This is a genomic window from Alicyclobacillus fructus, from assembly GCF_017329605.1.
Classification (GTDB): Bacteria; Bacillota; Bacilli; order Alicyclobacillales; family Alicyclobacillaceae; genus Alicyclobacillus; species Alicyclobacillus fructus.
Genome location: NZ_JAFMTY010000009.1, coordinates 1 through 55,195 on the forward strand (window position 1 = coordinate 1; position 55,195 = coordinate 55,195).

Consider the following 55,195-nt stretch of genomic DNA (forward strand, 5'->3'; position numbering starts at 1 on the left):
CCCCCCCCCCCCCCCCCCCCCCCCCCCCCCCCCCCCCCCCCCCCCCCCCCCCCCCCCCCCCCCCCCCCCCCCCCCCCCCCCCCCCCCCCCCCCCCCGCCTGGTTGGAAAACGTTCAGGATGGGAACATGCGGTCGACGGAGACCTTGAAGTTCTGCCACACAGCATCGACCGGGCGTCCTTGTTGCATCAAGCGCTGGAAGTTTTGGAAGCGCGCATACACGTCCGGACTTTCACTTACGTACACCTGCCGAATGGCCGGAAAGACCGACTTCACGTGCGCGGCAATGTTTTCCTTGCTGAATCGTTTTGAGCCTCCACTCGCGGATGGCGTTTGCACCGCCACATAGGCGACATCGCCCATCACGAACGCGATGGCGTTTGCGGCATAGCCGGATCGCACAAGATTCCCCGCGATGTCGTTGGCCTGATGAAAGGACGCCGCCGAGTCTTTCACCACTTCGCCCACGCGATCTGCCGCCTGGCCAGCTCGCTCGACGGTGTTGGCCACACGGTTGCCCGCCTGCCTCGTCGCTTGAGCGACCCCGTTCGCCGCTTGCGAAGCGTTCTGTACTTGTCCACACCCGGTCAGAATTAGGGCGAGACTGAGCAGGGCCGCCATTCGTGCTGACTTGGTCATGTTCCACAGCACCTCCCATAGCTAGGATGCTGTGTCCGCGCCTATCCATGCGCCCTCGTGGCTCATTCGGGGCGCTCACGTCGTCCGCGCGCCGACGGCCTCGCCGATCCCTTCGAGGGCTCGCGGCGAGGGGTCGGCCGTCGATACGGCGGAGGCGTCATTCCGGCAGCCTGGTAGAGCGCCACCCATTCCTCCTGGGTGAGAGGACGCCACTCGCCCGTTTTCAGGTGGCCGAGCGACACGGGGCCGAACGCGATCCGCTTTAGCCGCACCACGGGAAGCCCCAATCGCTCGAACATTCTCCTCACCTGCCGATTGCGGCCTTCGTGGATGGCAAGATGCACGACCGCCACGCCGTCTTCCGAATCGGCTTGACGCAGGACCTCCACCTTGGCGGGAGCGGTCACGCCATCTTCCAGTTCCACGCCTTCCATCAACGCCCGCCGGGTTTCCCGATCCACGATGCCTCTCACGGAGACGCGGTAGACCTTTTCGATCTCACGCGAAGGATGCAGCAATTGCTGCGTCAATTCGCCGTCGTTCGTGAACAGGAGCAAGCCGCTCGTATCGTAATCGAGTCGGCCGACCGGGTACACGCGTTCTCGGATGGGCGGCAACAGCTGCATGACCGTGCGCCTCCCCAAGGGATCCGATACCGTGGACAGGTAGGCGACCGGTTTATTCAGCACGAAAACCACCGGTTGCTCGAGCTCGATGGGAACGCCATCCACGGCGATACGCTGACGAGATGGATCCACTTTCGCGCCGAGCTCAGTCACCGTCTCCCCGTCGACACTCACCCGACCTGCCAAGATGAGCTCCTCACACTTCCTGCGGGACGCCACCCCGGCATGTGCCAACACCTTTTGCAATCGTTCCATCCCGATCCGAACTCCCATCCTCCTGCGCAAAGAGCCAGGTTCGCTAGACCTGTATCATACCAGACACGAGCCAAACTGCGAACACCGATGCAAGCACACTGACGAGATCGCTCAACAAACCTACGGCGAGCGCGTATCGGAACCGATAAATGCCCACACTTCCAAAATAGACGGTGAGGATGTAAAGCGTCGTGTCGGACGACGCCTGCATCGTGGATGCGAGCAAGCCGAGGTGCGAATCCGGGCCGTGCTTCTGAAAAATATCGATCATGAAGGCCAGGCTTCCTTGCCCTGTGATGGGGCGCAGGATCCCCATAGGCGCCACTTCGGCGGGAACGTGCAGCCAGACGAGGACGGGATCGAGCAAGTGGACGAGCCCATCCATCGCCCCGGAGGCTCGGAATACGCTGACCGCCACCATCATGGCGACGAGATGCGGGATCAACCGGACGGAGGTGGAGAATCCGCCCCTCGCGCCCTGCACGAACGTTTGGTAGATGGGGACGCGCCGCACGGCGCCCAGAGTGAGGATCAGTCCGACGACAAGCGGCAGCATCCATTCGCTGATCGCGGCCAAGGCGCCGTTCATAGCGTCTGCCTCCGGCGGGAAAGCGCACGGAACATGCGATCCAAGGCAATGGCAGCGCAGGTCCCAATCAGCGAGGCGACGAGGGTGGTCACGACCACTGCCGCGGGATGTGCGGAATGATACTGCATGCGCAGCGCGATGACGGTCGTGGGAATCAGGGTGATGCTGGCTGTGTTCACGGCCAGAAGCGTACACATCGCGTCCGAAGCTCGGTCAGGGTGAGGATTGAGTTTTTGCAATTCCTCCATGGCTTTCAAGCCGAGCGGCGTCGCGGCGTTCCCGATTCCCAGCAGATTGGCACTCATGTTCGCCAAAATGGCGCCCATCGCGGGATGGTCGGGAGGCACCGAAGGAAACAGGCGGCGGGCGATGGGTTGCAGTGCGCGAGCCAGCCACGCCACCGCGCCTGCGCGCTCCGCAATGTGCATGAGACCCATCCACAGACTGATGGCCCCAATCAGGCCGATGCACAGTTCCACGCCGTTCTCTGCGCCTTTCAGGATAGCATTGGACACCATGGGCATGCGGCCCGTGACCATGGCGGTCCCGACGCCGGACAAAAACAACGCGAGCCAGATCAAGTCGATCACGGCACGGCACCCCCTGTCGGGCGGACTTGTCCCTTACAAGGAGTATGCCGGGCCTAATCATCGTATGACGCGCGTCACATCACGGGCGGATCCGACTTCTGCTTGGAGAACAGGCTCTGAATCCGCTCCAACATCGCGGGGGCGAGATCGATCAATCGATCATACAATTGGTTCTGATGGTCCGCCGACAGAAGCCGAACGTTGTTGCCGTGCACAATCAAGAAGCCAATCGGCGTGATGGACACGCCGCCGCCTGAGCCGCCGCCGAAGGGGAGATCCCCCTGCCCCTGGCCGTTGGCATCGCCCCCCTCGAACTGGCTTCCCCCTGCGGCGAAGCCGAAGCCCACTTTGGACACCGGCAAAATTACGGTTCCATCCGGCGTCTCGACCGGATCGCCGATAATGGTATTGACGTCCACCATCTCGCGAAGATTCGACATCGCGGTCTGCATGAGGCCCTGAATGGGATGATCCACGTTAGGACGCCCTCCTCTTCCAAGCCGTCAACAAGCGAATTCCTGCAGCTATAACGTACCCTGTGCGAATCCGCACTATGCTCCTTGCATAGATGATCAACAAGGCGTCTTGGAACGCGGGTGCGATGGAGACGGTGGGCACGCGGTGCATCCGCACGCGGTGGCTGAGCCAACCGAGTAGGGTGTACAGGGCGGCATACGCCGTACCGACGAGCATACCCGTTCGGACGGACTCACCAGCGCCCATGCGCGCCTCGAACCGCAGTTCATGCACGTGCACGTGGGGAGCCATGCGATCGAGCGCTGACAGCGCACGCCGACCGAAGGTTCGCCACGTTCGAAGGGAAGCCAACGACGGGCGCCCACGCTCGTCCGACTCGGATCGAGCGAGACCCTCGCCTTGACCCGCCCGCTTCCGGCGAGGATCTTGTTCGTCGCTCGACCAATGCCAGTGAACGCGCACAAGTCCGTAGAGCGCGCGAACACGGGCGTGGATTTGATCCGCGCCGCTTCGCCGATACTCCACCTCCAAGCGGACGGGTGCCGCAAGCAGGAGCGCGCACAGCGCCAGACCGAAACCGCACGCGATGCCAATCCAAGCCAACTCCATGGGTGCAGGCACCTCTCTCGCACTCATGGCTAGCATGCACCCAGAAGCTGGATGATATGCAGGAACTCAGTCCCGGGCGAGATCGGACGACATGGCAAACAGATCAGGCGTCTCACGGCCTGTCAAATCAGGGAGCGGAGGCAGCTCGTCCAGCGATCTCAGCCCGAATTGGCGAAGGAACTCCATGGTTGTACCGTACAGAATCGGGCGCCCCGGTCCGTCCTGGCGCCCCACTTCTTCGACAAGCCCGCGGTGGATGAGTGTGGCCAGCGCGCGATCCGAATGCACGCCGCGAATCTCTTCGATCTCGGCGCGCGTGATGGGCTGCTTGTACGAGATAATGGCCAGCACCTCGAGCGCGGCCTGCGACAGACTCGCCCGGGCAGGTTGATCAGCCATGCGCCGAAAGTACGCGGCAAATTCGGGGCGGGTCACGAGCTGCCACGTATCTCCCGTGTGGAGCAGCGTCAGGCCCGAACCGCGCTCCTCCAGATGCGCCGCCAGGAGGTGGCAGAGGTCACGCGCTTGACCTTCCGACACATCCAGCACCTGTGCGAGCTCACGGGTCGTCATGCCGTCCGATCCAGCCGCGAACAACACAGCTTCAAGCGCAGCGACGAGTTCCATGTTCAATCCCCCGTCCAGACAAGTTCAATGGGCCCGAACGGCTCCGCTTGGCGACACCTCAGGCGGCCGTCCTTCAGGAGTTCCAGGATGGCCAGAAACGCCGCCACCAGGGCCCCACGCGTCCATCGCCCGCCGAGGAGCCATGTAAACTCCGCCGAGCGGTAACGGCGCATGCGGGACGCGATCTCGTCCATCCACTCCTCCACCTTCTCCACCTTGCCGCGGATTTCCGCAACTCGCTCGGAAGGGGGCAAGCGAAGGTATAGTTTGCGAAACGCGTCCACGAGATCCCAAAGCGTCACATCGAGCCCGTCGCTCGTCCGATCCGGCCTGTATGGCCGCAGATCCATCGGTTCGCGTCCATACACCTGAGCGTTGCGCGCGGCGAGATCGGCCAATTGCGCCGCAGCCCACTTGCACCGCTCGTACTCCAGCAATTGCTGCACGAGCGGAAGCCTCGGATCCTCCTCATCGCCGTCGGCAGTCGACGTTCTCCTCGGAAGCAACATCCGCGACTTGATGGAGAGCAACGTCGCGGCCATTACCAGGAATTCACTGGCAATCTCCAGCGACCATCGCTCGAGATCGTCCAGGTATTGAAGATACTGTTCCGTGATGGCGGCAATGGGGATGTCATAGATGTCAATTTCGTTTTTGCGGATGAGATGCAAGAGCAGATCGAGCGGCCCTTCGAACTGGGCGATTCGAATTTCGTAGGACACCTTGCGCCTCCTCTCACGCGCCGTAACAGAACGACATGACGGCGTACACGAGATCGGAAAACGCGCGGTTCACGGGTGGAAGGAGAAACAGCAACAGGAGCAGCCATGGTCCGTATCCATCCAGCCATCCGATCCGGAGACGCCACCGCACGGGCATGAGCGCAGAGACCACGCGCCACCCGTCGAGCGGGGGAATGGGCAACAGATTGAGGAGCAAAAGCGCGACATTCACTTCGAATGCCAAGCCCAACGCTTGTTGTGCCGCATCGGATGCGGTCACAGCCGGTATGGCCTGCGCGCCATAGCAAAGCGCCGCGAGGACCGCGTTCGCAAAAGGCCCTGCCGCCGCGACCCATGCCATGCCGGCGCGGGGGTGGCGAAAGGCACCCGGATGGATCTCAACGGGGCGCGCCCAGCCAATCGGCGCGATCAACATGGCGATGAAGCCTGTCAAGTCGAGATGCGCAAGGGGATTCAACGTCAGCCGACCCTGGCGGCGGGGTGTCGAATCACCAAGCCAGGTCGCCGTCGCGGCGTGTGCAAACTCGTGGAAAACGAGACTCACGACGACGATGACGAACCGCAAGATCCAGAAGGGACTGAGCCACGACGCGAGCAATACCATGCCTCCTGCCGATCCATGGATACTCGCATTATAGCACGCGCGGTCACAGGGCCGATAGGCGCAAGAACCAGGAGACGCGCTCGAGATCGGAGGCACCCGCCCGTGCGCAGATGTGACGCAACCTGTCCGCGAGTTCGTCGTCGCGCGTGGCGATGAGCAGACGGTTTTGCGCGGTCAACGGAACCCCCACAGGAAGGTCCAGCAACACGGAGAAAAACGGCCGGAGCGCATCGACGAAACTTCGGAGGTGAGCGGAACGATAGCTTGAGGCGATGAGATTGTAGACCACGGTCCCGCGGCTCGACGTCACGCGCGAAAGGCAGGCCGCGGTTTCCGGTGCGATACAGGGTTGGTAGATGCTTGCCTTCAGGTAGGCATCCACAAAAATCAGGTCGTAGATCTGAGCGTGCGGCGAACCCACAAATTGCACGCCGTCGCCTATCCAATACTCTGCCTCTCGATGGGAAGGCGCCTGAAACCATTCGATGCCGAGCGACAGCACCGTCTCGTCGATCTCGACACCGTGCAGTGCCGCCTCCGGATGAAGGCGGCGCACATGATAGAGGCTCGTCCCCGAGCCCACGCCAATGGCCAGAAATGTCCCAACGGGTGCATGGGCCTCGGCGACGGCCGTGAAAGCCCGTTGATATGGGAAGACGGGGCGCTCGGGGCGGGCGAGATCGAGCGCCCCTTGCCATCCGCCGTTCCGGCCAAAGCGCATTTGCCGAATACCCTTCTCCTCCACGACCTCAATCCAACTGTGAACCGTTCCCGGTCCGGCGTAGAGAACCTTCGTACCGTTCAACCCCTGTCGTGCGCGAGTGTCCATGTTGGCTATTATACTGCACGCCGCCCGCGCAGACCCAACTTCACGCCGCAGCCACGGCCGGCCGCCGCCAAACGCGCGCGATCATCGGCCAAAAAGGCCGCACAAACCCGAAAAACATCTGGAACATCCCAAAATAGCGGAAAACACGGGGCAGAAACGCCAGGATGCTCAACACGCCGCTTCACCCCCTCCAGGTCTACCCCATCGTATGTCGAGGGCGTTGCCTCGTTGTGGGCGGGCCGTCGGCAGGCTGGAGGTGGCGGCGGCCAGCGCGCCACGCGAGCTCCATGAGCACCCATTCGACAGCGCTCGTCGTGACTGGCGCGCCTCGAGCTGGGGCATCCAACCCGTTCATCTTGCCGATGTCGCCGATTCCCACGATGAGCGGGACGTCCATCCCGCGCAGCGCGTCGACCGTATCGCCCGCGATGAGATAAGAGTCGATCTCACGGCCCTCCTTGTCGACAGCTCGATCGACGCGACGCCCCGTTCGGTCGACGCTGAAATCCACCGGCGTACCCCGGACGCCGTCCGTGCGAGAGGCGACGGCGAGAATGGCCGCCACTTCGACCGAGGGATGGGCGTGGATCACGCGCAGGGCAGATTCCCCGGCGGCCTCTGCCGGATCGCCATTGTCGTCGAGCATCACAATGACCGGATCGCGTGGGGCCTGTTCGATCCACCGCACCAGTTCCACGCCGCTCAGGCGGGTCGGATTGCCGCGGCTCTGCGCGACGAAAGAGCATCCCGTGCGCCTGGCGGCGATGGCAAGCGCGCGTGCCGCCACTCGATCGCCGTCCGTCACCACGATGACGCGCCTGCGGGAACCCTTCGCGTGCAACCGCCTCACCCTTTCGGTTTCGCGAAGACGGCCGCAAGGAATGCGAAGACGATCGCGGCCGAGATGCCGGCGCTCGTCACTTCGAAGATGCCCGTGATGACGCCGATCAGTCCGTGGATTTTGGCTTCGTGCATCGCGCCGTGCACGAGCGCGTTCCCGAAGCTGGTAATGGGAACCGTGGCGCCTGCGCCAGCAAACTTGATGAGCGGATCGTAGAGGCCGAGACCGTCTGCCACAGCGCCGGCGACGACCAGGATCGACATGACGTGACCAGGCGTGAGCTTCGTCGTGTCCATGATGACCTGCCCAAGGGCGCAGATGGCCCCACCCACCAAAAAGGCCCACAGAAAGGTCCAAGCCGACATGTCAATCCCCCCGTTCAAACGCAATGGCATGCGAAATCGATGGAATGGTCTCACCCTGCTGGGCGCTCACCTGGGAGAGAAGCGCGCCCGTGGCCGACACCAGCACACGGCGGAGGCCACCGCGTTCCATTTCGCGAAACACGTGACCAAACGTCACCAAGGTGCTGCACGCAGCTCCGCTGCCCCCTGAGAACACCTCAGGTTGATCCGGATGGTAGATGATCGCGCCGCAGTCGTTGACGCGCTCACGCACGACAGATTCGGGCGCAACGCCCTCGTCCACGAGAAGACGGCGAAGAATGTCGAGCCCGATCCGGCCGAGATCGCCCGTCATGACCAGGTCGTAGTCGTCGAGAGACCGACCCGTGTCTGCCAGGTGCTGGCGGATGGTGTCGCAAGCCGCGGGCGCCATCGCCGCACCCATCTCCCAAGGCGACTTGACGCCGAAATCGGTGATCTCGCCGAGCGTCGCGTGGGTGATTTGCCACATTCCGCGCCCTCTTGTGACGATGGCTGCACCGGCGCCGGTGACGGTGCGCTGTGCCGTGGGCGGGCGCTGCACGCCGTATTCGGTGGGGTACCGAAACTGGCGCTCCGCCGTGCTGTTGTGACTCGACGTGCCGGCCAACACGACGTCCGCGAATCCCGTCGCCACCGCCAGACTTGCCACCGCGAGCGCCTCACAGAGCGACGCGCACGCGCTGTACACGCCGAGCATCGGCCGAGCAAGTTGGCGGAGGCCGATGTAGAAGGAAGTGAGTTGGGCGTTCAGATCGGCCCCGATGACGAGATCGACGTCTGAAGCGACGATGCCTGCCTTGTCGCACGCGATGTCGCAGGCCTGGCGAAACATCGCCTGTTCAGCTCGCTCCCACGTATCCTGTCCGGCGCGATCGTCATCCAAGCGCACGTCGAACGCGTCGGAGAGCGGGCCTCGGCTCTCCCATGGGCCCGCCACCGTCGAAACCGCCTTCACTGCCACCTGGTGTTCGCCGAACGCCCATGTGGAGCGACCCAATCGTGCCATCCCCCATCGTCCTCTCTCACAGGTGCTCCACGATGTAACGAATCAGGGCGATAAAAAACGCGCTGACGACGCCATACACAATGACAGGCCCGGACACCTTGAACATGTTCCCGCCGATACCTGCCACGAAGCCTTCGCTCCTGTGTTCCATCGCGGCGGATGTCATGGTGTTGGAAAAGCCGGTGACGGGCACCGCCGATCCGGCTCCGGCCCACTGGGCGAATCGGTCATAGACGCCGAGGGCGGTGAAGACGGCCGACAGCAGGATGAGCACCGCAACGGTAGGATTTCCTGCCTCGGTGGGTTTGAACCCGCCGTAACGAACGAACAGCGCCTGAATGAGCTGACCCAATTCGCAAATCAGCCCGCCGACGACGAAGGCGCGCGCGGTATTGCGGATAACGGGTCGGCCCGGTGTCAAGCGGTGGACCAACGCTTGGTATCGGGCGCGCTCCTCGGGTGTGGCGACTGGCATCCGGTATCCCCCCATCTCTGCTCATCCAGGTAAGATGCCCGAAACACGCGAAAAAAGCCGCCCGAAGGCGGCGTCAAGTTGTTCCAGAAGCGACGTCATTCGAGCTCCTGGCGAATTTGCTGCAGGATCCGCTTCTCCAAACGCGACACCTGCACCTGAGAGATGCCCAGCACGCGCGCCACGTCGCTCTGCGTCTTATCCCGAAAGAAGCGCATGTATACGATGAAACGCTCCCGCTCAGGCAGTCTTCCGATGATCTCGTGGAGTTCGACCTTGTCGAACTTGCCCTCCGTCTCTTCGTCGGCGATTTGATCCATGAGGTAGATGGGATCGCCGTCGTTCTCATACACGGTCTCGTGAATGGACGCTGGCGCGCGAAGCGCCTCCTGCGCAAACACGACTTCCGACGGCTCCATGCCCATGGCCTCGGCGATCTCGGTGATGTGGGGCTGCCGACCGAGCTCCTTGGACAAGCGATCCCGCACATGGCGGATCTGCTTGGCGGTCTCCTTGAGGCTCCGGCTGACCTTGACCGTGCTGTCGTCGCGCAAAAACCGTTGGATTTCGCCGATAATCATAGGTACGGCGTAGGTGGAAAATTTGACGTCATAGGACAGGTCAAATTTGTCCACCGCCTTCATCAAGCCAATACATCCGATCTGAAACAGATCCTCCGCTTCATAGCCGCGCCCGAGAAACCGTTGGACCACGGCCCAAACCAGGCGCTGATTGTGGACGATCAGCCTCTCGCGCGCTTCCGCGTCGCCCTTGTGGCTGCGCTCCAGAAGCTCCCGGACCTCTTCGTCGGACAGCTTTTCGTACTGGTCCACATGGTGTGGAACGGGACGCTCCTTTGCCTGATCCACGCGCGCAACCCCCCTCACATCACGTCAGGGGTGGTTCGGAACGTTTTGATGAGGGTGACGCGCGTCCCTTCTCCTGGCTTTGACTCGATCTCCATCCTGTCGACAAAGGTCTCCATGATGGTCATCCCCATGCCCGACCGCTCCAGCTCGGGGCGCGACGTGTACATCGGCTGTTTGGCGAGATCGACATCGGGTATCCCCACGCCGTGGTCCTCCACAACGACCTGAACACGGTTGCCGTAGAGGGCGCACTCCACCACGACCTCGCCGATCTCGTCGGGATATCCGTGGATGATGGCGTTGGTCACGGCCTCGGACACCGCCGTCTTCAATTCGGTCAGCTCTTCCATCGTCGGATCGAGCGGCGCCACGAACGAAGCGACCGCCACCCGCGCCAGCGACTCATTCTCCGACCGGCTCGGAAACACAAGGCGCAGATAATTGTCCACGCGCACGTCTTCCGCCACTCGTTCCACCGCGATCACGCTCCCAGTATGGCTGCCACCGCAGCCTCTTCAGAGTCGTAAACGGGAATCACCTTCAACAACCCGGACATTTCGAAGAGCCGCCGCAATGTCGGATTGACTTCACAGAGCGCCATTTTCCCACCGTGCTCCGTCACGCTTCGATACCGGCCGAGAATCAACCCCAAGCCGGAACTATCCATGAAATCGATGTTCCGAAACGACATCACGAGGCCCCGATAGCCGTTTTCCGCAAGCTGCTGCTCGATCCGATCCCGAATTCGCTCCACGGCGTGATGATCCAGTTCGCCCTTGAGCTGGATGACCACGATCCCTCGTTCCAATTTGGTCTCGACGGACACCTTGCATCCCCTCTCCTTATGCGGTCTGGTCAAGAAATTCACGGCCTAAACGGGGAATTCCTGCCCATTGACAAAAGAAGTGGAGAATCTACTGAATTCGACATTCAAACGATGACGCGTTCGGTCCTCAGACGCTACAATGAGGAAGGAGAAGATAGGAGGCGTGGTATGCAAACACTTGGTCAAAAGATTCGCGCGCTGCGCAAGGCGCGTGGCATGACCCAGTCCGAACTCGCGCAGGGCGTCGCCACGGCCAGTATGATCAGCCAAATCGAATCCGACCGAACGATGCCGTCCGCCCAACTTTTAGAACACATCGCGGCGCGCCTCGGCGTCGACGTCTCTACGTTTCAAAGGGAACTCGCCGGATCATCCGAAGAAGCGCACACGTACCGGCGCGCCAAGCAACTGGCAGAACAAGGGCAATACGATGAGGCCATTCGTCACTTTCTCTCGCTCTCCTGGCCGTTGCACAGCCAATTTCGCCCTGAGTTGGTCTTTCAGGATATGGCGGACTGTTACTTGAAGTCCGGCGACTACGTGCAGGCGGCACGCCTCTACGACGGACTGGTTTGGGCCGGCTTTGCGCGCGGCGACTTGTCGAGTGTCGTTCGGGGATATTATTACGGCGCCCTGGCGCGTCGCAGGCTGCAGCGGGACGAGGAGGCCATGTGGTACCTGGAGCGGGCCCGACAGGCGCTGGCGGCGTCCGGGTTACAAATGCCCCTTGGGCTGAAAATCGACATGACACTCGCCAGGCTCTATCTCCAATACGGACCGATGGAGAGAGCAAAGGCATTGTACGAAGCCATTCTCGCCAGAGACGCAGAGCCCATGTCCACGGTCGATCGCGCCCATGTTCATCACGGGTTCGCGTGTTCCGCAGCGGCCGTCGGCGACTATGAATGTGCCATCACGCACGGCGAACACGCCGTCGAACTGCACGAAGCCGCTGGGAACCGAGCGCTCGCCATGCGCTGCCGAATCAATTTGGGCGCTTTTCTCCGGCTCGGCGGACATGCCGAACGCGCCTTGAACCACTTGCTCGAGCTCGAGGACAAATTCAGTCCCCGAGACGACATGCTTCGCGTTGCGCTCGATCACGAGCTCGCCCTCACCTATCAGGCGCTTGGACAGCTGGACTCCGCTTTGCGGCGCGTCACACAGGCGTTGCGCGCGGCGCAAATCGGTCCCGAGCTTTTGGGACAACTCCACCTGCTCGCTGCAGAACTCAGCATGGCGCTCGGCGATCTCGACCGGGCGGAAACCGAACTCCGCGCGCTCGACCGGCTTATCTCCGAGCGGCGAGACGTCGCGCCCCCGGGATACCTGCGATGGAAGGCTGAACTCGTTCTCCGGAACGGCAGTACCCCGGACATTCTCGAGCTCTGCGAACGGGCGGTGTCAAGTTCGCGACACACGGTGCCCCAACGCCCGTGGGCACCGCCGGAGCGGTTCTGGATATTTCCCCGCGAATAAGAAAAAGCGCGCCCAATCGACATCGTTCGCGCCGCCCTCGGCGGCGCGACCTGATGCTTCCGAACGCGCTCATCCCGCGTGTCCGAAGGTGATGACCTTCTTGAAAGTCTTCCCAAAACTTTGCAGAAACGTGGCCTTGGGGACATCCTCCTTGGCCACGAGCGGTACCTTCGCCACCACCTGCCCACCAGACTTGACCAGCAAATGGCCGACGACTTGACCGCGGGACACCGGAGCTTTCACCGTCATCCACTGGATTTCCGTCGTGTAAGCGCCTTGGCTCGCACGGTCGGTGACAAAAGCCGCGGGCTCGGCCGTCACCGCCTCGACGCGATCGCGCGTTCCTTTCTTCACCGCCACTTCGCCCACCACATGCCCACGCGGGTACACATGGACGGCTTTGTAATGTGCAAAGGCGTAATTCAGCATGCCGGAGATCTCCGCATTTCGAACTGTCGGCTTCGGTTCGCCCATCACCACGGCGATCACGCGAAAGCCATCTCGCTTCGCCGTGGCGGAGAGGCAGTACTTGGCCTCCTGCGTGTAGCCCGTCTTTAACCCGTCCACGCCGTCGTAGAAACGAACCAACTTGTTGGTGTTCACGAGCCAGAGCGGGCGATCGGTGTCTTTCCGCAAATAGTCGCTGTACACCGATGTGAATGCGGTCACTTCAGGGTGCATGAGGAGAGCTCTCGACATGACGGCGATGTCGTACGCGCTCGAATAATGGTTCGGCGCTGGCAGTCCGTTGCAGTTCGCGAAGTGTGTATCGGTCATGCCGAGCTCCTTGGCCCGCTGATTCATGCGTGCGACGAACGCCTCTTCGCTTCCGTCGAGATGTTCCGCCATGGCGACGCAAGCGTCGTTTGCGGAAGCGATGGCGATGCCCTTGACGAGATCGCGCACCGTCATGGTCTCGCCCGGTTCGAGGAAAATCTGCGATCCGCCCATGCTCGCGGCTCGCTCACTGGCCTGGATGCGGTCCGTCCACTTCAGCTTGCCGCTGTCGATGGCCTCAAAGATGAGAAGCAGCGTCATGATCTTCGTGATGCTTGCCATCGGCAGGCGCTCATGCGCATTTTTAGCGTAGAGCACCTTCCCCGTCGCAAAATCCATCAGGACCGCGGATTTCGCCTGTTTGGCGAGATCGACGCTCGAAGCAGGGGCAGTCTGCGGTTTGCCGGCGTCGGCCGCCTCGCGAATCTGGGCGATCCCTGGCCCCGAAGCCGCGCGAACGCTTTCGGGTGCGACGCTGGCCGCGGCCAAACAGAGGGCGCCGAACCCCAGAGCGAGCATGCGGGAATGCCGCTTCATCCTGCAACCTCCTCTCGGAGTCATCCGAATCGAAATCGGCGTTAGTGTGTGCAAGACGAAGCGGCGCTACGCATGAAACCGCGTCATTTCAGGCGGAGGCTTTCGAGAAACGACGTCCCGACGGATGGATGCTCCACATCGAAGTAGTCGGCCACGGTCGCGCCGAGATCGGCAAACGTCTCTCGCTCACCGAGGTCCACGGGATCATCCATTTGCAAGTGGTACGCGAGAATGGGGACGCGCTCGCGCGTGTGGTCCGTGCCAGGGACCGTGGGATCGCAACCGTGGTCGGCCGTGATGACCAGCAGATCGCCGGGGCGAAGCCGCGCGAGCACCTCTTCGAGATCGCGATCAAACGCCTCGATGGCGCGGGCGAAGCCGACCGGATCGTTGCGATGACCGTATTTCGAATCGAAGTCCACCAGGTTGGCGTAAATCAGCCCCGTGCGCTCCCGGTCCATGGCCGCCACCACGTTTCGCATCGCGTCCGCGTTGTCCACGGTGTGCACCGCGCGCGTGATCCCACGGTGATTGTAAATGTCCGCGATTTTCCCGATCCCCACGACTGGATATCCGGCGGCTTCCACGGCGTCAAGCACGGTCGGGCCAAAGTCGAGCGAAAAATCCCGCCTGCGATCCGTCCGCACAAACCGCCCGGGCTCGCCGAGAAACGGCCGCGCGATGACTCGGCCCACGGCGTGCGGCCCGACCAGGATGGACCTCGCGAACGCGCACCAGTCATACAGCGTATCGACGGGGACCACCTCTTCGTGTGCGGCGACCTGAAACACGCTGTCCGCGGAGGTGTAGACAATTGGCCTTCCCGTCTCCAGGTGCTCTCTCCCGTACGCTTCGATCACCCAGGTGCCGGATGCAGGGCGATTGCACAGCACCGGCTTGCCCACGTATCGCTCGAACGGTTCGATGATTTCGGGGGGAAAGCCGTTCGGGTAGGTGGGCATGGGCTGCGACAAGATGACACCCACAAACTCCAAGTGGCCATTGGTCGTGTCCTTGCCAGCGGATCGCTCCACCATGGTGCCGTAACCGCCCGCGCCGGAAGCCGCCACCCCTGCAATGGGCGCGATCCGCCCGAGCCCGAGGCGCTCAAGGTTAGGTACCCGCAAGCCACCCACCGCTTCGGCGACGTGCGCGATGGTGTTGCTCTGAACGTCAGCCTCGCCGTAATCGGCGGCATCCGGCGCCGCGCCAATGCCACAACTGTCCAGCACAATCCAGATCAGACGCTTGTCCAAACGGTATCCTCCATTCGTCATCAGGCCCGCGGATGCGCGTTGCGGTACACCTCGCGAAGCCTCTTTGGGGTGACGTGCGTGTAGCGCTCCGTCGTGGAAATATCGGCGTGCCCCAACAACTCCTGAACCACCCGGAGGTCCGCACCGCCCTCCAACAAGTGGGTAGCGAACGAATGCCGCAGCGTGTGCGGCGTGACCTGTTCCGCGACCCCCGCCTGTCGAGCGTAGCCTTTCAGGAGGTTCCAGAACCCCTGTCTTGTCATCCGCCGACCGAACCGATTGAGGAAGACCGCGTTCTCGTTCCGGTCTCGCGCCAAAAGGGGCCTGCCGTAGCGCAGATAGAGGGTGAGAGCGTCCTGGGCCACCTCGCCGAGCGGCACCACGCGCTCCTTGTTCCCTTTGCCGAACACGCGGATATAGCCCGCGGCGAGTTCCAGGTCTTCGAGCGACAGCGCGAGCAACTCGCTCACGCGCACCCCCGTCGCGTACAGGGTTTCCAGCATCGCGCGATCGCGCAATCCCATCGCATCGGGTCGTCGCACCGCGCCGATCAGCCGTTCGACGTCCTCCTCCGACACGACTCGAGGCAAGTGTTCCTCTGGCGCCGCGACCTCGATGCTCGCCGTAGGATCGGACGTCAATCCGCCTTCCCGCACCAGGAAGCGAAAGAATGCGCGAAGCGCCGACATTCGCCGGGCGATGGTCGCCGCTTTCATGCCGCGCCGCTTCAGGTCGGACAAATAGCGAAGCACGAGCGTCCTATCGGCGTCCGCCCATGTTCGCTCTTCGCGCGCGAGATACGCGGAGAAGTCGGCGAGATCTCGAGCGTAGCTGACGGCGGTGTTCTCCGAGAGACCGCGCTCCAACCGCACGTGTTCCAAAAACTTGCGAATCTCGGGCTGCATGAGCTTCATCTCCCTGCGCGCCGCTCAACCGTTCAGCGCGGATTCCGCATCAGTTCATACAGCCGCTCGCGATCGTCGGGTTGTACCGCGACGTCGATGAGCGCGATGTTTCGCGTTTCCTGCCCGCAGCGCGTGCAACGATGGACAATCTGATAGCCCTTCTTCGAGTGGTACTCCACCCGAACAGGTTCCATCAGTCCGCCGCATGGATTGGCGCGATCGCCCGGATCCACGTCGACGTGCATGGAATACAGACACCGCGGGCAGTGGTTCCGGCACGTGCGCTCGGCAGGTTCCACCTTCAAGCCGCAATGCGCACACGTGAACGGCTCGTTGCGGCGAATAAAGGCTGCCATGTTTATCCTCCCAGCAACCGAATCACCATAGGCGGCACGATGAACGCCTGCACGGCGGCCGCGAGCATCACACCTCCGAGGCACATCACGCTGCTCAAAGTATACCGCAGAAATTGCAACGACCACCGAGAGAGCGGCACCGATTGAGCGACGATTTGATAGGAAAACCGGATGGCGTTGACGCCAGCGATCAGGAGCGCGAACAAGAAGATCGCCTGATGCACGAAGATGCCGACGGAAGCCACAGCGAAACCCTTCCATCCAAATTGGAGGGCGGTGAATGCCACGGCGAAGCCGGTCTCGAAAGCGCGCGCAAACACCGCCGCCGCCACGATGGGAATCCCGACGGCGGACGAACCCGCCAGCCACACCAGCGCAAGCCATGACACGTCGGCGAGAAGTCGGCTCGCGAAAACCGAGCTGCCCGACGCGAGCTGGCCGTGCACGGTGGCCAGCAGGAACGCCTCCAACTGGTTGGCCAGCTCCAGCTTGTCCGCCGGCCGAAGTTCACCGGCCACGATGCCCCCGAAGACGACGCCGGACATCACCATTCCCATTAAAAACGCCACAATGTGGGCTTCCTGGGATAGGCGCCGCGCCATGGTCCGGCGAAATCGAAACCAGAAGAGCGAGAGAGAACGGGTGGAACGCCTCCGGGCGACCCACGCAGTTGCCTTCATGGACGTGCCTCCTCCCGCACAAGTGGGACGTAGACACGACCATGTCTATGACGCGATCGTGGATGATAGACTCGCCACGCCCAAGTCGCCTGCGTCAGGCCTCCAAGACGCGACCGTATCTCCCGGCCCCACCCGGCGAAATGGTCAAACGCCCATCGAGCGCCGCGGCGATCCGGGCTGCGAGCTTTTCACCCACCACCTCGGCCAGTTGGATTTCAGAAGGCGGATGGTACAACAGGCGGACCTCGCCCCCAAACGCGTCGAGAAGTTTCGCGTAGGTGCTCGGACCCACGCCTGGCACGTGATGCATCGGCAGAATGTAGCGGTATGGCGCTCGCCACGAAGGGTGAACGGGCACGTCGAAATCCGCGATGGCCTGAATGCGATCCCAGACCCCTTGAACCACGCCCCGCGGAGACCCGCACGGGCAACGACCCGAAGCGACCACCGCTCCGCAGGCGCGGCATCGCGAACGATAGTACTTCCCGACGGGAGGATACAAACCCAGATTGGCCACGATCCTCCTTCCAGCGCGGCCATGCAGCGCCTGACGGATCTCGGCGAACGAGCGTTGTTCCACAGCCAGCACGTTGAACTCACGGGCGATGGATGGCAGGCTGTGCGCGTCCGAGTTAGAGAGAAACGTCAGCTGACTCATTTCGATCAAGCGGTCCGCCATGTCGGCATCGGCCGACAGGCCGAGTTCCAGGGCGTCAATCGCATCGAGCGGCATCACGTCCGCGATGCGAGCCGTCGCGCACCCCAAGAGCCCCTTGAACGGCGTGAATGCGTGATGCACGACCAAGATGCCGCTTCTCTGGTGAACTTCGTCGGCAAGCCGAACCGGGTCCGTCCTCGCCACTTGGGACGATAGCGCGGTGTTCCTCTGCACCGTCTTCAACCACCGCTGAAAGTCGGCGGCCGCTTCAAGGCTCGGCAGCCAACAGCCGAAATGCGCCGCCCCCTCGGTGGAGATCCGAATTTCCACTTCTGCCCCGAGCACGACGAGAAGGGCATCCCGATACATCAAGCCTCCACCGGACACAGGGGCGAGATCGCCCGCCTGCCAGAGGGCGCGAAGTTCTTCGAGCACCGGATCGCACACCGCGTCGACGAGCCCCAGGACGTCGAGGCCTTTGACTCGCACGGCCCAGTCAAGGGCAGCCGCCACCGTCAACTGGTGGGACGCAGCCATTTTCACCGGGCGGCCTTTCGCCGCTCCCGTGTGAACGTGAAAGTCGGCGAACACCTCCATCACGGCCGAGCCATCCACCAATAGAGCGCCACGAGCGTCTTCGCGTCTTGAATCTCACCGGCCTTCATCATCTGGGCGATCTCGTCCTTTGAAAACACGCGCGATTCCACGAACTCGTCGCGATCGGGGTGTTCGGCGCCGCGCTTCACATCGCTCGTGTAGTACACGTGCAACTTTTCATTGCTGAAGCCCGGCGCCGTGTAGAACGCGTGCACAGGCGTGAGCGGCGATTCGCAGACGTAGCCCGTCTCTTCCGACAGCTCTCGCGCCGCCGCCCGCTCGGGTTCCTCGCCGGGCTCGAGCTTGCCTGCCGGAATTTCCCATAGCACTTGTTCGCACGGTTTTCGAAACTGGCGCACCAAGACCACGCGGCCGGACTCCACTTCCGCAAGCACCGCCACGGCTCCTGGATGCAGCACGACTTCGCGCGTGCTGGTGCGCCCGTCCGGCAATTTGACGGTGAGGCGCCTGACATCGATGATCCGGCCGCGAAACAGGTGTTCCTCTGCCACCGTCTGCTCAAACATGGGCTTCGCTCCCCTCTCTCTCAGGCTCTGCGAGCACGGCGATCAACAACCGGGAGAGCATCTCAAGGCTCTCTGCGTGAATTCGCTCGGCCCGCGAGTGCGCAAATTCGTAACCCACTCCGATATTCACAGGCAGGGCGCCCATCGCCGCGAGCCAGTTGGCGTCGCACCCATCGCGCATGCGCACGCAGGCCGGCGCGACGCGAACACGCTCGATCCGCCGCTTCACCACGTGCAGCCACGAACTCGCCCGGACGTCGTACGCCGGATAGACGATGTCCCATTTCACTTCTTGAGGCGCCGTGTTCCGCTCGACTTCCTTCAACCACGTCTGGCAGCGCGCGTTCGCGATGCGCCAGTCGATCTCCGGCGACACCCACACGGTGAACGCCGCTTCCCACTCCGAATCCCGTGAGTCGAATCGCACCAATTCGGCCGAAAGACCCGGGCCGATCTGCTTCGCGGCTTCCTGCAGCGCTCGCCACACGGCGTAACGGCGCGCTTCGCCTCCGGGCCGAAACCGCATCTGCGCCTGGGCTCGCCCGTAGCTGGATTCGACGAGCGTTCCAACCGGTCCATCCGCGTCCACCACAACAGCGCGCCGACCGCCAAAGCGAATCGGCTCGGACGCCCGGACGCCGATGCTCCCGACCTCCTCGCCGACCGTGAACAACACATGGATCGGCGGATGCCGCATGCCGCGGCGCAGGATGGTCGACACAGCGCTCATCACGGCGGCCACCCCAGCCTTGTCATCCGCTCCAAGCGGAACGGCGTTCCGGCTCTCGATCCAACCGTCCGCCCCACGCCGCACATCCGGAATCCCCGGCCAGCGCGTGTCCAGATGTGCACAGACCAACACCGGATCCAGTGCGGAATCCCCCGCCGTATACGCCCACACGTTGGTGGAACGCTCACCCATCACGTCCACCGGCTCCAGGTCCACCGAGAGGCCCTGGCTTCTCATCCAGTCCGCACAGGCGCGCGCAAGCCGCTGTTCTCCGCCCGAAGGACTGTCGATGCGGACGAGCTCCAGAAATAAAGCGAGGGCCGACTCGTCGTCGGCCGAATGCGATGCCACCTTCACGCGGTCTCCTCCGCCAGAACCGCGTCGCAGGCGAACACCTCGCAGAAGTGTCTGCGCAGGCGGTCTTCCCACGCTTTCATGTCCTGAGGCGCTCCCAGGACCGCCGCCACGCTTGTGACGCCGCGATCGCGAATTCCGCATGGCACGATGACCTCAAAGTCCTGGAGATCGGTGTTGACGTTCAGGGCGATCCCGTGGTACGTCACAAATTCTCCAGAAGGGCGCTTCTTCACTCGAGCGCCGACCGCGCAAATTTTGTCGTCACCCACCCACACCCCTGGGAGGTCGTCGACGCGGCGGCTTTCGATCCCGACCTCCGCGAGCGACCGAATGACAACCTCCTCCAAGTTCCGGACGAACTGCGCCACGTCGTTCCCCCACGGCGCGAGGTGCAGGACAGGATACAACACCCACTGGCCCGGGCCGTGATACGTGACATCCCCGCCACGATCGACCATGCGCACCTCGAACCCCCTGCGTACAAGCACGTCGATGGGAAGAAGGATGTTTGCCTCCGAACCGTTCCGGCCGATGGTAATGGTGCGGGGATGTTCAAGTGCGAACACCGTCTGCGCGTCGTCCTCGAGATGCAGAAGGCGCAGCGCCTGATTCACCTGGATATCCAGCGCGTCGTCGTACGGGACGACGCCCAGTGAGCGCCATACAAGTGGTGTGGCCATCCGTCTCACTCCCTGCTCCCGGCGGGTGACGCCTTTTGGCGCCAGGGAACCTGGTCCTTTGCGTGATAGGAACTCCGGACCATGGGACCCGATTCCACGTGTTTGAATCCCCGCTTCAATCCCTCGCCGCGCAGGCGCAAAAACTCGGTCGGCGTGTAGTAACGGACCACCGGCAGGTGCTTGGCCGTGGGCTGCAGATACTGGCCGATGGTCAGGATGTCCACGTCGACCGCGCGCAGATCGTCCATTGTCTCGTAGATCTCGTCGAACGTCTCGCCGAGGCCCACCATGATGCTCGACTTGGTCGGGATGTCGGGGGCCATCTCCTTCGACCGCCGGAGCAATTCCAGCGTGCGGTCGTACTTGGCCCTGGATCGAACCGAGTCCGATAGCCGGCGCACCGTCTCGACGTTGTGATTCAGCACGTCGGGATGCGCTTCGAGAACGGTGGCGAGAGCGTCCCAGTTGCCGTCGAAGTCCGGGATCAGGACCTCCACGCTGCAGGTCGGGACTTTCCGCCGCACCGCGCGGATCGTCTCCGCGAAGACGGAGGCGCCGCCGTCGGCGAGATCATCGCGGGCCACGCTGGTGATCACGACGTGTTCCAGCCCCATCGCGACCACGGCGTCCGCGACGCGCTCCGGCTCGCGCAGATCCAGTTCGTTCGGACGACCTGTGTGCACGGCGCAGAAGCGGCAGGCGCGCGTGCAGATCTCGCCCAAAATCATGAACGTGGCCGTGCGCATCTCCCAGCACTCAAACAGATTCGGACAGTGCGCCTCTTCGCAAACCGTGTGCAGCGACTGCGTGCGCATGATTTCCTTCAGCTGCCGATAATTTTCACCGGTCTTCGCGCGAATCTTGAGCCACTCCGGGCGGGCCGTCGTGGTTCCCGTCTCGATCACGCGAACGCTTGTCTCGGGTTTTGCCATCGATCATCATCCCTGTTCACAAGGTCGCTTGCCGAAGTCTATTGTAACGCTCAACCGCGGACGGAACCACCCGATGCACCCTGCTCATACCGGCCGCTTTCGCCCCCATCCTTGAACACGAGCCGGACGTTGGAAATCGAGATGCCGCGATCGCCCTTTTTGCACATGTCGTATACGGTGAGTGCGGCAATCGACGCCGCCGTCAACGCCTCCATCTCGACGCCGGTCTGATATGCGGTGCGCACCTCCGCCCGCACCCGAAAGACGGCCTCGTCCTCTCCCAGCGCTTGCTCCCCGATGCGAACCGACACATGGTGCAACGGAACTGGGTGGCACAGCGGAATGAGCTCGCTCGTCCGTTTGGCCGCCATGATACCCGCAATTTCGGCGACCTTGAGCACGTCGCCTTTGGCAACCGCGTGGTGTACAATAGCATCGCGCGTCGCCCGCGACATGTGAATGTCGGCTTCCGCGACGGCCACGCGCACCGTGACGGCCTTTTCGCTCACATCCACCATCTGCGGACGGCCGTCCGGCGAAAAATGGTGGAACACGTCTTCAGACTGCACGTCCATCGCTCCTCGTATTGGATTCGAATCAAGCTCGAGGTGAACGGATACCATGCGCGTCGACATCCGCCTATTCGCAAATGTAAAGGAGATCGCCGGCCGAGACAAACTCGAGCTGGACGTGCCAGACCACGCGACGGTGTCCGATGTCGTGCAGGCGCTGCGAGATGCATACCCGCAGCTTCGCGAAGCGCTGCAGCACGTGATGGTCGCCGTCAATCTGGAATTCGCCGATCCGTCTCGACGAGTGCAGGAAGGCGACGAGATCGCCCTCATCCCGCCCGTGGGGGGCGGCGAACGAGACGATCCCTTCGCGCGGCTCACGCGAGATCCCCTCGACGTCCAGCAGGCGGAGTCGCTGTTGTCCGATCCGCGCCACGGGGGTTGCGTCCTGTTTCTCGGAACCGTTCGCGCCTGGACAGGCCATCGGCAAACGCATCACATCGAATACGAGGCATACGAAGCCATGGTGCAAGTCCAACTCGAACAGCTCGTGGCGGAAGTCGAACAGGAGTTTTCGGGTGTCAAAGCGCTTGTGTGGCATCGGGTTGGAACGCTGTACCCAGAAGATATCGCGGTCATCTGTGGAGCGGCACATCCTCACCGCAGAGCTGCTTTCGAGGCCTGTCAGGCGCTCATCGACCGGCTCAAGGCTCGCGCGGCCATATGGAAGAAAGAGGTTTTTGCGGACGGATCGTCCGAATGGCGAGCGAATCCGTAGATCCGCGGTGGTTTACATAATCGGCGCGCTCCCGTCATAGACATGGGCCAGAGCCTTATCGGACGAGGAGCGTGCCTTGCGTGAACCGCAGCAAACCTTCCCGCCTCATCGCCGAACTGGTCGCAGCTGTATCTCTGCTCTTCCTCCTCGCGGCAGGCTGTGTGATCTCGATGGCCAACACGGTTGGACAACCCTTCACCGGCCGTATGGCCGAGACAGAGGCGCAAACGCTTGCCTCCATCGAGATCGGGGCCCTGTTTGGAAGCGGGGAAACCGCAGGCGGTGCACACGTCGCCGTCAATCCGTTTCGCGCCGTCGCGCAGCGCCTGCAGTCCCTGTTTCTCAATCCATCCGCGCTGCTTCGCAACATGCTTCCCCAGATCTCGCCGGACACCGAAAGCGGGGGCCTGCAGGCGTCGTTGCTCAACTCCATCGCCGCCATGGCCGAAAACCGCCACACGTTCGTCATGGGATGGCTCCCGTCCTCCGATGCGGAGACGTGCATTCGGTGGATAAGGGACAATCCCGGCGTCAACGTCGTCAGTCCCACATGGTTTCATCTCGCGGATGCCTCGGGGAACCTGTCCGGCCATGTTCTGCCGACGGTGGTGCAGTACGCCCGGGATCACCACATCCAGGTGTGGGTGCTCGTCGACAACCAGTTCTCGGCGACGCTCACACACGAGGTTCTCTCCAATCCGCGAGCGGAGGCCAACCTCATCGACGAGATCGCATACCAAGCCGGGACATATCATTTGGATGGCGTCAATCTCGACTTTGAGAATGTGGCCGCGGCGGATCGGAACCTCTTCACCCAATTCGTCTCGCAGCTGCACGCGCGTCTGCGCGCGCTCGGCGTCGACCTGTCGATCGACCTGACGCCGGATGTGGTGCAGCTCGACGACTCGGCGGCGTTCTTTCACGCGGCCCTGGCCGATGAGGTGGATCAAGTGGTCCTGATGGCGTATGACGAGCACTGGGCGAGCGATCCCGACCCGGGCCCGGTCGCGGACCTGCCGTGGGTGGAGCGAAGCGTCAACGATCTCCTGGACACCGGCGTGCCGGCCAACAAGCTGATTCTCGGCATCCCCCTTTACACGCGGTTCTGGTACGTGAACACGGACGGGAGCGTGCAGAGCGACGCGGTCAGCGCGGGCGCCGTGCAAACGATTCTCAATCAATACAGGCTTCCGCTCGGCACGTGGAACGCTTCACTCGATTTGATGGTCACCCAGTATCCGACCAAGACGGGTTATGCTGAGGTCTGGTACCCGACGTCCCAGACCTACGAGGACTGGCTCCAACTGGTGAGCGATGATGGACTGGCGGGCGTTGCGGTATGGTCCCTCGCGTGGTCCGACGCCACCACGTGGGCGTCTACGGTGAAGGCCCTCCGTTTGAATGGATCACCTTGAAACGGGGATGAGGACGTGGATCGCACGCTGGTTTGGATCGCTGCAGCCACAGGTGTGGCGTATATCGTGGCATATGCGCAGGAACCGAGTGACACACTCGCGGCCCTGCGGTCATCCGTGGGGATGTTGGCGCAATCGCTGCCGTGGATCGTCGTGTCGATGTTTCTGGCGGGGCTCGTCAGCCAATGGCTGGAACCGGACGTGGTAGCGCGCTGGTTGGGACGAGAAGCGGGAATCGTGGGCATCGCGTTCGGCGCGCTGTTGGGCATGCTCGGAACCGGATCGCGCTTTGCGGTGTACCCGCTCGCCGTGAGCCTGCTCGCCGCCGACGCGTCGCCCGGGGCCGTGGTGGCCTTCACCACGTCGTGGCAGTTGACGTCTCTGGCGCGCCTCCCCGCCGAGTTCCCGTTTTTCGGCGTCCCCTTCGCTCTGGTCCGGTTTGCGATCTCGCTCGTGATTTCCGTCGCGGGCGGTGTCCTGTTCGAATGGATCTGGAGGATTGGGTCGCGAATTCGATGAGACGTCAATGGACGGGCGAGTCCGCACCGCCTTCGACGTAATGGCCCTGTTGCCACACCACCTTCTCGATGGACGCCTGACCGACGTCGGTCTTCGCGAGAAGATAAAAGCCCTCCGGCAGACGGTACGAACCGATGTTCCAGGCCGCAAACCACGTCTGGTTCTTCCGAATGGGTACGGACGCAATCCGCTGCAGATGACTGTTGGACTTGAGGGTGTAATCGCCGTGATACGCGGTGACCAGCGCGGGAGAAGCGTAGTACAGATCCACGCGGCGGCCGTTCCAGCCGTGATCGTCCGACCAGATATTGAGGGTGGATCCGTGGCTCAGAACTTCGAAATGTGGATTTCGCATCTGATAATGCGCCAGTTCCACGCGCGTGGGTGGCTCGGCGATGGACGGCGGCAGCGACTGGCCGACGAGCGCCGAGGGGCGAACCTGAAACTCGTGCCCACAGCCGGCCAAGGTTCCCGTGAGCGATAGGGCAAAAAACGAAGCGACAAGTGCATGACGAGCGCGCATCCGTGAAACCCCCTTCGCGGACCGAAGCGTCTGGCCCTAGTATGCTGCTGCCTCGGTCGGGGTATGCGTGTGCGCGCTGCGGCCAAATGCGGTACAGTGGAGATATGAAACTGACAACCGTTCGAAGTCCGCAAGGCGATCTCCTGGCCTATGAGGTCGCTTGGGAAGATGACGTCGTCAGGATCCGCGTGCGTCCTGGCAGACGGACGCAGAAGCGAATTGTCCTCCGCGCCGATGAACGCGGATACTCGATCAGCGCGCCGCCCTGGGCGAGATCGCAAGACCTCGAGAACGTGATTTTGCAGAACGAGCATTGGTTGCGCGCCGTGCACGCGAAGTCGGTGATGGAGCGTTTCGAACGCCTCCAGTCGGGCAAGCACGTGCTCGTGCTTGGACAGCGGTATGTCATCGCCGTTGGCCCGAGAGGGGAGGACGGGATCGATCACGCCCGGCGCACGATATGGATCCCCGCTGGCGTGCGGGACGTGCACACCCACGTGTACCATCGGATGCGGTCCTTTGCAGACTCGCACCTGCTCCAGCGCACGGCGAAGTGGGCCCAAAGGACAGGCCTTCACCCCGACCGAGTGAGCATCAGGGACCAAAAGAGCCGGTGGGGAAGTTGCACGAGCAAACGGCACGTCTACCTCAATTGGAGACTCATTCAGGCGCCCCAAGAAGTGATGGACTACGTCATCGTGCACGAACTTGCGCACCTGCTGCACATGAACCATGGCCCGGCGTTTTGGCAATGCGTCGCGCAATGGATGCCTGAGTGGCAGGCGCAGCGGGATTGGCTGCGCCTGCATGGCCGCGATCTGTTTCGGCTGCGCCTCGATTCCGAGACGCAGGGATGAAGTCCTGGATCAAGCCTGGCTGAGATACCGCGTCGCGAGCGCGACGAGCGCCCTGCATCCCACCACCAGCGCGTTCTCGTCGATGTCGAAACGCGGGTGATGATGAGGGTAGGATTCGCGGTCGGCGCGTCGAATGCCTGTGAAGAAAAACACCCCGGGCGCCGCCGTTTGATAAGCCGAGAAATCCTCGCCGCCCATGGTGGGCTCGGCATCTGTGACGAGATCGCCGAATTCCTCCTCCAGGACGGTTCGAACAAACGCCGTGAGTTCCGGATCGTTCACCACGGGCCGATAGCCTCGCTCATAGCGGAATTCGTACGAGGCCCCATGGGCCTCGGCAATGCCTTTGATGACGGCCTCCATCGCCTGTTCGGCCCAGCCGCGCCGTTCCTCGCGGAACGTACGCACGGTGCCACACAGTTCCACTTCGTTTGGAATCACGTTGTCCGCGGTTCCGCCAACAAATTTGGTGACACTGAGGACGAACGGCTCAAACGGGTCGATCCTGCGGCTCGCGAGTTGCTGCAGACTGACCACGATCTGTGCGCCGATGACAATCGGATCCACGGTCAGATGCGGCTGCGCGGCATGGCCTCCGCGGCCGATGATGCGCAAGTGAAACGTGTCGGGGGACGCCATCAACTCACCCGCCCGTACCCCGATGCGGCAGCTCTCCATGCCCTGCCACAGGTGCTGGCCAATCACGGCGTCGACGCCCTCCAAAACGCCGGCGTCGACCAACTCCTGAGCCCCGCCAGGCGTCAGCTCCTCAGCGTGCTGAAAGATGAAGCGAAGCTCTCCCCGCAGCGCATCGCGATGCTCGGCGAGGACCTTGCACGCGCCGAGCAACATGGCGGTGTGTCCGTCGTGACCGCATGCGTGCATGACGCCCGGATTCTTGGACGCAAACGGAAGTCCCGTATCCTCGTCGATGGGCAACGCGTCGATGTCCGCGCGCAGCGCCAAGACACGACCCGGACGCCCGGTGGACAACCGGGCGACCACGCTCGTCTCCGTGGGACGAGTGATTTCAAAGACGCCCATTTTCGCCAGCTCTCGCTCGATGAACGCCGCCGTCTCCCGCTCCTGGAAGCTCAACTCCGGGTGTTCGTGCAAATATCGGCGCCAACCCACGAGCTGATCTCGGATGGCTTCCACTTCCCGCGCGATGTCCACCATCTTCTCAACCCCCTCTTATCCGTGCAGCGCCATCATCCATCGCGCCAGACCTTCGGCGTCGACCTGCTCTCCTACGTAGAACGGACCGAATTCGGCGAACCGAGCGCTCGATTCATCGAATCGCATCTCGTAAATCAACTTCTTGAAATGAATTGGATCGTCTGCGTACAACGTGACGCCCCATTCCCAGTCGTCCAATCCGACCGAACCGGAGATGACCTGTTTGACCTTTCCGGCGTACTGACGCCCGATTTGACCATGCGCCATCAGGTGTTTGCGGCGTTCTTCCTCGCCGAGCATATACCAGTTGTCCGGATGCGTCCGCCGCTTGTTCATGGGATAGAAGCAGACGTAACGCATGTCGGGCACCGGCGGTTTGAGGCGCATCTGGAGCGCTTCGTCCTTCTCCACATCGACGCCGGGCTTCGCCAGATACCCGCCGAGTTCCACCACGGACACATAGGAATACGCGCGATCCGTGAAGTCCGCAAACCGCGTGGCCTCAAACCTGGCCTTGACCTCGTTTAACTCGCGGATCGTAGGCCGCATGTACAGGAACAACAGGTCCGCTTTCGTTCCCGCAATCAGGAACTGGCCGAAGCTGCCCAATCTCGCCTGTTGCGCATCGATCTCGTCTTGAATGAACGCGCCAAAGTCGCGCAATACCGCCGCCGCCGTGTGAACATCCGCGGCTTTCCAGGCCTCACGGCGAACGGTGCGGAAGTCGTGGAACACGTACCACCCATCCAGCGTATGCGGTGCTGGCATGACGTCAACCTCCTTCTGCCGTACACATTACCACAACGGCAGAACGGACAAAAAAGTCGGCCATGGACATAACCGCTCCCCAGGCGCCATAGGATGTCCATGGGAAGCCTAGGTCTGCCGAGAGGTGATCCGATGCGCGCGTGGAAGTGGGCCCTCGCGTCCGCCTCGTGGTTGTTGGGCGCATACGCCGCATGGTCTTGCCTAGCCCTGGCTCGCGCCGGCGCAGCAGCGAACATTCCGCAGCTTGAAGCGGCTGGCGCGGCAGAGCTCACGGCGGCATGTGTCTGGATTTTGACAGGATTTCTGACCCTTTGGAACCTATGGGTCTCGGCTGCAGTGCAGATGGTGAACGCACTGTGGACGGCCTCGTTGGCCTGGTACTACCAGGACGACACCGTCTGGTTTTGGACGGGAGCTTGCGCGCTGTTGTTTGCCCTGTCGAGCCTAGCGGCGTATCGAGGCAGACGGCGAGCGCACACCGCGGCTTCGGCCTAGCCTACGCGATGCTCCATTCGCAATTTATCGGCGATCATCGCGATGAACTCGGAATTGGTGGGTTTGGTCTTGGAGGCCGACACGGTGTAGCCGAAGACGCGGCGAATGGCCTCCATGTTGCCCCTGCCCCACGCCACCTCAATGGAATGGCGAATGGCGCGTTCGACTCGCGAGGGCGTCGTCTTGAACCGCTGTGCGATTTTTGGATAGAGCACCTTCGTAATCGAACCCAGAATCTCGACATCCTCGTACACAATGCCAATCGCTTCGCGCAAGTAATGGTATCCCTTGATGTGCGCCGGTACGCCGATCTCGTGAATAATTTGGGTGATCTGCGCGTCGATAGACCTCCTCGACGGCTGCGTCGCCGTCATGGGTGCCATTCCGCTCGGCGCCACCACGCTTTGCGAAGCGGCGGCCACCGGCGCCGGCGCGTCAAACATCACTTGCCGGATTCGCTCGGCCAAGACCGGCATGTCGAACGGCTTGAGAATGAAGTAGGAAACGCCCAGCTCGGCAGCGCGGCGCGTCACGCTCTCCTGGCCAAAGGCGGTCAACATAATGACCTTCGGCGGATAGTCGGTGATTTCGGCGAGGCGCTCCAGTGCGCCAAGCCCGTCCAACACGGGCATGATGATGTCGAGAATCAGGACGTCGGGGCGAGTTTCGCGCACCAGATTCAGCACCTCCGTGCCGTTGTGCGCAATCCCGCAGACCTCCATATCCGGCTGCCCGGAAATGAATTCGCTCAACAACTCCGCGAATTCATGATGATCATCGGCCAATAAAACTTTCATGCGTGTGGACACGGCCATACCCCCTCTGCGTTCCTCCGGACATACGAATTCGACGAAAAGCCCAAGACTCCTGTCAAAACTATGTAAAAAATTTCGCCTTTATGTCACCTTTTTCGACATAAATCGACAAGGGCCACCTCCCTCACTCGGCGTGGCCCTTGCTCGTCACGCAGCCTCCGGGTGCGCCGCTTCCGCTGGCGCAAAGGTCAATTCGTGCCGATTGGGATGCAGCATCCAATAGGCATATACCCCATACCCCCGAACGGGATCGGACACGAACACGTGCGTCACCGCGCCGACCAGCCGTCCATCCTGTACAATGGGGCTTCCGCTCATCCCTTGGACGATCCCGCCCGCCTGTTCGAGCAGCCGGGGGTCCACGACGCGGATGATCATGCTTTTCGTGGATGGACTCATCTGCCGGGCCGTGTGCTCAATCACCACCTGAAACCCTTCGATCTTCTCGCCGTGTAGCACCGTGTAGAGCACCGCCGGTCCAGGATGCACCTGCCCCGGCAACGCGACCGCAATCGGCCCGGGCAGCGGAGAGGTGCGCGCCGCGAACGAGCCGTCCATCCTGCCGAACACGCCATAGGGCGTATTTTCGTCGATCTCGCCGACCTCGCGCTTCAGACCGCTGAATACCCCCTTCTTTTCACCCGGCTGCCCTGCTTTGCCGGGCTGAATGCCCGTGATGGCAGCTGGATACACCGTGCCGCGCCCGAGGATGGGCTGCCCCGTATCCGCGTCCGTGACCAAGTGGCCTAGCGCGGCAAACCTGCCCGTGGCCGGATCGTAAAACGTGAGGGTACCCACGCCGACGGCCCTATCGCGCACGTACACGCCGAGCTCGGGAGGGCCCGCCACGTCGCGGATCTCGATCTCGCGCAGCTTGCTGCCACGCGCGACAACCAGACGAAACGGCGCCCGTTTTTCCCGCAGCACCGCCTGCAACTCCTTCGCCGTGTGAACGGGCACGCCGTCCACGGAAAGGATGACGTCGCCGACCTCGATGTGGTTTGCCTCCGCCAGGCTGATGCCCTGCGCCGCGCGGCGGTAGCCAATCACCATGGGACCTTCCGACATCAGTCGGATGCCCACGGCTTGACCTCCCACAATAACGCGCTCGGCAGGTTGCACGTGAACGCGGGTCCGCCAAGGAATGAAGCCGAAGATGCGGTCCGCCACGTCAAAATCCCCAGCATCCGCTGTGACGGTGATCGCGGAGGGCGGATCGACAGGGCGGACAAAGGAACGGAGGGTGAAGGGATGGAACGATTGGATGGCGATCTCGTCGTCCGTGGACATTTCAACTGATGTGGGCAATTCCACCAAGTGGCGAACGGGCGGAATCCAAAGAAGCGTTGTAGCGGCGACGAGTACAGCGATCTTAAGCGCGCGCAGCCAACCCGCCATGGTGCATCCCCCTTCCCGTGAGTAACACCTCGTGTCGCGTGCATCTAAGGTGCCCCCGGCGGGTGGTCGTATGATCGCAAAAAGCTCCCCGAACCGCCGTCACGTGGACTGGCTTCGGAAGCTTTCCAAGAGCGCGCGCGCATGCACGCGGGCTGTCTCGTCGGACAAATCGGAACCGAGAAGCCGCGCGATCTCCTGGATGCGGCCGTTTTCATCCAGCCTTTCGAGGCGCGACAGGGCGCGGTTGGCGTTTGATTCTTTCGCGACCAGGTAGTGCACGTGACCGGCTGCGGCGACTTGCGGCGAATGCGTGACACAGAGGACCTGCTTCTCCTGACCGAGCTCGCGCAGCAACTCCGCCACGCGGAGCGCGGCCTCTCCGCTCACGCCCTGGTCGATCTCGTCAAAGACCAGCGTGTCGGTCCGTTCGAGGTTCGCGATCACGACCTTCACTGCGAGTAGCATGCGCGAAAGCTCGCCACCAGATGCAACTTTCTGCAAGGGCATCAAGGGTTGTCCGGGATTTGCGCGAAACAGAAAGCGGATGTCGTCCAAACCATGTTCGCTCGGCGCGTCCTCCCGCCGGCGCACGTCGATCTCACATTCCGCATGCACCATGGCGAGCCGACGCAGCGACCGCGTGATGGCCTCGGCGAGCGACCGAGCCGCTCGAACCCGCGCTTCGTGAAGCTGCTCCGCCAGCTCGCGATACGACGACTCCCGCTGCGCGACCTCGGCCTCCAGCTCGGCCAGGCGCTCCTCGTGGTTTGTCCAGGCTTGAAGCTGCGCGCGGGCGCGTTCCAGGTGTGCGAGCATTTCTTCGGTCGTCGATCCGTACTTCCGCGACAGTCGGCGGATGAGCGCCAGCCGTTCCTCGATTTGCTCCAGCCGCGCCGGATCGTGCGACACGCGAGATAAGAAGCGGTGGAGCGTGAAGGACGCCTCTTCAGCGTGCACGCGGGCTGTCTCGAGCAGGGAGGCGATTTCCGCGGCGCGATCGCTCGCTGAAGATAACGTGTCGGCGATGCGCTCGGCCGCCTGAAGGCGGCCGATGGCGCCGCCCGCTCCGTCGTCCAGCAAAGACGCGATTTGCGCCAAGGATTCGGCGACCTGTTGCTCGCGCTTCAGGCGATCGCGCTCGGCGCGCAACTGGTCTTCTTCCCCAGGCGTGATCCTTGCCTCTTCCAATTCGCGAACCTGGAGCGCGTACAGATCGACCTGTTGCGCGCGCTCGCGCTCTGACACCTGAGCCTCGCGCAAGCGGCGCAACGCGTCCTGCCACATGCGATACGCCTCGGCGCAAGATGCCGCGAGATCCGCGTGCTGACCGTAGAGATCGACCAGGCGGCGCTGATACGGCGACGTCATGAGCGCCATCGATTCGTGCTGATCTTGCAACTCCACCAACGTGTCTCCGAGTTCTCGAAGCATCTGGACCGTGACGGATCGGCCATTCACGCGGTTTTGCGCCCGGCCGTTCGCGTGAAACGTGCGCGAGATGACAATCTCGCCGGCGTGATCAATGCCCCAAGACTCGAGCAGAAGCTGGGCGGCATCGTTCTCCGCGATGTCGAACACCGCCTCCACGACGGCTGGCTCAGCGCCGCTGGCAGGCAGTGCCCCCGGAACTCGCCCGCCCAGGATGGCGCGCGTCGCATCCAGCACGAGAGACTTGCCCGCGCCCGTCTCACCGGTGAGCACGTGCAGCCCGCGATCCAGGTGCAGACGCAGCTCGTCAATGAGAACGAAATGGCGCACGTACAACTCCTGCAGCATGTTGCACGCCCCCTCAGTTCGACGATGGATCCCCGTGGAGCTTGCTGCGGAGCACGCCGAAAAACTCGCGGTCCGGCAAGCGCACGAGCGTCGCCTGAAACGGGGCCTTCCGAACCAAGACCTCGTCTCCAGCCAAGAGGCGCATGCCCTCCTGTCCGTCCACGGCGAGTTCCACATCTCCATGTCGAGCGTGCACGGACAGCCTCACCCACGAGGACGCGTCGATCACGCACGGCCTCGAAAACAGCGTGTGGGGACAAACGGGTGTCAGGACCATCACCTGCAGATGAGGGCTCACAATCGGCCCGCCGCACGACAAGGAGTATGCGGTCGAGCCCGTGGGCGTCGCGACGATCATTCCGTCCCCCGTGTACGTGTCCACGTACACGTCATCGACGTGGACGTCAAGGGTGACCATGCGCGCAAACGAGCCCTTACCCACCCCGATGTCGTTCAGGGCCGTGAAACGGGCAATCTCCCGGAGATCCCGGTACACAAACGCCTCGAGCATCAGACGCGTTTCCAGATTGTATTCCCCTGCCAAGATTCGTTCCAGCGCAATTTCCAGTTGCGAAGGTTCCGATTCCGTCAAAAACCCAAGGTGGCCGATGTTCACCCCGAACATCGGCACATGAAACGGGGACAGTTGACGAGCCACACCGAGCAGCGTGCCGTCCCCGCCGAGCACGATGACCAGCTCGCACGATTTGAGTTCCGGATGCGTTTCGACGATGGCGGTGTCGTGATCGATGGGCACGTCGATCACGCGAATCCCCGTGCGTTCCAGCTGGCGACAGATGTCGGTCCGGACCGAACACGCTTCCTGCTTGTGGACATTGTATAAGAGGCCTATTTGGCGCAACGTCCTCCCCCATCCTCACCCGTGCTTCCACGCGACAAGCGCCACAAGCGCGCCGCAAAGCGCCCACAGGACGCGTCGTGCCGCCTCCCGGCGCCGAACGTGACGCGGACGGTTCCATTCGTACACCGCGGTCTGAACGGACTCCTGCATCACGTCGATCACGACCGCGCCGCGCGCCCCGTGCAACAAGGCGGCCAGCGCGTAACGCTCATGCAGTTCCTCTTCGGATGCCGGCTCTGTGCGAACAAAAACAGCATACTCCCGCCCTTCCTTGCGCGCAATGAAATCCGGACGCACAGACCCGGACAATCGGACGGATGCCACCCGCGTCACATGCGTGACCCGTTCGCTCCCCTTGACAAGCTCGTACCCATTCGCTTCGAGCCACTTCCGCCCCATCGTCTTGAGACCTTCCACTGGGGTCTCTTCATCGCCACTCCAAAGCGCCCCGCCAAGCGACCGGAGAAACACTCCGATGGCCACAAGCGCACACACCAGCGCAAGTCCTGAAATCATGCCGAGCCCCCGTTCGGAGCGGTGCCACCCTTCAACGAGGCCCATGCGTCGCCGACGACGCGATCGATCTCGCCCATCCATCGCGCGGTCTCCTCGGGATCCGGGTGCATGCGAAACCACCCGAGAAATTCGAGGTTTCCGTCGCCACCGGCGATGGGCGAGTAATCCAGCCCCCGGCAGCACCATCCCATGGATTCGATACTCTTCAGGATGTCCAGGAGCACGGCTCGATGAACCTCGGCATCTCGGACAATGCCACCTTTGCCGACGCGATCGCGCCCAGCCTCGAACTGAGGCTTGATCAAAGACACGATGTCCGCGTCAGGGAGACATACCTCGGAAAACTTGGGAAACAAAATCCGAATGGAAATAAAAGAAACATCCATCACCGCGAGGTCGGGACGGGGATCGAATCCGGCGGGATCGACATAGCGAAAATTGGTGCGCTCCATCACGCGCACCCTCCCATCCTGGCGCAGTCGCCACGCAAGCTGGCCGTACCCCACGTCGACCGCGTACACCAAGCGAGCACCGCGCTGCAGCAGGCAGTCCGTGAATCCGCCTGTCGACGCCCCGACGTCGATGGCGACACGGCCATGAACCGGGATTTGAAACCGGTCGAGCGCGCGCTCCAGTTTGAACCCGCCTCGCGAAGCGTATTCGCGATCCCGCCGCTCCACATCGACTCGCACGTTCGGCGCGACCTTCAGCCCGGGCTTGTCAGCCCGCTCACCATCCACCCGCACGAGCCCAGCCATAATCGCGCGCCGGGCCGCTTCCCGGCTTGCAAACAACCCTCGCTCCAACAGCAAGACGTCAAGCCTCGTCTTGTTCAACCGTTCCGCCCCCGTTCCCCGCGACGAGGCTTGCGCTTGCGCGATCGCTCCGGCCGTCCGATCATCACCGAAAACGATTCCCACACGCGCGCCGCAAACAAGATGATGGGCGTCGGCGAATGAATGGCCACCGTCTTCCCGATGGCCTTGCCGCCAACCGTGAGCGAGGTGATGACCGCCGTGATGCCGATGCGCAACGCCTCGGGCGCCCAACCGTGCGCCTGAATCGCCTGGATCACTTGAACGCTGACAGCCAGCGCCCCCGCGCCGCTCAGAACGCCGGCGATATCCCCAATCACATCGCTGCAGACGCTCGAGACCTTTTCGGCGTTTCGAACAATCATGATGGCCCGACGGGCGCCAAACACGCGCTCGGCCGCCATGGCGTGAAACGGGGTCTCGCGCGCAGCCGCGGCCGCCATCCCCAGCATGTCGAACAGGGCTCCCACCAGCACGATCACGACCACGATGGACGCACCCACGTACCAGCGCGCGGCATTCAAAAAAATGGTCGAGGTATCGAAAACCGCACTGATGGGCAAAGTCAGTGCGGCAATCGTCAACGCGAACGCGTAATTTGCGGTTTTGGACGTCGTCTTTCTCACGCGAACTCCCTTGGCGCCGCCGCGCAGAGCGGCGCCCATGATGGTGTGTATGTATTCCTACCCGGGTGGCAACTCCCTGAGTAAACGCTGTGGCTTAGGTCCAGTAGGTTTTCCCAAGCGCTCACCGAGACGTCGCCGTCCCGGCGGTTTCCCTTTCAGAGCGCCTCGGCCGCGTCGCCGACGGCCGGACTGGATTACCACTTAGTCCACACTATAATCCTCAGGGAGCCTCGCCTCGTGGCGAACAGTCTAGGCGTTTTCCGCGACAACCGCTCCCGCGCCCTAGCCTCTTTTGCAGTACGGATTTCACCCAGCACCGGTGATCGCGCCGTGGCCGCGGCCGACCACCTGAATTCCTGGGATCCTTCAGTACCACTCAAGGCAGGCTACGCTGCACACAGATTGCCTCCGCATGCAGGTTCATACCCCAAGCCATAGCAAAAAACCATGGTTCCAGCTACGAACTTGGGCCTCCGCGAAGGCTGGGTCGCGTCCCGCATGCCATTGCGGGCTGCCCAACCTTCTTAACTCCCAGCATGAGCCCAGGGCTGGGCGCCCCAAGCCCACACCAGGAACTTCATCGATGTGCCCTTTGACGGATTTTTAGCCCCGTCTTCAGGCGCGGACGGTTGACTAGAATACTGCGCCACCCGCAGGGACGTTTCGTCGGACTCCGTCACTTGCCATTATACCACAGCCGCTCCCGTCCTCGCAGAGGGAGACACTGGGATCCCGTCCGCTCACGCGAAGCCCGAAGGTCACCGATCCCGATCGACGATAAGCGCCTGCAAGGCCGCGAGGGGCTCCGACCGCACGCCCACCTGATCAAGCGCCCGCTCGCCGCGGCGAATGACCTCGCGAGCCAAGTTGCGCGTGTGTTCCACACCCACAAAGCGCGGATAGGTGAGCTTGCCTTCTTCGACGTCCTTGCCCGCGGTCTTCCCCAGTTGCTCCGTGGAAGCGGTCACGTCCAACACGTCGTCAATCATTTGAAACGCGAGGCCAAGGCATTCCCCATAGGTCGACAGGGCCTCGCGCACGGCCTCGTCGAGATCGACAAAATAGCCCCCCATCTCGACGCACGCCTGAATCAGGCGCGCCGTCTTGTGCAAATGGATGAATTCGACGTCCTGAAGCGTCCCCTGGCCCCCCGTTCGCTCGATGTCGACGGCCTGTCCGCCGACCATGCCGTCCACCCCCGCGCGCCATGCGAGCGTGCGGATCATCGCCAACTGGCGTTCTGCAGGAACGCCCTCGATCGGCCGAGCAAGCAGGTGGAAGGCCTCGGTCAGGAGTGCGTCTCCGGCCAAGAGGGCCATCGCTTCGCCGAATACGACGTGATTGGTCGGTTGACCGCGCCGGAGGTCGTCGTCATCCATGCAGGGAAGATCGTCGTGAATGAGCGAATAACAATGAATGAGTTCCACGGCGGCAGCGGCCGGCAAGACGCGATCCCTGGGCACCCCAAACGTCTCGGCCGTCGCGATGACGAGCGTGGGCCGAAGGCGTTTGCCGTCCGCCATCAGGCTGTAGTTCATCGCTTCCTTCAACCGGGCATGAAGGCCCGTCGGTTTAAACAGGCGCGCGAGGAAGGCGTTCACCGTCTCTTTGCACGCCTCGAGGTACGTCTGCAACGCACTCACCTCCGGCTTGGCCAGCGTCGATTACGGAGTCACCGAGTCCTCCCCCAGTTCCTGACCGAGCTTCTCGAGCTGGAACTCCGCTTTGTCCAGCTGCTCGCGGCAAAACTTCACGAGCCTCATGGACTCCTCATAAGCCCGGATGGACGCGTCGAGCGGCAGATCGCCCGACTCCAGTTGGCGCACGATTTCCTCCAGCCGCCGCATGGCCTGTTCAAAGGTCCAGCCGGAGTTGTTCGCCTCGACCTCCCGAATCTCCTCCACGGCTCTTCACCTCCGCTTCGACCGTGCCATCGTGCATACGAATCCCGATGCGCCTGCCAGGGGCGAGCGCTCGGACCGACGTGATGACCCCGCCGTCTTCGTCGAGAATCACGCCGTACCCACGGCGCAGCACAGCGAGTGGGTTCAGCGCCTCCAATTTGCCGATCACGCCCTCCAGTCTGCGGCTTTGGAAATGCACTTGACGGCCGACGAGCGAGCGCACCTGGTGTTCGAACCGCATCAACGCTTGCCTTCGCGCCTGGATCGAACCCCCCACCTGAACGCGCTGAAGCCTTCGCTCCAAATCGGCCAAGGCGCGGCGCCGCACCCCTATCGGACGGCGCTGCGCTTCGCGCACCCGAGCTTCGAGGTAGTCGATGAGCTGTCGCCTCACGGCGATGGTCCTCGCCGGCTCGCGAAGAACCGGCCGCCTCGCCATCTCCATGAGTCGATCCCGGCCCCAAGCGACTTTCACCAGAACCGCGTTGCGCGCCCTGGCCGACGCTTGATCGACATAGGCCCGAAGTTCCGTCTGATGCGGGCACACGAGTTCCGCCGCTGCTGTTGGCGTTGCCGCCCGGACATCGGCCGCGAAATCGCACAGCGTGACATCGGTCTCATGTCCGACCGCCGAGACCACGGGCACGGGCGATCGCGCCACGGCTCTCACGACCATCTCCTCGTTGAACGGCCACAATTCCTCGAGCGATCCTCCGCCTCGGCCCACGATAATGACATCCACCTTGGGGTCCAAGGCGTACAGGACCTCGAGCGCGCGCACAATGGTGGGCGCCGCCTCCGGGCCTTGAACCTGGGCCGGGGAGAGAACGACCCGAGCCAGCGGATATCGGCGTGCGATGGTCGTGCAAATATCTCGAATGACCGCACCGGTCGGGCTCGTGACGACGCCGACGCGCGCTGGAAAACGCGGCAGCGGCCGCTTTCGTTCTTGCGCAAAGAGTCCCTCATCGGCAAGTTTCCGCCGCAATTGCTCGAACCGAACAAACAGCGCGCCGACGCCGTCAGGCTCAAGATCCTCGACGTACAGCTGATACTGGCCATCTCGCTCGAAGACGCCGACCGCGCCGAACGCGATGACCCGCATCCCGTCTTCCGGCCGAAACGGCAGGCGTCGGTTCCGGCTGCTGAACATCACCGCGCGGATGCGACTGGTCTCATCCTTGAGCGTGAAGTACATGTGGCCGCTCGGATGATGCTTAAAATTTGAGATTTCCCCGGCCACGCGGCACTGAACGAGCCGAGGATCCGACTCCAATCGCTCCTTGATCCGCCGATTGAGTTCCGTGACGGTAAGCACGACCTCCGTCTGATCCGCGGCGCGCGTCAGCGCGTTCATCCTGATCATCCCCCTCGCCGCATCGCGCAGAGATCTACGGTGTTCTGCGCAACCATCGCAATGGTCATCGGACCCACGCCCCCCGGGACCGGTGTGAGCCATGCCGCGCGCTCTGCCACACTTGGGTCGACATCGCCCCTGGGTCCGTCCGCAGCGTACGTGAGGCCCACGTCCACGACGACGGCGCCTGGCCGGATGTCGTCTGCCCGAATCAGACCAGGCACCCCCGCGGCGCTCACGACAATGTCCGCTTGGCGCGTCCAATGGGCGACGGACGGCGTCTGCCGATGACATTGTACCACGGTCGCCCCGTGCGCCATGAACCATTGGGCGATGGGCCATCCGACGAGCGCACTTCTCCCCACGACGCACGCCGCCTTTCCGCGCACGGGAAGATCATACCGCCGGAGCAATTCTCCGACGCCGCGCGCCGTGCAGGGCCAGATGCGCGGCCTGCCGAATGCGGCCTGGCCGAGATTTTCCGGATGGAGGCCGTCGACGTCCTTGTCCGGTCGAATCCGCCCCACAATCTCCACTTCATCCCAGCCTGGCGGCAGGGGCAACTGAACCAACACAGCATCCACCGCATCATCCCCGTTCAGGTGGTCAATCGCGGAGCGAAGCGCCTCGGGGCCGCCGCCCGCCGAGAACGTGCGGATCTCGGCCGCGATTCCCGCCGCACGCGCAAAGCGAGCCTTCCGCCGCACGTGTCCAAGCGACACTTCGTCCTCCTCGACAACCAGCATCACGAGCTTGGGCACGACGCCAAGGGCGGTCAGCTCTTCGACTCTCCGTTTCAAATCCGCCTGCACACATCCCGCGGCCCACTTGCCGTCCAGCCGCTGCGCGATGGCCATCTGTTTGCCGTCCCTCCTCGACATTCCACAGAGAAAGCGACAGGCTGTCCGACCCATGGAGCCGAACAGCCTGCCCGAGCCTCAGTGCCCCAGGTTCGTCATGCTCGTGCTGTGTCCTGGGAACAACTTCGCCTTGGGATCGATATACGTCTTGGCATTGTTGACCGCTGTCGGCGCTTCGCCGAAGCCCGTCGCGATGAGCTTCAGTTTGCCCGGATACGTGACGATGTCGCCGGCCGCATACACACCTGGGATATTGGTTTCCATCTTTGAGTTGACCACGATGTCGTTCTTCTCGATCTCAAGTCCCCACTCCTTGATGGGTCCGAGCGAAGCGTGAAACCCAAGACCGCTGACGATGGCGTCGACCTCGAGCTCCTCCTGCTGTTTCGTCTGATTGTTGACGATCACGGCCTTTTCGACCCAGTTTCCGCCTTGCACGTCGACCAACTCGTAGAACGTCTTCACGTGCACGCGGGACTCGAACAGCTTGCGGACACTGTCCTCATGCGCCCGGAATCCGTCGCGGCGGTGGATGAGCGTGACGGATTCAGCGACCTCCTCCAACATGAGCGCGTAATCCACAGCTGTGTCGCCGCCTCCGATGACGAGCACACGCTTGCCTCGATATTGGTCGATTTTGTCGATGTAGTAAGCCACACCCCGGCCCTCAAAGTGTTTGGCAGATTCTGCCGGCAGAGGCCTCGGCGTGAACGCGCCGATACCGGCGCAGATAATGACCGCTTTCCCCACGTGGACCGACTGATTGGTGTGCAATTCGAACAACCCGTCTTCGCGCCTGACGAGCCGCTCGACGGACTCATTCAGATGCACGCCGGGTTTAAAGGTCATGGCCTGCTCGATCAGCTGATCGACCAGCTCGCGAGCGCGAATTTTCGGAAATCCAGCGACGTCGTAAATATACTTTTCGGGGTACAACATCGCAAGCTGTCCACCCAGTTGTGGGAGGCTATCAATAATTTTACAAGAACAATTGCGCAACCCCGCGTAGAACGCCGCGAATAGACCGGTGGGCCCTCCGCCGATAATCAGCATGTCTGTGACATTCTCTTGAACCTGCACGTTCTCCGACAACGCAGAACCTCCTTTATTTGCGACACTACGGGCCCCATTATAGCAAGATAGGTCCGAAAAGACTATCAATGCCCATGTGCTTTGTCGACAATTTTCTGTTTGGGATTTTGCATCAAAGGCTACAGCCCGCTCTCGCGCCAATAGCCGATGCTCGCCACGCCAAGCGCGTTATCCCGCGCAAACTCAGCTGGCGCGAAGGCGACCGCGGCGCCGGGCACCCTTCGCTCGAGGCGAGATCGAACGGCAGACTGGATGAACCGATTGGACGCCACCCCGCCCGCAATGAGGACGTGGCGAGAGGTTTCAAAACGGCGGAGCGCATATTCCACCGCCTTCGAGACGGCTCGCGCGACGCACGCCTCCACGGCCCGCGCCACCTCGTGGGGTGGGACGCCCGCCTCCGCCGCCCGCAGTGCGGCCGTCAAAGGCCCCGAAAAGCTCATGCTGGCGCCGCGGACCGGCGCCTTCAGCACCAACTCGCCCGTGGCATCGCCGCAACGTCGGGCCAAATCCTCGAGATGGGGCCCGGCCGGAAACGGAAGGCCGAGCGCAACGCCGACGCGATCGACAAACTGACCCGGATGAAGATCCAGGGATTCGCCGAGCCGCACGATGGCGTAACCAAAGGACGTCCGCCGCGCGATCACGACGTCACACGTGCCGCCCGACAGATGGACGGCAACAAATGGGGCGCTCGGCATCGGCGCAAAGTACTCGGCTGCCGCGAGGTGTCCTTCTTGATGAGAGGTCCGGGTGAGAGGAATGCCCAAACTTTGTGCCATCGACGCCGCCACTGCGAGGCCGCTTTGGAATACCGGCATGTAGGAGGACGCCCACGGCCTCGGGCGGACCGACACGGCAATGCGCCGCCATACGGGGCGGACGCCTTGGGAAACGATCTTGTCGACGAGATCGGCCATCACCGAGGGAAAATTCCGCACATGTTGAAACGCGGCCTCGCTTTGGCGCAGACCGCGTTCTCCATGGGGCACCTGCAGCAGTTGGCGGGACTCGGCCATCAATCGCCCGTCCTCTGCGCTCACGGCGCACACCGAGGTGGTGTAGTTACTCGTATCCACGCCCAGCACCAAAGGCACGTCATGCGCCATCTTCGACGCCCTCCTCCGCCGGCTCGGCCGAAGCGGCCGCGGGCCCGTCGTGAGGGACCTGCTCGCGCTTTCGCTCGGCCACAGCCGGCAACAGTTTGGCGAGAACGCCGTTGACGAATCGGCCGGATTGCTCGGTCGCAAACGTCTTGGCAAGCCGCACAGCTTCGTCGATGGCGCTCGCAATGGGCAACTCCGGCTCATACAACAGCTCATACGTCGCCAGGCGCAACACATTGCGCTCCACGCGCCCGATGCGCTCGGGCGACCAGCGTTCCATGTGCTGGGCCAGCAAGGCGTCGATCTCGCCAAGATGTCCGCGCGTCCCGCTCACAAGCTTCTCAATGTACGTCGAGTCTTCCCCGGCGACGGCGCCGCGCTCAGCCAGCACCGACGCTATCGCTTCGTGAGAGCCGAGATCGCTCTGAACATCGAGCACGCAGAGCGCCTGCAACGCGCATTCTCTCGCTTCATGTCGAGTCAAGCGGCTTCACTCCGTAAATCGATCTGACAACAGCCGTTCCAGGATCCGTCGCCAGCTCTGATTCTCTTCCCAGACGCGCCCTCCCGCGTAACCGACCAAAGCGAGCACGAACAGGAGAACGACGCGCCAAAACCCGAAAATCATCCAAAGAATCCAGAACAAAACGCCCGCGACGGCGCCGTGATATCGACGGGGAAGGCCCCGGAACCAAAACCAGACTCTGCGGACGGCGTTCATGCCCCGGTCCACGCCTTGCCGACACGGCCGTTCGGAGCCAGTTCGGTCACATGGACGATCACGCGCTCCACCTTCACACCGGCCGTGCGCTCGACATATTCCTTCACCGCTGCCTGCGCTTCACGGCTGAGCGCTGCAATGTCGACGTCCGGCAACACCTGCATGCGGCACGCGATCAGAATGCCGTCATGTCCTTGGCGCACGCGCGAGTCGAACGACTCAGCCCCCTTCAACTGGGAGCCCCGTCGGTTCGCCAGCTGACGGAGCGTTTCGTAGGAGATGCGAATTTGGCCGTGATCGCCGGGCAAAAGGACGGCCTCCGCAGGACCGCCCGACCCGCGGCGGGAACGATAGAACAGGAAGCGGATGGACAGCAGAGCTCCCACCGCGCCCACGACGAGACAGACGACGTTCCAAGGCTCCGCGGTTATGGCGCTCGCAGCCCACGTCACCGAGATGACGCCCGCGCCAAGGAGCGCCAACAGGACGCCGAGCACGAGACCTACGAGCGACAACAGGAACAAGAGGAATCGATCGCCGAAGTTCATGCAATCCCCCCTGTGGAGCGATCCTCCCCGGCGGCGGCGCCGATCTGATCCGCATCCTGCGCGCGCTCTGTATCCGTCTGAAAGGCGACGCCGACGACGTGGACATGCACCGCATCGACGCGCAGTCCCGTCATGGTCTCGACAGACGATTTGACGTGTTCCTGAATCTGATACCCGACCTCCGGAATGCTGACCCCAAAGCGGAGCTGAACCCAGACTTCGATGGTACAGGCGCGGGCAGCTTCATCAAACTGAACCTTGATCCCTCGCGCCAGGTTCTTGCGCCCCGTGATGGACTCGGTCAGACCTCCGGCCAGCGAGCCGCTCGTCCCGATGACGCCGTCCACCTCGTTCGCCGCGACACCCGCGATGATCTGGACGACCTCGTCCGAAATGCGAACCGAACCGCGCTCGGTCAACGGGTACTCCATGTCGGCCATGTCCATCTTCCTCCTCGGCCCTCGCCGGGCTCTTCGTGAGAATGGAACGGAATGCTAACGTTCTTTCGTCTAGAGTATTGGATTTTCCTCCAAAAATCGAGTCGATACGTCGCCTTTTCGAAAACGCTCATGCTGAAGAAGCGCCATGTGAAACGGAATCGTCGTCTGGATGCCCTCGATCTCGTATTCGCTAAGCGCCGACAGCATCCTGGCGATGGCCTGATCGCGCGTCGGCGCCCAGACAATGAGCTTTGCCACCATGGAGTCGTAGTACGGCGGGATGGTGTAGCCCGGATAACAGGCCGAATCCACGCGCACACCGGGGCCGGAAGGCGCCAAATACGAACGAATGGTTCCGGGAGACGGCGCGAACTGGCGGAACGGGTCTTCAGCGTTGATCCGGCATTCGATGGCATGGCCCCGCAGCACGATATCCTCCTGTTTGACCGAGAGAGGTTCGCCTGCCGCGGCCAGGATCATCTCGCGGACGAGATCCACCCCGGTGACCCATTCGGTGACCGGGTGCTCAACCTGAATGCGCGTATTCATCTCCATGAAATAGAAGTCGCCGTCCGGCGTGTAGATGAACTCCACGGTGCCCGCTCCGACGTAGTCCACGGCTCGAGCCGCCCGAACCGCAGCAGCCCCCATCTCCTGGCGCTTTTCTTCCGTCATGACCGGGCACGGCGATTCCTCGACCAGCTTCTGAAGACGTCGCTGAACGGAGCAATCGCGCTCCCCGAGGTGAATCACATGGCCATAGCGATCCGCCAGGACCTGAATCTCCACGTGGCGCATCCGTTCAATATATTTTTCAATGTAAATGCCAGAATTGCCAAACGACGCTTCCGCCTCTCGCCGCGCCGCATCGTAGGCCTTGCGAAGCTCCGCTTCGTCGCGCACGACGCGGATCCCGCGCCCGCCGCCTCCCGCCGTGGCCTTGATAATGAGCGGATACCCGATCGCATTCGCGATGGCCAGCGCTTCTTCCAGAGACTCCACGAGGCCCTCGCTGCCCGGAACGGTCGGCACCCCCGCCTTGCGCATGGTCATCTTCGCCGTCGATTTGTCGCCCATAAGTTCAATGGCCTTCGGGCTTGGTCCGATGAACGTGATGCCACACGCCTCGCACGCTTCGGCGAAATCGCTGTTCTCCGAGAGAAATCCGTACCCCGGATGCACCGCATCCACGCCGCACAGCGTCGCCACCGACATCACGCTGGGGATGTTGAGGTAGCTCATCTTGGCCGGTGGCGGCCCAATGCAGTAGGCCTCGTCCGCCATGCGCACGTGCAGCGCATCCCGATCCGCCGTGGAATACACGGCGACCGTCTCAATCCCCAGTTCGCGACATGCTCGGATCACGCGCACCGCGATCTCGCCGCGATTCGCGATCAACACGCGCTTGAACATCCACGGCTCTCCTTCACCCAGACAGATTTCGAACGAATGCCGCCCTCAGGTGCGGCGCACCTTAAACAGCGGCTGACCGTACTCGACCAGTTGTCCATTCTCGGCCAGGATCTCGACGATCTCGCCCGAGACCTCAGCCTCGATCTCGTTCATCAGCTTCATCGCCTCGATGATGCAGACCACCGTCTTGGGCCCGACCTGCGAACCCACATCGACGAACGGAGGCGCGTCGGGCGCGGGCGCGCGATAGAACGTCCCCACCATAGGCGACGTGATCACGTGCAACGCAGGATCCTCCGCCGCAGCAGGAGTGGAAGCCCCAGCAGCAGGCGCGGCCGCAGGAGCCGGAGCGGTCTGAACCACAGGCATCGCGGGCTGAGGCACGTTGTACGAAACCCATTCGGCCCGCTTGGCCAACCTCACCTTCCCATCCTCAAACTCGAGTTCCAGCTCGGTCAACGAGCTGTCGTCCAGCAAGCGAATGAGTTCTCGAATTTCCTCCATCGTCAGCAACCCATCGTCTCTCCCCGATCCGGATCTCCAAGTCCATCTGACAAGGTCCTCACGAGTATACCACAGGGACGCCTGCGGTTCTAGGGAATGGAAGAACGTAGAAAGCCGCCACCCTGCGGTGACGGCTCCTCTGCGGCGAAGATTCACGCGTGCGGCTTGACGGAAATGTTGAAGATGGAGGTATCCAACTGCTGGCTGACGATGTTCATGATTTTCACGGCGTCCGCTTTCGAGAGGTGGTTCGTCTCCACGTACACCGTGAAGGTCGTCTGATTCTTGTCCGGTGCAATCACGGCGTTCTTGTATCCCTCCGCGATCACGGCCTGCGTGGCCTGCTGCAAACTGTTGTAGAGGGCCTCCTCCTCGCCGAGTTGCTTCTGGGCCTCGGCGATCTGCGCCTGGGACGCGTTGTTGTTCGCGATGATCGCCTGGTCATTGCTGATTCTCTGGCTGATCTCGTTGTTCACCGAAGCTTGGAGCGCGTTGTACCAGTTGTCCGCGCTCGACACGTTCGACCCGGTCGAAGATTGCGTCTGGTTTGAAACCTGCGTCGCATTCGTCGGGCTGGTCGTCACCGTGGGTGTCGTCGCGTTCGACGGGTTCGTGGACGTCGTGCTGGTCTGGTTGTTCATCGTGTAGTAGCCAATCAGCATCAGGCTCAGCACCATCATCGTCGACAACCACACCGTCTGCCGTTTCACCATCGCATGCATCCTCCTAATCTCCGTCTAGTCACCCTTTTGAGGTTCGACAGTAATCTTATATGCGGGCACGTCCAACACATTCGTAATGACGTCCACGATTTCTGTTTTCGCTTGCACAAAGTCGTCGGCGTCCACCGTCACCAACACGCCCAGGACACCGACCCCATTCGAACCTCCGCTCGCCAACTGGCCGTTCTGCGCGAGCGTCACGAGCACCGAGACCGCATTCACCCCTGGCAGTTTGTCCAGCATCGATTGCAGCTCGTTCTCGTAAAACGAAGCAATCGATACGAGCTCCTCAGGCCCCTGCGATCCGCTCGCCGCGTTCGCCTGCCAGAGGGAACCCGTGCCATTGAGAACCGTCGACGTGCTCGCGGGCTGGGATCGCGACCCAGGCCATACCCAGCTGAAGGCCAACAGGACGACACCGAGCGCTCCCAGGGCTACGAGCCCTCGCTGTTTGAGAAGCAGATTCCAGTTCATCCGGGCGAATCTCCCTTGTCCTGCACCTCGACCTGCGCCGGTTCAAGGCCAAGTTGCGACGCGATGATCTCTCGGATCTCCACTGCGTCCACCATTCCTGCGGGCCGAACCCAGACGTCCACCGTCATCCGATCGGCGCTCGTGGGATGCGCGACGGTCACCTTGACCACCTCCGAACGAATCGGCTCGGGCAGAGACGCCTCCGCCCATTCGGCGAGATACAGGGCGGCATCCTGCGTCTCTGCCTGGTGAAGCGCCTCGGCATAACGTTGCGCGTCGCGATCCTCGGCCTGCGAAGCCTGTGCGGCCGAGTTGCCAAATAAAAGAGCCGACGCCCGAGTCGTCGCATTCTCCGCCCATGCACCGTGAAGCGCCGGGACGATGGGACTCAAAATCGCCGCCAAGAGCGCCACGCCCACCGTCATCCGGACGTAGCGCACCAGCGCGCCGGACGGCAGCATCATTTCCGCGATCCCGCCGATGAGAGCGATGGCCACGACCTGCCTCAGCCAGTCTCCGACCCCTGTCATGCCGTGATCACCGCCAAATTGGCCGCCGCCAAAAGAATACAGATGGCGAAGAAGAACATGAGCGCCACCGTCGCCACCGATGCAAACACGAGCAGCATGGTCCGCCCGAGCGCCCCGAGACACGCGATGATGGGCGTCTCGCCGACAGGCTGCATCACCGCCGCGCTCGCCGAATACATCGCGGAGACCGCGAGGATTTTCACCGCGGGAAACGCCGCGAGGAGTGCGATCACGACAAGCCCCGCGATTCCGACTGCGTTTTTGACCAGAAGGGATGCGCCAAGCACCGTTTCCGCCGCATCCGAGATGGCCTTGCCCACGACAGGGACAAACGTTCCAACCCCGAATTTCATGGTCCTAAGCGCCAGGCCGTCCGCGATTCCGCGCCCCGTCCCCTGCACCGTGGTCACGCCCACGAAGATCACGAGGGCAAAGCTCAGAACCGCAAGCCCCGCGGTGCGCGCCAGGGAAGCGAGCCGCGTCAAAGGATAGCGCGGAGCCATGGAAGACGCCAGATCCAGGACGGCGGCCAAAAACACCATCGGAAAGACGACGAGAAAGACGACATTGGAGACGAAGTGCACGCAAAAGATCAGCATCGGTTGAAAGAAGGCCGCGGACGCGAACGATCCCGACCCCGCCAATAGCGCGATGGACACGGGCATCGTCGCGAGCATGAAATGGTTCATCGACTCGATGGCCTGCCGCGCCGATCCAAAGGTTTCGACGAGCGATCTCGCCACCAGCGCCGCAAGCACGAACGACACCACCATCTGCGCCACTTCGCCCACGGACTCCTCGGCAAAGGACGCCTGCATCATGCGGAGGAGCGCCGCCGCGACGCAGAGGATGAGAATCCCCCCGAACAGGCCGAGATCGTCGACGACCTCCTGAAAGAAATAGTGCAGCACCCCCGACACGATGCCGTGAAACGACGGCCCCCCGTGCTCAAGGACCGACTGGATCAGCGACTGGCCCCGGGCGTGGGGCAGAAAGCCCCCGTATTGGGCCTCAAGCTGTTGCCAGTAGGCGTCGATGGAGTGCGTATCGACGTGATCGAGCTCGCTCTCAGCGGTCTTCTGGAGGATTTGCTCGGCGGACTGTTCTGCGGACTGCGCCGGTTCACCGCCGGCCGAGTCGCCCCAAATCCAAGCCGGGAGCACGACGAGGCTCACCAGCGATGTGCCGAGCGCGACGAACCATCGCCACCGCTTCCACACAAGCCTCGCTCCTTCACGGAATCATGTGGACGATCACGTCGAGCACGTCCTTGAAGATGGGCAGCGCCAGGAGGACGATGCCGATCTTCCCGGCGAGCTCGATCCTCCCGCCAAGGGCGGATTCGCCGGCATCGCGGGCGATGTCGGCCGCAAATTCGACGACGTAGGCAATGCCGAGAATGCGGATCAGCGTCTGAAGGAACACCTGGTTCATCTTCGCCGCGGACGTCAACTGCTGAAAGGTATCGAGCGCGCCCGAGATGGATCGCACCAACAGAAGCAGAATGATCACGCCCGCGAACAAACTGACGAGCGTCGCAAAGGATGGCATCTGTTGGCGAAGAAGCGTCGCGAGAATCGTGGCCGTCAGCCCAATGCCAATGATCTGAACGATGTGCACGCCATTCACCTACTGCAGCAGGAACACGCTGGTAATTTCGTGATACAGGTGATCGACGTATCCAATCACGATCACGAACACGGCCACCAACCCAGCCAGCGTGGCCCAGTGCGCGAAGTCCTCTTTGCCGCTCTGTTTCAGCACGGTGTGAAAGATGGCCGCAATAAAGCCGACGGCGAAAATTCGAAACAGATCCCGAATCTCGGGCGACATCACGCATCCCCTCTTTTCGCGCACCTTTGCGCCGTGCATCGGCCGGGGCCTACAGGAGTAAAAGGACAATGAATGCGCCGGCGAGGGCCCCGAAGGACTGCCAGAGACGGGCCCCTCGCTCCGCCTCGTCCTGCGCCGCCTGAATGGCCAATTCCAGATCCGCGCGCGCCGCGAGAAATGGCTGCTGCAGGTGGTCGCGATCCGCGACCGCGATCGAGCGCAACAGGCGATAGAACGGCTCTGCGTCGCCGTCCTGCAGCGCCCCTCCTGACGTCGACGCGAGTGACACGCCCTCGACGGCGCGCCCAGGCCATTCGTCGGAGCGGCCCAGCGCGTCCGCCAGCGCCATCAGCCACGCCCCGCACCATCCTTCGAGCCTAGCGCCCACGGCCTTCAGCGCTTCCGGAATGGGCGCCGCGTGATATTCGACCTCGCTCTGCAGTTCCATCACCGCCTGCAACAACTGCCGTAAGGCCCTTGGACGATCCCGGTAACCCTGGGCCATTCGAAGCCCAATCAGCGTGCATGCGATCAACACCAGCGCGGCACCCGCGAGCTTCATCTCCCGTCATCGCCCTCCGCGGCCGAGCGGTTTCCCTTCGGCGTCGAGAACAGCCTCAATCGTGCCCGGGCCATGCCGGCGGCTCAGCACGATGTAGCGATCGAATGCGCGCGCGTCAAACAGCGGCTCCATGCCCGGCCTGCGCCGCCACGCCTCGAGCGAAGCCGCGTGCGCCGTGGCCACCACCGCCACCCCCGCCAGCGATGCCTCCAGCACGGCCTCCGCGTCCTCGACCCGGCCGATCTCGTCCGTCACCACCACGCGCGGAGACAGGCTGCGAATCGCCATCATCATGCCCTCCGCCTTCGGGCATCCGTCGAGCACGTCCACGCGGGGGCCGAGATCGAACTGGGGAATGCCGTCGACACTGCCGGCGATCTCGGAGCGCTCGTCGATCACGGCCACCTTCAAGCCGGCTTCACCGGGCGCGAAGTCGCCGTAACTGAACCGGCGCGCCACGTCTCGCACGAGGGTGGTCTTCCCGCATTGCGGCGGCGAGAGCACGAGCGACGAGAGCGGCCGATGCGAGCCGCGATCGTACACGTAAGGCAGAAGGGCCCTGGCGGCGCCTGGGTGATCGCGCGAAAGTCGAATATTGAGCGAGGTGACATGGCGGAAGGCGCGCACCCGACCGCTTTCCACCACGGCGCGTCCCGCGATACCCACTCGATGTCCACCGGGCAGGGTGACGAATCCCTGGCGCATGTCTTCTTCGACCGCATATCGAGAAAACTGCGTCAGGCGGTGCAACACATGGGACAACTCGCCGGCCGACACGCGCAACGAGCGGTCAGGGGACGTCGTCAGGCCGCCGTCTGGCGCCAAGAAGGTCGACCGCTGGCGCCAGCACAGTTCCAGCGGCTGTCCGACGCGAAGGCGAATTTCCTCAAGCTGTTCCAGCACGCCTTCGCCCAAGCTGGCAATGGCAAGCCCCATGTCCCGCGGCAACAAGTCGATTGCCTGCGCCAACGCGGAATTGGAAGGGCCCGATCGCGCCACCGACATGCCGTCCACCCCCTGCCTAGTCCATGTATATGGACGGGCGTGCGCCTGTATGCGAAGGGACGGTGAGCCGGAACCCCAAATGAGGTCACTGCATTGAATGAGGAGAAGAGCGGGGAGGGTCGATGGTGGATCTGTCCTTGATCGTCCGATGGATCGTGGTCTTTCTGGTGATTTTTTTGCTCCTCATGGTGCTCGTGTTCAGCCTGATGCGCAAAAAGGCGTGAAAAGGCCCGTGCGGAAGGCGACTCCCACCTGCCGCACGGGCCTTTTCCTCGTGAAGCCCGATGTCACGCGCGCGAAACGTATTCGCCCGAACGCGTGTCGATGATCACCTTGTCGCCCACGTTGATGAAGAACGGAACCTGGAGCGTGTAACCCGTCTCCACCGTCGCGGACTTGCTGCCGCCCGTGGCCGTATCGCCGCGGATCCCCGGCTCGGTGTCCGTCACCTCAAGCTCCACCGTATTGGGCAGATCGATGCCGATGATCTCGCCCTGGTACTGCACGACAAAGCAGTTCATGTTCTCCTTCAGGAAGTTCAGCTCGTACTCGAGCTGGGAACGAGGGATATTGATTTGCTCGTACGTCTCCGTATCCATGAACGTGTAGTTTTCGCCGTCGTTGTACAGGTACTGCATCTCGCGCGTTTCAATGCGGGCCCGCGGCACCTTCTCACCGGCGCGGAAGGTGGTCTCCCGAATCGCGCCCGTCTTCACATTCTTCAACTTCGTCCGCACGAACGCCGAGCCCTTGCCCGGTTTCACGTGCATGAACTCGATCACGCGCCAGACCGATCCATCGTATTCAATGGTCGTCCCGTTGCGAAAATCGTTGCTCGAAATCATGCGTCAAGCCCTCCAACCTTGTCATCTCACGGCTTCGGCTGGCAGAGAGCGAGCGTCGCCAACCGGTAGCCCTCGAGGCCAAGCCCCACGATCTGGCCCGTGACGACGTCACTCAGGACCAGTTGGTGCCGAAACGGCTCGCGGCGGTGCACATTCGAGATATGCACTTCGACCGTAGGCCGATCGATGTCTTCCAGACAATCGCGCAGCGCGTAGCTGTAATGCCCGAACGCGCCGGGATTGATGATGATGCCGTGCGCCCCGGGCCCGTACTGCTGCAGGAAGTCGATGAGCTCGCCTTCGTGGTTCGACTGTCGGTCGATCACGTCAAAGCCGAAGGGGGAGGCCGTGCTTCGAACCAACTCCACCACGTCCGCCAAGGTGCGCTGGCCGTACACTTCAGGCTTCCGGACACCCAACCGGTTCAAATTGGGGCCGTGCACGAGCAGAATGTAGCGATCCGCCACAGCATTCCCCCCCCTTGTCCCAACCGTTCCAGCCAGAAAACCGCTCCCATTGTAACACAGCTGCGCAAAGGCTTGCTATACTGGCTGTGAAGGAGGCCACAGGATGGAAATCTGGCTCGTTCGTCACGGAGAAACCGACTGGAACGTCGAAGGGCGCGTTCAGGGATGGACCGACGTGCCCCTCAACGAAGTCGGCAAGCGCCAGGCGGATCGTCTTGCCGCGTGGCTCAAGTCCGTGCACTTTGACCATATCTATTCAAGCGATCTCGGCCGCGCCCTGGAGACCGCAGAGCGAGTAAGCCGCACCACCGGGGCGCCTGTGACCGTGCGGCCGTGCCTGAGGGAACACTATTTCGGCCAAGCCGAAGGGTTGCTCCGCACCGAGAGTCTTCGGCGGTTTCCGAACGGCGCCCCAGACCGCGAGCCGCCCGAGCAAGCCACCGAACGGATTCTGAAGTGCTTACGGGAGATCGCGCGCCAGCACCCGCACGGCCGTGTGCTCGTCGCCACCCACGGAGGCGTCGTTCGCTCCGTCCTTCGCTTTATGGGCGTCGAATTTGCGACCATCGACAACACGAGCGTGACGCGCATCTCCGTCATCGGCGATACGTTCCATGCCCTCGGCGTCAACGAGACGCCGCATCTGGCAGACCTTCCCGCACTGCGTCAATCCAACGGATGACGCAGTCGCGGCTGCCTGGCCGCCTTGACCTCGTCGAGCCTGCCCACAATCGTCCGATGCGGAGCCGTGCGCACCACATCGGGTTCTTCTTCCGCCTCGCGCGCAATCTCGCGCATGATCTCGACAAACCGATCCAAGGTTTCCTTGCTCTCCGACTCGGTGGGCTCGATCATCAACCCTTCCTCCACGATGAGCGGGAAGTAAATGGTGGGAGGATGCACGCCGAAGTCGATGAGCCTTTTCGCCATATCGAGCGTGCGCACGCCAAGAGCCTTCTGCCGCTTCCCCGACAATACAAACTCGTGTTTACAGGGGCCCTCATACGGCGCCTCGAAGTACGGTTTCAGCTGTTGCAACAGATAGTTGGCATTGAGCACGGCCGCTTCCGAGACCTGCTTCAGTCCCTCGGCGCCAAGCGTGCGAATGTATGCGTACGCGCGCAACAACACGCCGAAATTGCCAAAGAAGCCCTTCACCTTGCCGATGGATTTCGGCCGATCCCAGTTCCACACATATTGCTCGCCGCGTTTCTCAAGGACAGGCGCAGGGAGATACGGCTCCAAGAACGCCTTCACGCCCACCGGTCCAGCCCCCGGCCCGCCGCCGCCATGCGGCGTGGAGAAGGTCTTGTGAAGGTTGAGGTGGACCACGTCAAAGCCCATGTCCCCCGGGCGCGCGTAGCCCAGGATGGCGTTCATGTTGGCACCGTCGTAATACAGGAGCCCGCCAGCCTCGTGCACCACCTGGGCGATCTCGACGATTTCGCTCTCGAACAGCCCGAGCGTATTCGGATTCGTCAACATGAGCGCAGCCGTGCGCTCGCTGACCACCTGGCGCAGCGCTTCCAGGTCCACGCGGCCGTCGGGCCGGGAGGGAATGGTCACCGCGCGAAGCCCCGCCATGCTCACGCTGGCCGGGTTGGTGCCGTGCGCAGAATCGGGAACGATCACCTGATCGCGGTCGATTTCGCCGCGATCGGCGTGGTACTTTCGAATCATCATGAGCCCGGTCCACTCGCCGTGCGCGCCCGCGGCCGGCTGCAGGCTCACCGCGTCCATCCCTGTGATGGCGGCGAGATGTTGTGCAAGCTCGTGCAATAAGGCGAGCGCCCCCTGCACGAGCTCCTCGGGCATCAGCGGATGGAGTCTCGCAAACCCGTCCAAGCGGGTCCAACGCTCATTCCGCTTCGGATTGTACTTCATCGTGCAGGAGCCCAGGGGATAGAAGCCACTGTCTACGCCGTGGTTCTTTTGCGAGAGTGCCGTGAAGTGTCGCACGACATCGACTTCGCTCACCTCGGGCAGGCGAGCCGGTTTTTCACGCAGATACGGCTCGATCTCGGCCATATCTGCCTCCGGCACATCCAATTCAGGCAACTCGTACGCCCGCCGTCCGGGCCGGCTCAGCTCGAAGATGAGAGGCTCCAGCCCTTCCCGCTGAATCGTCATTGCGAGAGCACCTCCTTGAGCGCCGCCACCGCTCCATCCATCTCCTCGCGAGTTCTCACTTCCGTCGCCGCGATCAAGAGTCCCCCGTCAAGCGCCGAATCGTCCTTTCCGAGGTCGTAGCCAAACAGGTATCCCCGTTCCAACATGGCGCGCTGAACCTCAGGAACGGAGCGAGGCACGCGGATCGCGAACTCGTTGAAAAACGGCGCGTCGACGAGCGGCTCCACGCCGGGAACGGTAAGCAAGCGAGATCGGAAGTAGTGAGCCTTGTGGTAGTTCTGTCGAGCCAACTCCTGCAGACCTTCCTTCCCCAGATACGAAAGGAAGACGGTCGCCGCAATGGCGCAGAGCGATTGGTTCGTGCAGATGTTCGACGTCGCCTTTTCCCGTCGAATATGCTGTTCCCGCGCCTGCAGGGTCAGCACATAACCTCGCCGTCCCTCGGCATCCGTGGTCTCGCCCACCAACCGCCCTGGAATTCGCCTCATCAGGAACTCCTGCACAGCCATCACGCCGAGATACGGGCCGCCGTACGAGAGACTGATGCCGAGCGGTTGGCCCTCCGCCACCACGATGTCCGCGCCCAATTTCCCTGGAGCTTCCAGAAGACCGAGTGCGATAGGATACGTCTGCACCACAAGCAGCGCTCCGCGCGCGTGGGCCATCTCGGCGATGGCGCGCACATCCTCGATAGCGCCGAAAAAGTTCGGGTACTGCACACAGACACACGCCGTGTCCTCATCCAAGGAAGCCGCCAACAATTCCATGTCGACACGGCCCTCGTGATGGCCTACCGTTTGCAACCGGATGGACTGACCGTTCGCGTAGGTCTCAAGCACCCTGCGTGCGTCCGGATGCAAGGTGGCCGATACCACCACCTTCTCGCGCCGTGTGTGTTGGCAAGCGACCAGCGCCGCCTCCGCCAGGGCAGTGACCCCGTCGTACATGCTCGCGTTTGCGATGTCCGTTCCCGTCAATTCCGCGATCATCGTCTGGTACTCGAAGATGGCCTGCAACAGCCCCTGACTCATCTCGGGCTGATACGGCGTGTACGACGTGTAGAACTCGGACCGCGAGATGATGGCGTCCACGACACTGGGCTGATAATGCTCGTAGGCCCCTGCCCCCAGGAAGGACACCAGCTGACCCAGGTGCGTATTCTTCGCCGCAAGGCCTTCCATGTGTTTGGCCAGTTCGAGCTCCGGCATCGGCCGGGGCAGATCGAGCTCGGACGCCAGACGAACAGAGGCCGGAATGTCCCGGAACAAGTCCTCCACGCTCCCGATGCCGAGAGCGCGCAGCATCTCCTCGCGATCCTCTTCTGTGTGAGGAAGATAGCCAAAACGCGACAACGAATCCTCACTCCTTCT

71 protein-coding genes (1 of these 71 cut by a window edge) are annotated in these 55,195 nt (G+C 62.6%); 7 read left to right on the plus strand and 64 right to left on the minus strand.

Annotated elements, in window-relative coordinates; translation table 11 throughout:
- Positions 1-113 precede the first annotated feature (113 nt).
- The 18 genes from J3481_RS06030 to spoIIAA form a co-directional block, all read right to left on the minus strand.
- Complete coding sequence (locus tag J3481_RS06030) at positions 114-638, minus strand: YhcN/YlaJ family sporulation lipoprotein (protein WP_206830960.1); 525 nt, start codon at positions 636-638, stop codon at positions 114-116.
- Positions 639-700: 62 nt separating this feature from the next.
- Positions 701-1,519 carry a pseudouridine synthase gene (locus J3481_RS06035; protein WP_206831063.1) on the minus strand — a complete coding sequence of 273 codons (819 nt, stop codon included), beginning with the start codon at positions 1,517-1,519 and terminating at the stop codon, positions 701-703.
- Between the two features lie 43 nt (positions 1,520-1,562).
- Positions 1,563-2,108 carry a spore maturation protein gene (locus J3481_RS06040; RefSeq protein ID WP_206830961.1) on the minus strand — a complete coding sequence of 182 codons (546 nt, stop codon included), beginning with the start codon at positions 2,106-2,108 and terminating at the stop codon, positions 1,563-1,565.
- The gene (locus J3481_RS06045; protein WP_206830962.1) at positions 2,105-2,698 is read right to left on the minus strand and encodes a nucleoside recognition domain-containing protein; all 594 of its coding nucleotides are present in this window, start codon (positions 2,696-2,698) and stop codon (positions 2,105-2,107) included. Before J3481_RS06045 ends, J3481_RS06040 begins: the two co-directional genes overlap by 4 nt.
- A 74-nt stretch (positions 2,699-2,772) precedes the next feature.
- Positions 2,773-3,174: a GerW family sporulation protein gene (gene ytfJ, locus J3481_RS06050; protein ID WP_206830963.1), complete on the minus strand. Its 402-nt coding sequence runs from the start codon at positions 3,172-3,174 to the stop codon at positions 2,773-2,775.
- 1 nt (position 3,175) lies between these two features.
- Positions 3,176-3,784, minus strand: a complete 609-nt coding sequence (locus tag J3481_RS06055; protein ID WP_206830964.1) for a DUF2953 domain-containing protein — start codon at positions 3,782-3,784, stop codon at positions 3,176-3,178.
- Positions 3,785-3,850: 66 nt separating this feature from the next.
- On the minus strand, positions 3,851-4,411 hold the full coding sequence (gene scpB, locus J3481_RS06060) for an SMC-Scp complex subunit ScpB (protein WP_206830965.1): 561 nt from the start codon (positions 4,409-4,411) through the stop codon (positions 3,851-3,853).
- A 2-nt stretch (positions 4,412-4,413) separates the two neighbouring features.
- Positions 4,414-5,133, minus strand: a complete 720-nt coding sequence (locus J3481_RS06065) for a segregation and condensation protein A (RefSeq protein WP_206830966.1) — start codon at positions 5,131-5,133, stop codon at positions 4,414-4,416.
- A gap of 13 nt (positions 5,134-5,146) precedes the next feature.
- The gene (locus J3481_RS06070) at positions 5,147-5,752 is read right to left on the minus strand and encodes a site-2 protease family protein (RefSeq protein ID WP_206830967.1); all 606 of its coding nucleotides are present in this window, start codon (positions 5,750-5,752) and stop codon (positions 5,147-5,149) included.
- Between the two features lie 49 nt (positions 5,753-5,801).
- Complete coding sequence (locus J3481_RS06075; RefSeq protein WP_206830968.1) at positions 5,802-6,587, minus strand: spermidine synthase; 786 nt, start codon at positions 6,585-6,587, stop codon at positions 5,802-5,804.
- A gap of 40 nt (positions 6,588-6,627) precedes the next feature.
- Positions 6,628-6,762, minus strand: coding sequence for a hypothetical protein (locus tag J3481_RS14830; protein ID WP_012811046.1), 135 nt, complete (start codon positions 6,760-6,762; stop codon positions 6,628-6,630).
- 21 nt (positions 6,763-6,783) lie between these two features.
- Complete coding sequence (locus J3481_RS06080; RefSeq protein ID WP_206830969.1) at positions 6,784-7,428, minus strand: stage V sporulation protein AE; 645 nt, start codon at positions 7,426-7,428, stop codon at positions 6,784-6,786.
- Between the two features lie 5 nt (positions 7,429-7,433).
- Positions 7,434-7,793, minus strand: coding sequence for a stage V sporulation protein AE (spoVAE, locus tag J3481_RS06085; protein ID WP_206830970.1), 360 nt, complete (start codon positions 7,791-7,793; stop codon positions 7,434-7,436).
- Position 7,794: 1 nt separating this feature from the next.
- Positions 7,795-8,820 (minus strand): stage V sporulation protein AD, encoded by a 1,026-nt coding sequence (spoVAD, locus tag J3481_RS06090; RefSeq protein WP_206830971.1) that lies wholly within the window; start codon positions 8,818-8,820, stop codon positions 7,795-7,797.
- Between the two features lie 16 nt (positions 8,821-8,836).
- Positions 8,837-9,295, minus strand: a complete 459-nt coding sequence (gene spoVAC / locus J3481_RS06095) for a stage V sporulation protein AC (protein ID WP_206830972.1) — start codon at positions 9,293-9,295, stop codon at positions 8,837-8,839.
- A gap of 95 nt (positions 9,296-9,390) precedes the next feature.
- On the minus strand, positions 9,391-10,161 hold the full coding sequence (gene sigF, locus J3481_RS06100) for an RNA polymerase sporulation sigma factor SigF (protein WP_206882441.1): 771 nt from the start codon (positions 10,159-10,161) through the stop codon (positions 9,391-9,393).
- Between the two features lie 14 nt (positions 10,162-10,175).
- Complete coding sequence (gene spoIIAB / locus J3481_RS06105) at positions 10,176-10,637, minus strand: anti-sigma F factor (RefSeq protein WP_328702049.1); 462 nt, start codon at positions 10,635-10,637, stop codon at positions 10,176-10,178.
- A 5-nt stretch (positions 10,638-10,642) separates the two neighbouring features.
- Positions 10,643-10,987, minus strand: a complete 345-nt coding sequence (gene spoIIAA / locus J3481_RS06110) for an anti-sigma F factor antagonist (protein ID WP_206830974.1) — start codon at positions 10,985-10,987, stop codon at positions 10,643-10,645.
- 168 nt (positions 10,988-11,155) lie between these two features.
- On the opposite strand from spoIIAA, the gene J3481_RS06115 reads away from it, so the two are divergent.
- A complete protein-coding gene (locus J3481_RS06115; RefSeq protein WP_206830975.1) occupies positions 11,156-12,466 on the plus strand; it encodes a helix-turn-helix domain-containing protein in 1,311 nt (436 codons plus the stop codon).
- A gap of 69 nt (positions 12,467-12,535) precedes the next feature.
- Here J3481_RS06115 and J3481_RS06120 read toward each other — a convergent pair whose 3' ends face one another.
- The 11 genes from J3481_RS06120 to moaC form a co-directional block, all read right to left on the minus strand.
- Complete coding sequence (locus J3481_RS06120; protein WP_206830976.1) at positions 12,536-13,780, minus strand: D-alanyl-D-alanine carboxypeptidase family protein; 1,245 nt, start codon at positions 13,778-13,780, stop codon at positions 12,536-12,538.
- A gap of 83 nt (positions 13,781-13,863) precedes the next feature.
- Positions 13,864-15,036 (minus strand): phosphopentomutase, encoded by a 1,173-nt coding sequence (locus tag J3481_RS06125; RefSeq protein WP_206830977.1) that lies wholly within the window; start codon positions 15,034-15,036, stop codon positions 13,864-13,866.
- A 20-nt stretch (positions 15,037-15,056) separates the two neighbouring features.
- Positions 15,057-15,941: a site-specific tyrosine recombinase XerD gene (gene xerD / locus J3481_RS06130; protein WP_206830978.1), complete on the minus strand. Its 885-nt coding sequence runs from the start codon at positions 15,939-15,941 to the stop codon at positions 15,057-15,059.
- Positions 15,942-15,973: 32 nt separating this feature from the next.
- The gene (locus J3481_RS06135) at positions 15,974-16,297 is read right to left on the minus strand and encodes an RNHCP domain-containing protein (protein WP_206830979.1); all 324 of its coding nucleotides are present in this window, start codon (positions 16,295-16,297) and stop codon (positions 15,974-15,976) included.
- A 2-nt stretch (positions 16,298-16,299) separates the two neighbouring features.
- Positions 16,300-16,977, minus strand: a complete 678-nt coding sequence (locus J3481_RS06140; RefSeq protein WP_206830980.1) for a stage II sporulation protein M — start codon at positions 16,975-16,977, stop codon at positions 16,300-16,302.
- A 94-nt stretch (positions 16,978-17,071) separates the two neighbouring features.
- The gene (locus tag J3481_RS06145) at positions 17,072-18,232 is read right to left on the minus strand and encodes an endonuclease Q family protein (protein ID WP_206831065.1); all 1,161 of its coding nucleotides are present in this window, start codon (positions 18,230-18,232) and stop codon (positions 17,072-17,074) included.
- Entirely contained in the window at positions 18,232-18,759 is a 528-nt protein-coding gene (locus J3481_RS06150) for an NUDIX hydrolase (RefSeq protein WP_206830981.1), read from the minus strand. The genes J3481_RS06145 and J3481_RS06150 overlap by 1 nt, the downstream gene beginning before the upstream one ends.
- Positions 18,752-19,846, minus strand: a complete 1,095-nt coding sequence (locus J3481_RS06155) for a M20/M25/M40 family metallo-hydrolase (protein WP_206830982.1) — start codon at positions 19,844-19,846, stop codon at positions 18,752-18,754. The genes J3481_RS06150 and J3481_RS06155 overlap by 8 nt, the downstream gene beginning before the upstream one ends.
- Entirely contained in the window at positions 19,843-20,526 is a 684-nt protein-coding gene (lipB, locus tag J3481_RS06160; protein WP_206830983.1) for a lipoyl(octanoyl) transferase LipB, read from the minus strand. The genes J3481_RS06155 and lipB overlap by 4 nt, the downstream gene beginning before the upstream one ends.
- 5 nt (positions 20,527-20,531) lie before the next feature.
- Positions 20,532-21,458 (minus strand): lipoyl synthase, encoded by a 927-nt coding sequence (gene lipA, locus J3481_RS06165; RefSeq protein WP_206830984.1) that lies wholly within the window; start codon positions 21,456-21,458, stop codon positions 20,532-20,534.
- 50 nt (positions 21,459-21,508) lie between these two features.
- A complete protein-coding gene (gene moaC, locus J3481_RS06170; protein ID WP_206830985.1) occupies positions 21,509-22,027 on the minus strand; it encodes a cyclic pyranopterin monophosphate synthase MoaC in 519 nt (172 codons plus the stop codon).
- Positions 22,028-22,079: 52 nt separating this feature from the next.
- Between moaC and moaD the strand changes: the two genes are divergently transcribed.
- From moaD to J3481_RS06185, 3 genes are all read left to right on the plus strand, one after another.
- Positions 22,080-22,748, plus strand: coding sequence for a molybdopterin converting factor subunit 1 (moaD, locus tag J3481_RS06175; RefSeq protein ID WP_206830986.1), 669 nt, complete (start codon positions 22,080-22,082; stop codon positions 22,746-22,748).
- A gap of 80 nt (positions 22,749-22,828) precedes the next feature.
- Positions 22,829-24,163: a glycosyl hydrolase family 18 protein gene (locus J3481_RS06180; RefSeq protein ID WP_206830987.1), complete on the plus strand. Its 1,335-nt coding sequence runs from the start codon at positions 22,829-22,831 to the stop codon at positions 24,161-24,163.
- A gap of 15 nt (positions 24,164-24,178) precedes the next feature.
- Complete coding sequence (locus J3481_RS06185) at positions 24,179-24,682, plus strand: permease (RefSeq protein WP_206830988.1); 504 nt, start codon at positions 24,179-24,181, stop codon at positions 24,680-24,682.
- A gap of 4 nt (positions 24,683-24,686) precedes the next feature.
- Here the strand turns inward: J3481_RS06185 and J3481_RS06190 are convergent, their stop codons facing one another.
- On the minus strand, positions 24,687-25,205 hold the full coding sequence (locus J3481_RS06190) for a hypothetical protein (protein ID WP_206830989.1): 519 nt from the start codon (positions 25,203-25,205) through the stop codon (positions 24,687-24,689).
- Between the two features lie 104 nt (positions 25,206-25,309).
- Between J3481_RS06190 and J3481_RS06195 the strand changes: the two genes are divergently transcribed.
- Positions 25,310-26,062: a M48 family metallopeptidase gene (locus tag J3481_RS06195; RefSeq protein ID WP_236011299.1), complete on the plus strand. Its 753-nt coding sequence runs from the start codon at positions 25,310-25,312 to the stop codon at positions 26,060-26,062.
- 9 nt (positions 26,063-26,071) lie between these two features.
- Here J3481_RS06195 and J3481_RS06200 read toward each other — a convergent pair whose 3' ends face one another.
- Both J3481_RS06200 and hemQ read right to left on the minus strand, forming a co-directional pair.
- Positions 26,072-27,241, minus strand: a complete 1,170-nt coding sequence (locus J3481_RS06200; protein ID WP_206830990.1) for a M20 family metallopeptidase — start codon at positions 27,239-27,241, stop codon at positions 26,072-26,074.
- Between the two features lie 15 nt (positions 27,242-27,256).
- On the minus strand, positions 27,257-28,009 hold the full coding sequence (gene hemQ / locus J3481_RS06205; RefSeq protein ID WP_206830991.1) for a hydrogen peroxide-dependent heme synthase: 753 nt from the start codon (positions 28,007-28,009) through the stop codon (positions 27,257-27,259).
- 132 nt (positions 28,010-28,141) lie between these two features.
- On the opposite strand from hemQ, the gene J3481_RS06210 reads away from it, so the two are divergent.
- A complete protein-coding gene (locus J3481_RS06210; protein ID WP_206830992.1) occupies positions 28,142-28,504 on the plus strand; it encodes a hypothetical protein in 363 nt (120 codons plus the stop codon).
- Here the strand turns inward: J3481_RS06210 and spo0A are convergent.
- The 29 genes from spo0A to aroQ all read right to left on the minus strand — a co-directional run bounded on the left by spo0A (position 28,501) and on the right by aroQ (position 51,695).
- Positions 28,501-29,301: a sporulation transcription factor Spo0A gene (gene spo0A / locus J3481_RS06215; protein WP_206831067.1), complete on the minus strand. Its 801-nt coding sequence runs from the start codon at positions 29,299-29,301 to the stop codon at positions 28,501-28,503. The genes J3481_RS06210 and spo0A overlap by 4 nt on opposite strands.
- Before the next feature lie 165 nt (positions 29,302-29,466).
- Complete coding sequence (gene spoIVB, locus J3481_RS06220; protein ID WP_206830993.1) at positions 29,467-30,717, minus strand: SpoIVB peptidase; 1,251 nt, start codon at positions 30,715-30,717, stop codon at positions 29,467-29,469.
- 99 nt (positions 30,718-30,816) lie between these two features.
- Positions 30,817-32,493, minus strand: coding sequence for a DNA repair protein RecN (gene recN / locus J3481_RS06225; protein WP_206830994.1), 1,677 nt, complete (start codon positions 32,491-32,493; stop codon positions 30,817-30,819).
- Between the two features lie 13 nt (positions 32,494-32,506).
- Positions 32,507-33,355, minus strand: coding sequence for an NAD(+)/NADH kinase (locus J3481_RS06230; protein WP_206830995.1), 849 nt, complete (start codon positions 33,353-33,355; stop codon positions 32,507-32,509).
- A gap of 15 nt (positions 33,356-33,370) precedes the next feature.
- Entirely contained in the window at positions 33,371-33,871 is a 501-nt protein-coding gene (locus J3481_RS06235; protein ID WP_206830996.1) for a hypothetical protein, read from the minus strand.
- Positions 33,868-34,707, minus strand: coding sequence for a TlyA family RNA methyltransferase (locus J3481_RS06240; protein WP_206830997.1), 840 nt, complete (start codon positions 34,705-34,707; stop codon positions 33,868-33,870). Before J3481_RS06240 ends, J3481_RS06235 begins: the two co-directional genes overlap by 4 nt.
- The gene (locus J3481_RS06245) at positions 34,704-35,312 is read right to left on the minus strand and encodes a CNNM metal transporter family protein (RefSeq protein ID WP_206830998.1); all 609 of its coding nucleotides are present in this window, start codon (positions 35,310-35,312) and stop codon (positions 34,704-34,706) included. Before J3481_RS06245 ends, J3481_RS06240 begins: the two co-directional genes overlap by 4 nt.
- A gap of 758 nt (positions 35,313-36,070) precedes the next feature.
- Positions 36,071-36,955: a polyprenyl synthetase family protein gene (locus J3481_RS06250; RefSeq protein ID WP_328702050.1), complete on the minus strand. Its 885-nt coding sequence runs from the start codon at positions 36,953-36,955 to the stop codon at positions 36,071-36,073.
- Between the two features lie 21 nt (positions 36,956-36,976).
- Positions 36,977-37,216, minus strand: a complete 240-nt coding sequence (xseB, locus tag J3481_RS06255) for an exodeoxyribonuclease VII small subunit (protein WP_407929320.1) — start codon at positions 37,214-37,216, stop codon at positions 36,977-36,979.
- A complete protein-coding gene (gene xseA, locus J3481_RS06260; protein WP_206831000.1) occupies positions 37,167-38,573 on the minus strand; it encodes an exodeoxyribonuclease VII large subunit in 1,407 nt (468 codons plus the stop codon). Before xseA ends, xseB begins: the two co-directional genes overlap by 50 nt.
- A gap of 5 nt (positions 38,574-38,578) precedes the next feature.
- Entirely contained in the window at positions 38,579-39,430 is an 852-nt protein-coding gene (locus J3481_RS06265) for a bifunctional 5,10-methylenetetrahydrofolate dehydrogenase/5,10-methenyltetrahydrofolate cyclohydrolase (RefSeq protein WP_206831001.1), read from the minus strand.
- A gap of 81 nt (positions 39,431-39,511) precedes the next feature.
- Positions 39,512-40,525: an NAD(P)/FAD-dependent oxidoreductase gene (locus tag J3481_RS06270; protein ID WP_206831002.1), complete on the minus strand. Its 1,014-nt coding sequence runs from the start codon at positions 40,523-40,525 to the stop codon at positions 39,512-39,514.
- A 119-nt stretch (positions 40,526-40,644) separates the two neighbouring features.
- Positions 40,645-41,634 carry a tRNA (adenosine(37)-N6)-threonylcarbamoyltransferase complex transferase subunit TsaD gene (locus tag J3481_RS06275; protein ID WP_206831003.1) on the minus strand — a complete coding sequence of 330 codons (990 nt, stop codon included), beginning with the start codon at positions 41,632-41,634 and terminating at the stop codon, positions 40,645-40,647.
- Entirely contained in the window at positions 41,624-42,115 is a 492-nt protein-coding gene (gene nusB, locus J3481_RS06280; RefSeq protein WP_206831004.1) for a transcription antitermination factor NusB, read from the minus strand. Before nusB ends, J3481_RS06275 begins: the two co-directional genes overlap by 11 nt.
- 6 nt (positions 42,116-42,121) lie before the next feature.
- Positions 42,122-42,352, minus strand: coding sequence for a DUF2273 domain-containing protein (locus tag J3481_RS06285; RefSeq protein WP_206831005.1), 231 nt, complete (start codon positions 42,350-42,352; stop codon positions 42,122-42,124).
- On the minus strand, positions 42,349-42,900 hold the full coding sequence (gene amaP / locus J3481_RS06290; RefSeq protein ID WP_206831006.1) for an alkaline shock response membrane anchor protein AmaP: 552 nt from the start codon (positions 42,898-42,900) through the stop codon (positions 42,349-42,351). The genes J3481_RS06285 and amaP overlap by 4 nt, the downstream gene beginning before the upstream one ends.
- Positions 42,897-43,340, minus strand: coding sequence for an Asp23/Gls24 family envelope stress response protein (locus J3481_RS06295; protein ID WP_206831007.1), 444 nt, complete (start codon positions 43,338-43,340; stop codon positions 42,897-42,899). The genes amaP and J3481_RS06295 overlap by 4 nt, the downstream gene beginning before the upstream one ends.
- A 69-nt stretch (positions 43,341-43,409) precedes the next feature.
- Positions 43,410-44,753, minus strand: a complete 1,344-nt coding sequence (gene accC / locus J3481_RS06300) for an acetyl-CoA carboxylase biotin carboxylase subunit (RefSeq protein WP_206831008.1) — start codon at positions 44,751-44,753, stop codon at positions 43,410-43,412.
- A 45-nt stretch (positions 44,754-44,798) separates the two neighbouring features.
- Positions 44,799-45,266: an acetyl-CoA carboxylase biotin carboxyl carrier protein gene (gene accB / locus J3481_RS06305; RefSeq protein WP_206831009.1), complete on the minus strand. Its 468-nt coding sequence runs from the start codon at positions 45,264-45,266 to the stop codon at positions 44,799-44,801.
- Positions 45,267-45,409: 143 nt separating this feature from the next.
- Complete coding sequence (locus J3481_RS06310) at positions 45,410-45,970, minus strand: SpoIIIAH-like family protein (RefSeq protein WP_206831010.1); 561 nt, start codon at positions 45,968-45,970, stop codon at positions 45,410-45,412.
- A gap of 24 nt (positions 45,971-45,994) precedes the next feature.
- Entirely contained in the window at positions 45,995-46,453 is a 459-nt protein-coding gene (locus J3481_RS06315; RefSeq protein ID WP_206831011.1) for a hypothetical protein, read from the minus strand.
- Positions 46,450-46,983, minus strand: a complete 534-nt coding sequence (locus J3481_RS06320; protein ID WP_206831012.1) for a stage III sporulation protein AF — start codon at positions 46,981-46,983, stop codon at positions 46,450-46,452. The genes J3481_RS06315 and J3481_RS06320 overlap by 4 nt, the downstream gene beginning before the upstream one ends.
- Positions 46,980-48,203, minus strand: a complete 1,224-nt coding sequence (gene spoIIIAE, locus J3481_RS06325) for a stage III sporulation protein AE (RefSeq protein ID WP_206831013.1) — start codon at positions 48,201-48,203, stop codon at positions 46,980-46,982. Before spoIIIAE ends, J3481_RS06320 begins: the two co-directional genes overlap by 4 nt.
- 13 nt (positions 48,204-48,216) lie before the next feature.
- Positions 48,217-48,603 (minus strand): stage III sporulation protein AD, encoded by a 387-nt coding sequence (spoIIIAD, locus tag J3481_RS06330; RefSeq protein ID WP_206831014.1) that lies wholly within the window; start codon positions 48,601-48,603, stop codon positions 48,217-48,219.
- Between the two features lie 9 nt (positions 48,604-48,612).
- A complete protein-coding gene (gene spoIIIAC, locus J3481_RS06335) occupies positions 48,613-48,816 on the minus strand; it encodes a stage III sporulation protein AC (RefSeq protein WP_012811095.1) in 204 nt (67 codons plus the stop codon).
- 49 nt (positions 48,817-48,865) lie between these two features.
- Positions 48,866-49,378: a stage III sporulation protein AB gene (locus J3481_RS06340; RefSeq protein WP_206831015.1), complete on the minus strand. Its 513-nt coding sequence runs from the start codon at positions 49,376-49,378 to the stop codon at positions 48,866-48,868.
- A 6-nt stretch (positions 49,379-49,384) separates the two neighbouring features.
- Positions 49,385-50,383 carry a stage III sporulation protein AA gene (gene spoIIIAA / locus J3481_RS06345; RefSeq protein ID WP_206831016.1) on the minus strand — a complete coding sequence of 333 codons (999 nt, stop codon included), beginning with the start codon at positions 50,381-50,383 and terminating at the stop codon, positions 49,385-49,387.
- Between the two features lie 287 nt (positions 50,384-50,670).
- Positions 50,671-51,228, minus strand: coding sequence for an elongation factor P (efp, locus tag J3481_RS06350; RefSeq protein WP_008339116.1), 558 nt, complete (start codon positions 51,226-51,228; stop codon positions 50,671-50,673).
- Between the two features lie 26 nt (positions 51,229-51,254).
- A complete protein-coding gene (gene aroQ / locus J3481_RS06355; protein WP_206831017.1) occupies positions 51,255-51,695 on the minus strand; it encodes a type II 3-dehydroquinate dehydratase in 441 nt (146 codons plus the stop codon).
- A gap of 103 nt (positions 51,696-51,798) precedes the next feature.
- Here aroQ and J3481_RS06360 point away from each other — a divergent pair, with 103 nt between their 5' ends.
- Entirely contained in the window at positions 51,799-52,377 is a 579-nt protein-coding gene (locus tag J3481_RS06360; RefSeq protein ID WP_206831018.1) for a histidine phosphatase family protein, read from the plus strand.
- Here J3481_RS06360 and gcvPB read toward each other — a convergent pair.
- The 3 genes in view from gcvPB to gcvT are tightly spaced (at most 7 nt apart) and all read right to left on the minus strand, a layout consistent with a single transcriptional unit that may run on beyond the window.
- The gene (gene gcvPB / locus J3481_RS06365) at positions 52,362-53,825 is read right to left on the minus strand and encodes an aminomethyl-transferring glycine dehydrogenase subunit GcvPB (protein WP_206831019.1); all 1,464 of its coding nucleotides are present in this window, start codon (positions 53,823-53,825) and stop codon (positions 52,362-52,364) included. The genes J3481_RS06360 and gcvPB overlap by 16 nt on opposite strands.
- Positions 53,822-55,177: an aminomethyl-transferring glycine dehydrogenase subunit GcvPA gene (gcvPA, locus tag J3481_RS06370; protein ID WP_268884313.1), complete on the minus strand. Its 1,356-nt coding sequence runs from the start codon at positions 55,175-55,177 to the stop codon at positions 53,822-53,824. The genes gcvPB and gcvPA overlap by 4 nt, the downstream gene beginning before the upstream one ends.
- Before the next feature lie 7 nt (positions 55,178-55,184).
- Positions 55,185-55,195, minus strand: the end of a protein-coding gene (gene gcvT / locus J3481_RS06375; RefSeq protein WP_236011329.1) for a glycine cleavage system aminomethyltransferase GcvT. Its footprint extends 1,093 nt past the window's final position; the window shows 11 of its 1,104 coding nt (coding positions 1,094-1,104); its start codon lies off the right edge, out of view — the gene reads right to left on this strand; it ends in the stop codon at positions 55,185-55,187.

Excerpts from the sequence above, each read along its gene's own strand:
- J3481_RS06030 (WP_206830960.1), bottom strand. The coding sequence starts at position 638 with ATGACCAAGTCAGCACGAATGGCGGCCCTGCTCAGTCTCGCCCTAATT.
- J3481_RS06035 (WP_206831063.1), bottom strand. The coding sequence starts at position 1,519 with ATGGAACGATTGCAAAAGGTGTTGGCACATGCCGGGGTGGCGTCCCGC.
- J3481_RS06040 (WP_206830961.1), bottom strand. The coding sequence starts at position 2,108 with ATGAACGGCGCCTTGGCCGCGATCAGCGAATGGATGCTGCCGCTTGTC.
- J3481_RS06055 (WP_206830964.1), bottom strand. The coding sequence starts at position 3,784 with ATGGAGTTGGCTTGGATTGGCATCGCGTGCGGTTTCGGTCTGGCGCTG.
- scpB (WP_206830965.1), bottom strand. The coding sequence starts at position 4,411 with ATGGAACTCGTCGCTGCGCTTGAAGCTGTGTTGTTCGCGGCTGGATCG.
- J3481_RS06075 (WP_206830968.1), bottom strand. The coding sequence starts at position 6,587 with ATGGACACTCGCGCACGACAGGGGTTGAACGGTACGAAGGTTCTCTAC.
- spoVAE (WP_206830970.1), bottom strand. The coding sequence starts at position 7,793 with ATGTCGGCTTGGACCTTTCTGTGGGCCTTTTTGGTGGGTGGGGCCATC.
- spoVAD (WP_206830971.1), bottom strand. The coding sequence starts at position 8,820 with ATGGCACGATTGGGTCGCTCCACATGGGCGTTCGGCGAACACCAGGTG.
- spoVAC (WP_206830972.1), bottom strand. The coding sequence starts at position 9,295 with ATGCCAGTCGCCACACCCGAGGAGCGCGCCCGATACCAAGCGTTGGTC.
- J3481_RS06115 (WP_206830975.1), top strand. The coding sequence starts at position 11,156 with ATGCAAACACTTGGTCAAAAGATTCGCGCGCTGCGCAAGGCGCGTGGC.
- J3481_RS06120 (WP_206830976.1), bottom strand. The coding sequence starts at position 13,780 with ATGAAGCGGCATTCCCGCATGCTCGCTCTGGGGTTCGGCGCCCTCTGT.
- xerD (WP_206830978.1), bottom strand. The coding sequence starts at position 15,941 with ATGCAGCCCGAGATTCGCAAGTTTTTGGAACACGTGCGGTTGGAGCGC.
- J3481_RS06135 (WP_206830979.1), bottom strand. The coding sequence starts at position 16,297 with ATGGCAGCCTTTATTCGCCGCAACGAGCCGTTCACGTGTGCGCATTGC.
- J3481_RS06140 (WP_206830980.1), bottom strand. The coding sequence starts at position 16,977 with ATGAAGGCAACTGCGTGGGTCGCCCGGAGGCGTTCCACCCGTTCTCTC.
- J3481_RS06145 (WP_206831065.1), bottom strand. The coding sequence starts at position 18,232 with ATGGAGGTGTTCGCCGACTTTCACGTTCACACGGGAGCGGCGAAAGGC.
- J3481_RS06150 (WP_206830981.1), bottom strand. The coding sequence starts at position 18,759 with ATGTTTGAGCAGACGGTGGCAGAGGAACACCTGTTTCGCGGCCGGATC.
- lipB (WP_206830983.1), bottom strand. The coding sequence starts at position 20,526 with ATGGCCACACCACTTGTATGGCGCTCACTGGGCGTCGTCCCGTACGAC.
- lipA (WP_206830984.1), bottom strand. The coding sequence starts at position 21,458 with ATGGCAAAACCCGAGACAAGCGTTCGCGTGATCGAGACGGGAACCACG.
- moaD (WP_206830986.1), top strand. The coding sequence starts at position 22,080 with ATGCGCGTCGACATCCGCCTATTCGCAAATGTAAAGGAGATCGCCGGC.
- J3481_RS06190 (WP_206830989.1), bottom strand. The coding sequence starts at position 25,205 with ATGCGCGCTCGTCATGCACTTGTCGCTTCGTTTTTTGCCCTATCGCTC.
- J3481_RS06195 (WP_236011299.1), top strand. The coding sequence starts at position 25,310 with ATGAAACTGACAACCGTTCGAAGTCCGCAAGGCGATCTCCTGGCCTAT.
- J3481_RS06200 (WP_206830990.1), bottom strand. The coding sequence starts at position 27,241 with ATGGTGGACATCGCGCGGGAAGTGGAAGCCATCCGAGATCAGCTCGTG.
- hemQ (WP_206830991.1), bottom strand. The coding sequence starts at position 28,009 with ATGCCAGCACCGCATACGCTGGATGGGTGGTACGTGTTCCACGACTTC.
- J3481_RS06210 (WP_206830992.1), top strand. The coding sequence starts at position 28,142 with ATGCGCGCGTGGAAGTGGGCCCTCGCGTCCGCCTCGTGGTTGTTGGGC.
- spo0A (WP_206831067.1), bottom strand. The coding sequence starts at position 29,301 with ATGAAAGTTTTATTGGCCGATGATCATCATGAATTCGCGGAGTTGTTG.
- spoIVB (WP_206830993.1), bottom strand. The coding sequence starts at position 30,717 with ATGGCGGGTTGGCTGCGCGCGCTTAAGATCGCTGTACTCGTCGCCGCT.
- recN (WP_206830994.1), bottom strand. The coding sequence starts at position 32,493 with ATGCTGCAGGAGTTGTACGTGCGCCATTTCGTTCTCATTGACGAGCTG.
- J3481_RS06235 (WP_206830996.1), bottom strand. The coding sequence starts at position 33,871 with ATGATTTCAGGACTTGCGCTGGTGTGTGCGCTTGTGGCCATCGGAGTG.
- xseA (WP_206831000.1), bottom strand. The coding sequence starts at position 38,573 with ATGAACGCGCTGACGCGCGCCGCGGATCAGACGGAGGTCGTGCTTACC.
- J3481_RS06265 (WP_206831001.1), bottom strand. The coding sequence starts at position 39,430 with ATGGCCATCGCGCAGCGGCTGGACGGCAAGTGGGCCGCGGGATGTGTG.
- J3481_RS06275 (WP_206831003.1), bottom strand. The coding sequence starts at position 41,634 with ATGGCGCATGACGTGCCTTTGGTGCTGGGCGTGGATACGAGTAACTAC.
- J3481_RS06285 (WP_206831005.1), bottom strand. The coding sequence starts at position 42,352 with ATGAACGCCGTCCGCAGAGTCTGGTTTTGGTTCCGGGGCCTTCCCCGT.
- amaP (WP_206831006.1), bottom strand. The coding sequence starts at position 42,900 with ATGAACTTCGGCGATCGATTCCTCTTGTTCCTGTTGTCGCTCGTAGGT.
- J3481_RS06295 (WP_206831007.1), bottom strand. The coding sequence starts at position 43,340 with ATGGCCGACATGGAGTACCCGTTGACCGAGCGCGGTTCGGTTCGCATT.
- accC (WP_206831008.1), bottom strand. The coding sequence starts at position 44,753 with ATGTTCAAGCGCGTGTTGATCGCGAATCGCGGCGAGATCGCGGTGCGC.
- J3481_RS06310 (WP_206831010.1), bottom strand. The coding sequence starts at position 45,970 with ATGGTGAAACGGCAGACGGTGTGGTTGTCGACGATGATGGTGCTGAGC.
- J3481_RS06315 (WP_206831011.1), bottom strand. The coding sequence starts at position 46,453 with ATGAACTGGAATCTGCTTCTCAAACAGCGAGGGCTCGTAGCCCTGGGA.
- J3481_RS06320 (WP_206831012.1), bottom strand. The coding sequence starts at position 46,983 with ATGACAGGGGTCGGAGACTGGCTGAGGCAGGTCGTGGCCATCGCTCTC.
- spoIIIAC (WP_012811095.1), bottom strand. The coding sequence starts at position 48,816 with ATGTCGCCCGAGATTCGGGATCTGTTTCGAATTTTCGCCGTCGGCTTT.
- J3481_RS06340 (WP_206831015.1), bottom strand. The coding sequence starts at position 49,378 with ATGAAGCTCGCGGGTGCCGCGCTGGTGTTGATCGCATGCACGCTGATT.
- spoIIIAA (WP_206831016.1), bottom strand. The coding sequence starts at position 50,383 with ATGTCGGTGGCGCGATCGGGCCCTTCCAATTCCGCGTTGGCGCAGGCA.
- efp (WP_008339116.1), bottom strand. The coding sequence starts at position 51,228 with ATGATTTCGAGCAACGATTTTCGCAACGGGACGACCATTGAATACGAT.
- J3481_RS06360 (WP_206831018.1), top strand. The coding sequence starts at position 51,799 with ATGGAAATCTGGCTCGTTCGTCACGGAGAAACCGACTGGAACGTCGAA.
- gcvPB (WP_206831019.1), bottom strand. The coding sequence starts at position 53,825 with ATGACGATTCAGCGGGAAGGGCTGGAGCCTCTCATCTTCGAGCTGAGC.